Consider the following 57671-nt stretch of genomic DNA (forward strand, 5'->3'; position numbering starts at 1 on the left):
CGCGAGGAATTCAACAAATTTCAGGAAGGCTGCGTCGAAGAGAACACCCATACCGGCGCCCTGGTGCGCCGCCTGCTCTCGGAGGACTACGCCGACAAGGTCATCGTCACCACCATCCAGAAGCTCGGCCTGGCGCTGGATGAAAGCAGTACGCGCAACAAGCTGCGCAGCAAAGCCGGGCAGGCCACCTACAAAGAGCAGCTCGAAGCCCTGCAAGACCAGCGCATCGTCTTCATCTTCGACGAATGCCACCGCTCGCAGTTTGGCGAGAACCACAAGGCCATCAAAGCCTTCTTTCCCCGCGCCCAGCTTTTCGGCTTCACCGGCACGCCCATTTTCGAAGCCAATGCCGCGCAGCAGAAAATCGAAGACAACACCGCGTCAATGCGCACCACGGCAGACCTGTTCCAGAAGCAGCTCCACGCCTACACCATCACCCACGCCATCGAAGACGGCAATGTGCTGCGCTTCCACGTCGATTACTTCAAGCCGGAAGGAAAGAACCCACCGAAGCCCGGCGAGCCCATCGCCAAGCGGGCCGTCATCGAGGCCATCCTCGCCAAGCACGACACCGCCACCAGCGGCCGCCGCTTCAACGCCCTGCTCGCCACCGCGTCCATCAATGACGCCATCGAATACCACGCGCTGTTCAAAACCGTGCAGGCCGAGAAACTGGCCGCCGACCCCGACTTCAAGCCGCTGAACATCGCCTGCGTGTTTTCGCCGCCCGCCGAGGGCGATGCCGATGTGAAGCAACTGCAGCAGGACCTGCCGCAAGAGCAAGCCGACAACCAGGAAGACCCCGAAGGCAAGAAAGCCGCGCTCAAAAGCATCCTCGCCGACTACAACGCCCGCTACGGCAGCAATCACCGCATCGGCGAATTCGACCTCTACTACCAGGACGTGCAAAAGCGCATCAAGGACCAGCAGTGGCCCAATGCCGACCTGCCCCAGGCGCAGAAAATCGACATCACCATCGTCGTGGACATGCTGCTCACCGGCTTTGACTCCAAGTTTTTGAACACCCTCTACGTGGACAAGAACCTCAAGCACCACGGCCTGATTCAGGCCTTCTCGCGCACCAACCGCGTGCTCAACGCCAGCAAGCCCTACGGCAATATCCTCGACTTCCGCCAACAACAAGATGCCGTCGATGCCGCCATCGCCCTCTTCTCCGGTGAGCAAAGCGGCGAGCAGGCGCGCAAAATCTGGCTGGTGGACAAAGCCCCGGTGGTCATCGAAAAGCTGCAAACCGCTGTCAAAATGCTCGATGCCTTCATGACCTCGCAGGGGCTGGACTGCACCCCCTCCGCCGTGGCGAATCTCAAGGGCGACGCCGCCAAAACCGTATTCATCGAGCGCTTCAAGGAAGTGCAGCGGCTCAAGACCCAGCTCGACCAATACACCGACCTCAGCGCCGAGAATCAGGCCGCCATCGAAGAGGTGCTGCCCGAAGAAAACCTGCGCGGCTTCAAGGGCCAATATCTCGAAACCGCCCGCCAACTGCGCGAGCCGCGCCAGCCCAACCCCAAAGCCGACGCCGAGAACCCCGCCGAGCAGCTCGACTTTGAGTTCGTGCTCTTCGCCTCCGCCGTCATCGACTACGACTACATCATGAAGCTGATGGCCAGCTTCTCCGCCAAGGAGCCCGGCAAGGCCAGGATGACCCGCGAGCAACTCATCGGCCTCATCAGCAGCGACGCCAAGTTCATGGACGAACGCGACGACATCGCCGAATACATCGGCACCCTCCAGGCCGGCGCCGGGCTTTCCGAGGCCGCCATCCGCGACGGCTACACCCGTTTCAAGGCCGAGAAAAACGCCCAGGAACTCGCCGCCATCGCCCAAATACACGGCCTCAGCGCCACCGCCCTGCAAGCCTTCGTGGACGGCATTCTGGAGCGCATGATCTTCGACGGCGACCAGCTCAGCGACCTCTTCACCCCGCTGGAACTGGGCTGGAAAGCCCGCGCCCAGGCCGAACTCGCCCTGATGGCCGACCTGCACCCGCTGCTGCTCAAACGCGCCGGGGGGCGGGACATCTCGGGACTGTCGGCCTATGAGCAGTAAAAAAACACCCCTGCCAGCGAAGCAGAACCCCACACCGCCCGCCGCGTCTGGAGACTTTGACGCGCTGGTCTCTTCCATTATCCACATTCATCAACAATCGCAAGCCTTCGCCACCAAGGCGGTCAACGCCAGCCTCACCGTGCGCAATTGGCTCATCGGCTATCGCATCGTGGAGTTTGAGCAGTCAGGAAAAAACCGGGCGACCTATGGAGAAAAACTGCTGCCCGAGTTAGCGAAACGCCTGTCCGCTGCCGGACTCAAGCGGGTGGACGCCCGCGAGTTGCGCCGCTTCAGGCGCCTCTATGGCGTTTATCCGCAGATTCGGGAGACAGTGACTCCCGAATTGCTCGCCGGTCTTGAAGCGGGCGCTTTGCAGCCGCTCCTTAACGCGCTGCCCCTGCTAAAACGGGAGACAGCGTCTCCCGAATCGCAAAGAGAGGAGGCAGTGTCCACAGCATTGACCCACCAGCTCTCCTTCTCGCACCTCGCCGAGTTGATAGAGCTTACTGACGACACCCAGCGCCGTTTTTACGAGATCGAGTGCATCCGTGGCAACTGGTCGGTGCGTGAGCTGCGCCGCCAGATTGCCAGCCTCTACTACCAGCGCAGCGGCCTCTCCAAAGACAAGGCCAAGCTCTCCGCCCTGACCCATACGGCGGCGGATACCCTCCAGCCCGCCCACATCATCCGCGATCCCTATGTCTTCGAGTTCCTCGGCCTGCGTTCACGGGATGTCATGGCGGAATCCGACCTGGAAGATGCCTTGCTGGACCGTCTTCAGGATTTCCTCCTTGAACTGGGGCACGGCTTCTGCTTCGAGGCCCGGCAAAAGCGCATTCTCATTGGCGACGAACATTTCTTCATCGACCTCGTCTTCTACCACCGCACCCTCAAATGCCACATTCTGGTGGAGCTCAAGACCGATACTTTCCGCCACGAACACCTTGGCCAACTCAACACCTACGTCGCCTACTACAAAAAGCACCAGATGACCGAAGGCGACCAGCCGCCCATCGGCATCCTCCTCTGCACCGGCAAGAATGACGCCCTCGTCGAGTTCGCCCTCGGCGACTTGAGCAACCAGATATTTGTCTCCCGCTATGCCGTCGAACTGCCCCGGAAAGAGGACATGGAACGCTTCATTACGCAACTTGGCAGGGAGGTGAAGGCATGAGCGATAAGACGAAAACCACCGCCACGAAAGAAGAGGCAACGCCCGCGCTGGTGCCGAAGCTGCGGTTTCCGGAGTTTCGGGGTGCGGAGGGGTGGAAAAGCAAGCAACTCGTCGCTGTTTGCTCAAAAATCACACAAGGAGGAACACCCGATACATCAAATCAAGAATACTGGGGCGGTACAATCAACTGGATGACTCCTGCTGAAATGGGAAAGGCCGACATCCCATTCATTGGTGAGACAAATCGAACAATAACTGAACTCGGCTTAAGTGATTGCGCCTCCGATCTTCTTCCAATTAACTCGGTCATTCTTTCCGTCCGCGCACCGATTGGTCACCTCGCTATCAACATGGCACCAATGGCCATCAACCAAGGTTGCAAGGGCCTGATCCCCGGAAAATCACTCAATCATCACTTCCTTTATTCCTCATTGCTTTGGAGCAAATCGCGTTTAGTCGACTTGGGGGCCGGCAACACTTTCAAGGAACTTAGTAGCTCAGCTTTGAAGAGCTTCGAAATCCCGATTCCATCGCCCACCGAACAACAAAAAATTGCCGAGTGCCTGAGTTCGGCGGACGAGCTGATCGCCGCGCAAGCGCGGAAAGTGGACGCGCTCAAGACCCATAAAAAAGGGCTGATGCAGCAGCTTTTCCCCATTGAGGGCGAAACCCAACCCCGCCTCCGCTTCCCCGAATTCCAAAACGATGGGGAGTGGGAGGTGAAAAGGCTTGATGAACTTTCACGCTACGAAAATGGGAAAGCGCATGAAAATGATATTTCTGAGAACGGACGATACATCGTTGTGAACTCAAAATTCATTTCAACCGAAGGAAAAGTCAGGAAATTTTCAAACGAAGGCTTTTGCGTTGCAGATGAAGGTGACGTCTTAATGGTTCTAAGTGATGTGCCGAACGGAAGAGCTATCGCAAAATGCTATTTTGTAGAGTCGGATGACCTCTACACAGTAAATCAACGCATCTGCCGAATCCAACCGACCAAAGTTAACGGGAGTTTCTTATTTTATGTCCTAGATAAGAACTCATACTTCTTGGGTTTCGACGACGGTGTTAAACAGACGAACCTTCGCAAAGAGGATGTTGTTGGTTTTCCTCTTTGTGCCCCGCGCGAATCCGCCGAACAGCACCGCATCGCCTCATGCCTGAGCAGCCTCGACACCCTCATCACCCTGGAAACCCAAAAACTCGAAGCCCTCAAGACCCACAAGAAAGGGCTGATGCAGCAGCTTTTCCCATCCCCGGCGGAGGTGGAGACATGAGCGGCCTGATTCTCTACACCACCGAAGACGGCCGCAGCCAGATCAAGCTGCGAACCGCAGAAGGCACGGTGTGGCTTTCCCAATTGGAGATGGCCGAGCTGTTCCAGACTTCCAAGCAGAATGTGGCCAAGCATCTGAAGGCTGTTTTTGCCGATCAGGAGTTGAACGAGGAAGCAGTTGTCAACCATTGGTTGACAACTGCCGCTGACGGCAAAAATTACCGGGTGGCGCATTACAACCTTGACGCCATTTTGGCCGTCGGCTACCGGGTGCGCTCGCCGCGCGGGGTGCAGTTCCGCCGCTGGGCTTCCACCATCCTGAAGGAGTACCTGGCCAAGGGCTTCGTGATGGACGACGAGCGGCTGAAGAACCCGGATGGCCGCCCGGATTACTTCGACGAGATGCTGGCGCGCATCCGCGACATTCGCGCCTCCGAGAAGCGCTTCTATCAGAAGGTGCGCGACCTTTTTGCCCTCTCCAGCGACTACGACAAGACGGACCAGGCCACGCAGGTTTTCTTCGCCACCGTGCAGAACCTGCTGATCTTTGCGGTGACGCAAAAGACCGCCGCCGAACTCGTCACCGCGCGGGCGAATCCCGCCGACCCGCATTTCGGCCTGCTCGCCTGGAAGGGCGACAAGGTGCGCAAGGCGGACATCGTGGTGGCCAAGAACTACCTGAGCGAGGACGAGATCGATACCCTGAACCGGCTGGTGGTCATCTTCCTGGAAACCGCCGAACTGCGGGCCAAGAGCAAGCAGGAGACGCGCATGGCCTTCTGGAAGCAGAACGTGGATCAGATCATCACCTCCAACGGTTTCCCGCTGCTGACGCACGCCGGCGCCATCAGCCATGAGCAGATGGAAGCGCGCACGGGCGAGCTTTACCGCCAGTTCGACGCCGACCGCAAAAAACAGGAAGCCCTTCAAGCCGACCAGCAGGACGAGGCCGAGCTGAAAGCGCTGGAAATCAAGCTAAAACGACGCCCGAAGACATGAGCAAGAAAATCATCATCATCGCCGGGCCAAACGGGGCAGGAAAAACGACTTTTGCCCGCTCGTTTCTGCCGCAGGAAGCGCAATGCCCGCGCTTCATCAACGCGGATTTGATTGCGGCAGGGCTCTCGCCCTTTGCACCGGAAGCGGCAGCCCTCAAAGCCGGTCGCCTGATGCTGGCAGAGATGAATGATTGCGTGCGCAAAGGTGAGAGCTTTGCATTTGAGACGACCTTGGCAGGGTTGACCTATGTGCGTCGTATTGATCAATGGCGAGCAATGGGTTATCACGTCAGTCTGTTTTTTCTGCGCCTGCCCAACGCCGAGACCGCCATCGCGCGCGTAGCAGAGCGGGTGCGGCAGGGCGGGCATGATATTCCCGAGGCGGTTATTCGTCGTCGATTCGAGGCTGGCTTGCAAAATTTGGAGCAGCATTACAAAGACGCAGTAGATGCTTGGGCTGTCTATGACAGCATCGGTGACATTCCACTACTTTTGGCATGGGGAGAAAATCAATGACCATGAAAAACATTGACGAGGCCAAAGACCCTGATTTACGCGCATCTGTGGCCGCGATGCAGCGCGCCGCATTGATTGCCCGTCATACGGCCATTCAGACCAATACTGATCTTGTGATTATGAAAAACGGACAATTGCTGCGGATTTCCCCCGAGGAGCTCCGCCGACACATGCAAGAGGATAGTCCCCCACAAAATGACTGAACAAAACCAAAAACAACTGGGCAACACCCTCTGGAGCATCGCCGACCAACTGCGCGGAGCGATGGATGCGGACGACTTCCGCGACTACATGCTGTCCTTCCTCTTTCTGCGCTACCTCTCCGACAACTACGAGACGGCCGCGAGGAAGGAGCTGGGGCGCGATTACCCGGCGACGGGCGGCGATGCCCGTGCCGTGCCGCTGGCGCGCTGGTATGCCGACAACGCCGCCGATATTGCCGAGTTCGAGAAGCAGATGCGGCGCAAGGTGCATTACGTCATCGAGCCCCAGCACCTGTGGAACAGCATCGCCAACCTAGCGCGCACCCAGAATGCGGAGCTGCTGAACACGCTACAGGCGGGCTTCAAATACATCGAGACGGAATCCTTCGAGAGCACCTTTCAGGGGCTGTTTTCGGAGATCGACCTGAGTTCGCCCAAGTTGGGCAAGACTTACAGCGACCGCAACGCCAAGCTCTGCACCATCATCCAGAAAATTGCCGAAGGGCTGGCGGAATTCTCCACCGACATCGACGCGCTGGGCGATGCCTATGAATACCTGATCGGCCAGTTTGCGGCGGGCAGCGGCAAGAAGGCGGGCGAGTTCTACACGCCCCAGCAGATTTCCGACATTCTTTCGGCCATCGTCACGCTGGACAGTCAGGAGCCGAAAACCGGCAGCAAAAAGCGGCTGGACAGCGTGCTGGATTTCGCCTGTGGCTCCGGCTCCCTGCTGCTCAATGTGCGCAAGCGCATGGTCAGGGCGGGTGGCAGCATTGGCAAGATTTACGGGCAGGAAAAGAACATCACCACCTACAACCTGGCGCGCATGAACATGCTGCTGCACGGGGTGAAGGACACCGAGTTCGAGATTTACCACGGCGACACCCTGAGCAACGAGTGGGACCTGCTGCGCGAGCAGAACCCGGCCAGAAAGCCGAGCTTCGACGCCATCGTCGCCAATCCGCCCTTCAGTTATCGCTGGCAGCCCAGCGAGGCGCTGGCCGACGACGTGCGCTTCAAAAGCCACGGCCTCGCGCCCAAATCCGCCGCTGATTTCGCCTTTTTGCTGCACGGCTTTCACTTCCTGAAAGACGAAGGCGTGATGGCGATCATCCTGCCCCACGGCGTGCTGTTCCGGGGCGGGGCGGAGGCGCGCATCCGTACCAAGCTTTTGCGCGACGGCCACATCGACACGGTGATCGGCCTGCCCGCCAACCTGTTTTATTCCACCGGCATCCCGGTGTGCGTGCTGGTGCTGAAGAAGTGCAAGAAACCCGACGACGTGCTGTTCATCAACGCGGCGGAGCATTTCGTGAAGGGCAAGCGGCAAAACCAGCTCGCGCCCGAGCACATCCAGAAAATCATCGACACCTATCAGCAGCGCACGGAAGAACCGCGCTATGCGCGCCGGGTGGAGATGGCGGAAATCGAGAAAAACGATTTCAACCTCAACATCTCGCGCTACATCAGCACGGCGGTGGCCGAAGAAGAGATCGATCTGGCGGCCACCCATGCGAGCCTGGTGGACATCGAGCAGGCCATCCGGACGGCGACGGCAGAGCACAACGCCTTCCTCAAGGAACTCGGCTTGCCACTGTTGCCTTAATGCGGGTAATCTGCGCCATAATGCGTGCCGGTACTTGGCTTTGAGGAGGGCGTAAAGTCTGTGGGAATCAGCGCTCTTTGGCTTGTGGGTGACATCATGCGTAGGCGCAGCCGAGTTCGACGGCCAGAGTCATGAGGCGTTTGTCACGGGACCATAAATTTGCCTGCATGAGTACGGCAGAGGCCAGAATGCTCACGTCCACATAGCCGATGCCGCGTCCCATCAGACCATGGCGCTCAATGAAAAAGAGGGTTTCTTCCGGAGATGTGGACTTGCAGCGGGGCAGGCAGGAGAGCAGATATAAAGTCTGCTGGCGATTCTGGAGATGGCCACAGGCAATTTCGCCGATGATGAAATCGTGAGTGTGTACCCTGCCATGATCAAGCAGTGTAGCCAGTTGGGCATCTCCAGAACGGAAATAATCGATCCACACAGAGGTATCGACCAGAATCAAGCAGTAGGCTCCCGCCTGCGGGAAATATTCTGCAATTGTGGTTCGGTGCCACCCAGGCGCGCCAAGCGTCGAGCACTTTCCCGTTCAATCAAAGCCCGTAGGGCTTCTTTCAATAGAGCGCCCCGGTCTTCCACGCCACAGAGCGTTTTGGCCTGGGCCAGGAGTTCATCATCCAGGTTGAGGGTCGTTCGCATTTAGTAAGGCCTTATCATGGCATCAGGTGATGTCATTTTAGATGCTTGCTACAAGGTTGTCATGTCCGTCCGGGTATATGGTGATCTGGCGGCACGCAGATTAATTCCATCAATCGTCTTCGGGGTTTGCCCCGAGCTGCAGCCTCTGCTAGGCTCAAAACCAACGATTTGCGGGGTATCCAGCGGAGCCTGAGACATGCGTTTTCTCTTTTTGCCCTTTATTTGGTTGGGAAAGCTGTTGCACTGGATTCGCCTGGGCGTCCTCAATCTGCTGACTCTGCTGGTGCTGGCGGCGATCATCATCGGCCTGACCGGCTATTTCAGTAGTCAGAAAGCGATTTCCGTTCCTGATAAAGCAGTGCTCTGGCTGGAACCCCAGGGAAGCCTGGTTTATAGCCGCAGCAATTCCTGGGAAAACCATCTGCTGCAGAAAATTCATCCCCGCCAAAATACCATTCTGCTCCGTCATCTGGTCGAAAGCATCGACCATGCGGCCAAAGACCCACATATTCGCGTCCTCGCCCTGGATCTAAGCAAATTTAACGGCGGTAGCTTGACGCAGTTGCTCAGCGTGGCTCAGGCCCTGCAGCATTTTCGGGCTCAGGGCAAACTCATCTACGCCTATGCGCCCGAGTATTCTAATGGCAACTATGTACTGGCGGCCCAGGCCAATGAGGTCTTTTTGCCACCTCTGGGCATGGCACTGGTCACGCCTTTCTCCGATCATCATTTGTATTTCAAGGGACTACTCGAAAAAATCGGGGTGACGGTATCGGCGTTTCGCCAGGGCAAATACAAGTCTGCCGTCGAACCTCTGACGCGTACAGACATGTCGGTGGCGGCCCAGGAAGAAAACCGGGCCTGGCTGGCTACCTGGTGGCAGTCCTATGGGCAGGCCATCAGCAAGGGGCGTGGCATTTCGACCGCCGATTTGCAGATCTACGCCACGCAGTTGCCGCAACTGTTGCAGCAGTATCAGGGGAATGCCGGGCAATTGGCGGTCAGTCAGAAGTTGGTGACCCAACTGGGTGATGCCGAGGATTTTCGCAATGCCGTGGCCAAGGTCATGGGCGAAAAATCCAAAAAACTGCATACCATCAGTTATCGCCGCTATTACCAGAGTTTCGCCAAACATGAGCACGAACATGGGCCGGAAATTGCGGTAGTCCCCATCGACGGCATGCTGGTCCCCGGCAACAACGAAGAGCAGGGCGTAGTAGCCTCGGGGCCCACCGTTCGCCAACTGGATCGCCTCCGCCATGAGGAGGACGTCAAGGCGGTCATCCTCCAGGTCAATAGTCCTGGCGGCGACGTCAATGCCGCCAATGCCATTCGCCGGGCCGTTGTTCGCCTGCGCGAGGCGGGCAAGCCGGTGGTGGTGAGTATGGGTACCCTGGGTGCTTCGGGCGCTTACTGGCTCTCCACCGGCGCAGACCGGATCTATGCCGAACCCACTACCATCGCCGCCGACATCGGTGTTTTCGTGCTTTTCCCCGATTTCTCCGGCTTGCTGCAGAAACTGGGTATTGGCTATTCCGGTGTCAGCAGTGTACCCGATGCACCATCCATCTCCCCCTATGCCCCGCTGAGCAAATCTGAGCAACAGGCTTTCCAGGCGGTGGTGAACCACATTTATGGGCATTTCGTGGATTTGGTAGCCAAAGCCCGGCACCTGCCCGTGGCCCAGGTGGAGAAAGACTCCCAGGGCCGCGCCTGGAGTGGCGTCGATGCGTATCACCTGGGTCTGGTGGATGGTCTGGGTGGCATGACTGAGGCGGAAAAAGCCGTGGTCCAGCTCGCCCATCTCAAAAATGGTCATTACCATCTGTATTACCTGCCTCGCCCCGAGGGAGAGTCGCCTTTTGCGCAACTCCATTCCTGGGCGCTGGCCAGCCTTGCCCCCTCTTTGCCTCAAGGGAGCGAAACCGCCCTCAGTCAGGCCCGGTTGCTGCTGAATTACTCCCGCCCCTATGGCGTTTTTGCCTATCTGCCCATCGACCCCAAGCTATCCTGACCTGAATGAGCAAAACGGGTCCTTTAATTGGGCGGATCCGATCAGGTTTCATCAAACTGTAATATTCTTTTGATAAAATGCTCCGTAATAACGAATAAATATCTGGCCACATCTACCCCTGCGGAGCCAAATGAACATGATTCTCAAATTTCAGCCCAAGCACCGAAGCAGCGTTTCATCCCTGATCAGTATCATTCTTGCCGGTTTGCCCCTGCTGGCCCATGCCGATACGGTCCGTTCCATCGACCACGCGGTGCAGGTCGATAACAACGATTATGTCCATGCGCTGCCCTCGGGGCGGAAGGTGGGACCAGTCGGCACTATCAATGACACCGCCAATTTCCCGACCATGATTGTGCCTTATTTCGGTGGCGTGGCTGTCCTCGCCAATGGAGCCAGTCCCTCCCAAAGTATTGAGCTCTTTGGTACGCAGCTGCAGCGGCAGGCTCTGCTGGCCATTTACCGGGATGGCACGCCCAAGAAGCCCGTGAGTATTCCCTTACCGAATGGTACTGGTATTGCTGAAGCGCCGAGTGCTCCCCTGGCTGGTGGTGTGGCCTATCGGACCAAGGCCCAGCCGCAGCAACTCGCGGCTGATGCTGCTGCCACCCTGCGTTCCGAGGCCAGTAAAAAAGCGCTGGACGCCACGGTAATTGGCCACGGCGATCTCTTTCAGGGATTGGCTAGTGGCCCGGACGGCACCCTCTATGCAACGGGTGGTGTTTCTGATCAGGTGCTGGCCATGCGGATGGTGGATGGCAAGCTGCAGGTGACGCATCACTACAGTCTGCAATGGCAGAAATTTCCCAAGGATCAGTATCCCTATCAATATCAGGGAGATCAGGATAAGCCCTACCTCTTTTACCCGGATTCTGTAGCTGTTGGGCCAGCGGGGAAGCATCTTTATGTGACCGGTATGCTGTCCAATAGCCTCGCCCGGATCGATATTGCCAGCGGAAAGACCGACTACGTCAATGCCGGAGCCTATCCCTTTGCGGTAACTCTGGCGGATGACGGCAAACGGTTGGTGGTCAGTGACTGGGGCGGCAATGGCGTGACGGTAATCGACCGCGCCACTTTTCAGACCCTCGGACAGGTCGCCACCGGCCCCGAAGAAACGGCCGCAAGCACGGGTGCCGGCGTTCATCCTACGGCTATGACGGCCATCCCGGGAAGCCCTGATGTGCTGGTGGCTGATGCCAACGCCGATCGGGTAGTGGAGGTGAATACCCAAACGCTGAAAATGGTACGGGTACTGGATGACAGTCCTTACCCCGATGCCCTGCCCGGAAGCTATCCCGATGGCCTGGCGGTAGCTGACGGCAAGATTTTCGTCGCCAATGCCGGCAATGATGATGTTGCCGTTTTTGATCAGGCCAGCGGCAAGGCCCTGGGGCTGATTCCCACAGGCTGGTATCCGACCGCCCTGACCGTACATGACGGAAGTCTCTACGTTGTGGCGGGCAAGGGCCTGGGTAGTGGACCCAACATTCATTTTCAGTGGGTCGGTGACATGATGAATGGTCTGGTCCAGAAGATTTCGCTGTCAGAGTTGGACAGCAAGCTCCCGGAATGGACACAACAAGTGCTGGAAAATGATGGATTCAGCCCGGCTCAGCGCGCTGCCCGCCATGCGGCAGATGTCAAAACCACCGACTGGCTCCATCAGCATATTCACTATGTGGTTTTCATTCTGCGCGAAAATAAGACCTTTGATGAAGATCTGGGCAAATATCAGGCAGCAGGACACTGGGCGGATCCCAAACTTGATCTTTACGGTCCCCGCGAGTTGCCCAATCTCTATCATCTGGCTGCCCACAACACCCTTTTCGTCAACTTCATGGCCGACGGTGAAGTAACCGCCCAGGCCCATCAATGGACCACCGGTGCCTCTGACTCGGACTTCGTGCAGCGAACCTGGCCGGAGTACTACTCCCAGCGCGGGCTGGTAGGAAATCCCGGTTGGACCCAATCACTCCAGCCGGGTAAGCCCGGTGCCAACAATCCCTATGCTATTTATCAGGATCTTTCGGTACTGGGGCACTGGTCCAATCCCTGGATCAGTTATCCGGGACGACTCTTCCTCTTCAATGATCTGTTGGAGCATCAGGTTTCTTTTGAGGATTTTGGTGAGTTTGTTTCCCGCTCCAAGGCCGGAGCCATCTCGAAAGCCATGCAAGCCCACTTGGCAACGAACTTCCCGGCCTGGGACCGGATGATTCTCGATACCGACCGGGCCAAGCTGGCCATTCACTGGCTCCAGCAGCATCCCGGGGCCCAGTTCCCGCACTTCATTTATATCTGGTTGCCCGATGACCACACGGCGGGTCGCAAGGCGTGTTACTACTCGCCCGATTACTATGTGGCCAATAACGACCATGCCACGGCGCAATTCTTGCATTATCTTTCTACCACGCCGCAATGGAAACATATGGTGGTCTTCCTCAACGAGGACGATGCCCAGTCGGGTGCCGATCACATCAATGCCCACCGCACTTTTGCGCTGGCCATTGGGCCCTGGGTAAAACAGCACTATCTGGAAACGACTCAGTATTCCCAGGTCAATATCGTCAAGACCATCGAAGCGATTTTGGGGCTCCCGCCCATGTCGCAGTGGGACAGTAACGCCGCTGTATTTTCGGGAATCTGGACGGAACACCCCGATTTTGCCCCCATCCCGTTGCTGCCCATGCAGGTTCCTGTCCGTTTCAATCCGGGTACCTGCAGCAACCACGTGCTGTTACGACGGGAAGCGGGAGCCACAGGCCATGCCCTGACGGCTCAGTGGCTGGAATCCCACACCAGCCCACATGGGGCTAAACAGCCTCTACCCGAGGCCAAGGCCAGTTATACGCCTACCAGCCTGCTCAAGGTTCCTGGCCCCGAGCAGATGCGTCAGGAATGGATTGGCAGCAAAGGCAAGCAGTCCTACGAGCAGGTCATGGCGTATCTGCATGATTATGCTGCCAAGCACCATGCTCCGGTTTCTTACTACGTCGCTAATGACGGGGATTAAGCTCAGATCATAAGGAGAAACACCTTCGACCGAAAAGGTTCGGAGGTGCTTTTCTGCTGATGCACCCTGCTGCAAATACTATACTTGCATCCACTAGGCTAACTATGACACCCTTTATGGCTGGTTGTTCACAAGAGATTTTAGCGCTGAGAAAACACAGCCCATAAAATCCGTAGAAGTTAAAAGGAGGCAGGCACAGGCTGATCATAAACTCGATTACCTGCTGCAAGGAGCCTTATTGGAATGTCTCAAACCCGTTTATATTCAAATTCAGCTTCACCTGATGAAGTTCATCAACCCCCAGAGTCATTGGACGCCGCAGGATTGTTGCCACCTCCCTATCGGGACGAGCAAGAGCAGGTCGATAGTCTTCTCTTAGCCCTGGGCGATAAGCTCAATTGGCTGGAAGTGATTGACCAGGCTCGCCCCTGGGTGGAAGCCGTGCGCAAGCAGCCAGCGCCGTTCTGGGCCCTGGAATCTCTGCTCAAAGAATACCCCATCACCAGTGCGGAGGGCTTGGCTTTGATGCGTCTTGCCGAGGCTTTGCTGCGCGTTCCGGATACCGGTACCGCAGCCCTGCTGGCTGCGGATCAATTGGGGCGGGCGCATTTTGCGGGAGAAGAAAAGCAGTCCTGGATTACCCAGATTTCGGGTCGGGTGCTGATATTGTCGCGTCGCCTGCTGGCCGAAAAGGAAACCCGCAATCTGGTGCAGCGCCTTGGGATGAACACGGTGGTGACCGCTGCCGTGCGCGCCATTGCCCTGCTGGGACGGCAGTTTGTGCTGGGGCAGGATCTGGGCGAGGCGCGGCGTCGGGCCGGAGAGGCCAGAAAAAAGCAGCCTTTATTGTCCTATTCCTATGACATGCTGGGAGAAGGCGCCCGCAACAGTGCCGATGCCGCCCGTTATGCAGCTGCCTATGAATCTGCTTTGCGGGCTCTGGCGACACAACCCGGTAATGGTGGCCCCCGGGAGCGCGATGGTATTTCCATCAAACTCTCGGCGCTGCATCCGCGCTTCGAGGAAGCCCAGCGGGGTCGTTTATGGAAAGAGCTCTTTCCCAAGCTGCAGCAACTGGCGGAACTGGCGGCTCAGGGACGACTGAATCTGACCCTGGACGCGGAGGAAAGTGATCGTCTGGAACTCCAGCTCGATATGCTGGATGCCTTGCAACAGCATCTGGCCCGTCATGCGACTTGCGCCGGGTGGGAGGGGTTGGGTATTGCCGTGCAGGCCTATCAAAGCCGCGCCGATGCGGTCATTGAAGAAGTGTTGTCTCGCACCCGCCGTAATCAGAGCCACTTGATGCTGCGCCTGGTCAAAGGGGCTTACTGGGATATGGAAATCAAAAGAGCCCAGGAAATGGGTCTGGAGGGATATCCGGTTTTTACCCATAAGCATCATTCGGATATCAGCTATCTGGCCTGTGCGGCACGCCTGCTTGAAGCCGCCAATGGTCCCCGGGCCCTGGTTTATCCTCAGTTTGCCACCCATAATGCGGCGACCATTGCCGCCGTGCTGCGGTTGGCAGAGCAACAGCCCGACGCCCGCTTTGAAATGCAGCGCTTGCACGGCATGGGAGAAGGAATTTATCGCGAAGTATTGCGCCATGGTTCTATTCAGCGCCTGCGCATCTATGCACCCGTAGGCCGTCACCGAGATTTACTGGCCTATCTGGTACGGCGTCTGCTCGAAAATGGCGCCAACACTTCATTTATTCATCAGTTGGCCAATCAGCATGTGGCTGCTGAAGATCTCCTGGTGAGTCCTCTCTGGCGTGCTGAAGAAACAGCATTGCCCAGACCCGCAGAGATCTATGGTTACCTTCACGGTGAATGCCGACTGAACAGCCAAGGAATGGATATGACTTATGACACTGAACGTAGTCCGGTACTGGCCGCCGCACGGGCGCTGCGCGTCCAGACGCCTGAAGAAATCACGGCAGAAAATGTCGACCCGCTGATGCATACCCTCCATGCCGGACAAGTCCGCTGGGATGCTCTGCCGGTGGAGCGACGCGCCGAAATTTTGACCCAGGCTGCTGATCTGTTGGAGTCCCGGCGCGAGCCCATGCTCGCCCTGGTGATGCGTGAGGCCCACAAAACCCTGGCAGATGCGGTTGCCGAACTGCGCGAAGCTGTGGATTTTTGCCGCTATTACGCTATTCAGGCCAAGGCCCTGATGCGCAAGGAGGTACTCCCCGGTCCGACGGGCGAGGCAAATTCCCTGAATCTTCGGGGACGGGGCGTGTTTGTTTGTATCAGCCCGTGGAATTTCCCCCTAGCGATTTTTGCAGGGCAGGTGGTTGCGGCGCTGGTGACCGGGAACAGTGTGGCGGCCAAGCCAGCAGAGCAGACCATGGCTATTGCCCAGGCTTTTGTGGAGTTGCTCTGGGAGGCGGGGGTTCCCCGGGATGCCCTGGCGCTGATGCCCGGTGCCGGTGAAACCGTGGGAGCGGCCCTGACAGAACACCCTCTGACCGCCGGAGTGATTTTTACCGGTTCAACCGCTGTCGCCCGCCATATTCATCAGTCACTGGCGGTGAAAGACGGTCCCATCGTTCCTTTGATTGCTGAGACGGGGGGCATCAATGCCATGATTGTGGATTCCACCGCCCTGGCGGAGCAGGTGGTGGATGCCGTTATTGCTTCGGCATTCCGTTCCGCCGGACAACGCTGTTCGGCACTGCGACTGCTCTGTCTGCAGGAAGAATGCGCGGATGAAATTCTCACTATGTTGACCGGCGCCATGCAGGAGCTGGTGATCGGTCCGGCGCTGGATTATGCCACGGATGTGAGCCCAGTGATTGATGCTGAAGCCCAGTCTCATCTTGTGGAACAAATCGGCCGGATAGGTCAGGGCGGCGGTAAATTGCTGGCGCGTACTGCCTGGCCGGCCGCTTTACTGGAGAGTGCCCGGGGCGGGGATACTTCTTTGGCCCTGACCATCGCCGACGATCAACAGCGGGATCTGCATTTTGTGGCTCCCTGTGCGTATGCCATTAACCATGTCAGTCAGGTGCGCGAGGAAATATTTGGGCCGGTGCTGCAGGTAGTCACCTGGAAGGCCGGGCAAATTGATGCCTTGATCGACGCTATCAACGCACTGGGATTCGGACTGACCCTGGGTGTACAGACCCGGATTGATGGTCGGGCAGCACATATCGCGGCGCGCTCCCGCTGCGGTAATGTGTATGTCAATCGTAATATGATTGGTGCCGTGGTGGGTGTTCAGCCTTTTGGTGGGGAAGGATTAAGCGGTACCGGACCCAAAGCCGGTGGCCCCCATTACCTGCTGCGCATGGTGGCGGAACAGGCTGTGAGCATCAATACCACTGCCGCCGGGGGTAATGCGGAACTGCTGGCGCAAGGCCGTTTGTAAGCTTCAGACGAGAGGCTTGAGTACGGGGGTGTCGAAATTCTGCTCCCGTAATTGAATGTTTTTGAGCACGGCTGCCCGCTCAAAATCACGGATAACTTCGAGTACGTCATGATCGATGAACCGTACTTTTTGGCCATCCAGAATCACTTCCGCGCCTCTGGGCAGTTTTTCCAGAATATGGGAGAGACGCGCCTTGTTGACGAAAGTGACCTCCCGGTTCAGGGAGATTTTATAGGCCTCGCCTTCCCGATCAATTTCTATAGCGCTGTGATAGTTGGCCTTGAGGACAAAGAAAATACCGGCAAGCAGACCGATCACTACGCCGGTAATGAGGCTGGTGAAAAGAATGGCGATAATGGTGATGAGAAAGGGCAAATACTGGGATTTATCCAGACGGAACATTTTCCTGAAAATGTGCGGATGGGCCAGTTTGAAACCGACAAAAATCAGGATGGCCGCCAGGGCTGCCAGCGGGATGTGATTCATCAGGCTGGCCAGAAACAGTACCGCCAGGAGCAGGAATATTCCATGCAAAAAGGCGCTGGCTTTAGTACGAGCACCGGCTGCGACGTTGGCCGTGCTGCGGACAATGACCGCAGCAACCGGCAGTCCGCCGATCAATCCGCTGGCCATATTGGCAATGCCCTGTCCGAGAAGTTCACGGTCCAGAGGCGTCCTTCTTTTGAAGGGATCGAGTTTGTCAGACGCTTCAATGGACAGCAGGCTTTCCAGGCTGGCAATAAAGGTGATGGCGATAGCCGTAATCCACACGGTTTTGGAGCCAATCATTCCCCAGTCCGGCATTTGCAGCATGCCCTGCAAATCGGCCAGGGAGCGGATCACCGGCAAATTGACCAGATTGCTTTTGTCGATGGCCAGCCCCGGCAGAAAATGCACAAAGAGCAGGTTGAGCAGCGTTCCCATTACCACCGCCATCAGCGGACCGGAAAGCCAGGTTTGTTTGCGCAGAATCGCCACATTGTCCCAGAGAATCAGAATGGACAAGGCCAGGACACTGACCAGCAGCGCCCCCCATTCAACGTGTGCCAAGGCTGACAGTATGGCGCTGAAGGTGTTTTCCCCGTGGCCGTCCCAAAAATCCTGATTGCCGAATTCGCCAATATCAAAGCCAATAGCGAAAGGAAACTGTTTGAGAATGATGATGATGCCAATGGCCGATAAAATGCCCTGAATGACGGCAGAGGGGAAAAAATAAGCAATGACGCCGGCCCGGAACAGGGCCAGAATAATCTGGATAGCACCGGCGATGACGCCGGCGAGCAGCAATGCCGGAAAGCTGTGCAGGCTTTCCATGGCCACCAGCAGGGTGGCGACAATAGCTGGAGTGGGGCCGCTGACGGCCAGGGCTGAGCGGCTGAACAGGGGTACCAGTACACCGCCCACAATGCCGGCGATCAAACCTGCTACCAGGGGGGTTCCCGAAGCCAGTGCGACGCCGAGGCAAAGAGGCATGGCGACCAGCGCTACAACTACCGCAGCAGGCACATCTGCACGCAGATTATGAAGGGGCGAAAGATTCATGGACTGTCCCTGAAAAAGTGCAAGCAGGCTTGCTTGGATTCTATCTTTCCTGTCTGTGCATCGACAAGCCGTCCTTAGGAGAGGTGGTTACGCCTGGCCGTTCTACTGCCCGTGTTGCTGGAATCGAGTTGAAGCGGTAATCTCGGCAGCGCAAGAGATGTTACTTATGCTGGGAGTGTAGCCGTTGCGACGTGGGTATTTTGTGGCCTGGGCATTGCTGATGCTCACCGGTTGTGCTCCACGGATGCCGCATTTGGCGGCACCCGACAAAATCCAGAACCTGCGGATCAGCCCCACACTGGTGACGGGCAGTTCGACCACCCCGGCACAGCCTGATTGGTGGCGATCCTTGCTGAATCCTGCTGAACAGAAAATTCTCCAACTGGCCTTGTCCAAAAATCCTGATTTGGCTGCTGCCGAAGCGCGCGTGCGTCTGGCGACAGCAGATTTGCGTGAGGCTGGCGCTCAGCTTTTACCCCAAGTCCAGGCCAGTGGTCAGTTGGGTATCAGTCAATGGACGAAAAACCAGTTTTATCTGCCGCCTTACGCGGGGGAGACCTCCTGGAATAACGCCCTGAAGCTGGATTTTTCGTACAACCTGGATATCGGGGGGCAAGAACAGGCTCGTGCAAAAGTCGCTCAATACCGTTTGGGTATCGCCGAGCAACGCCGCCGGGCAGCCGTGTTGCTGGTAGAGAATGCGGTCCTGCAACAAATCCTGGCGGTAAGGGCTGATGATGCCATCCTGGCGCAGTTGCATCAGGAACAGACACTATTGCGGCAGATTCAGGAAATCGAGAAAGCACGGTACCAGCAGGGACTGGCCGACTCTCTGCGTGCCCTGGGCTACGCCCGGCGCATTTCCAGTCTGCAGGAAGACATCGTCATCCAACAGGCCAAAGTCCGCAAAAACCGACAGGCTCTGGCCGTGCTCTGCGGCGTGGGTACCCGGTTGCCCAGAGACCTTTCGGCCACGCCGGTCCGTATCCCCCTGTCCGGCTGGCATATTCCCCGACAGATTCCCGCCGCATGGATTGCGGGGCGTCCCGATGTGCTGGCCCGCCGCAGCGCCATTGAGGCTGCCGCAGAAGCTATCCATGTGGCGCGAGATGCCTATTATCCCAACGTCAATATTGTCGCTTTTGCCGGTGGCCTGGCGGCAGCCGGCAGCTTGTTCACTTTTTTGCACCCCGGTTCCCTGCAGGCTGGAGTGGGGCCGGCCATCAGCTTGCCCCTGTTTACCGGTGGCCGTCTGCGGGGCAAATTTGATGCTGCCCGGGCTGATTATCATCTGGCCTTGGCGCAGTATCAGCAGAGTCTCCTGCAGGCCTTGCAGCAGGTTACAGCGACTTTGACCGATTTACAGGCTGCCGGTCAGGAGCGTACCAGCCTGGACCAGCGCGACCATCTCCTGCAGCTTCAAAAGCGCCTGCAGCAACAGCGTTACAAAGCGGGGCTCAGCAATGCTTTGCCCGAACTGGAGGTCAAGCTCACCCTGATCGACAACCATCTGCAACAAACGCGATTGAACGCCCGTGCCCGGCAATCCTTGATCAATCTGTATGCGGCCCTGGGTGGGCGGGTGATTCCGGATACCTGGTTCCAGCATCGGCAAGCACCATGAATTTGGCCACCATTGCCGGTCGCCAAAGCTGGCAGGCTTTCTGGCAGCATAAGGTGCCAGACTGGCTTTTCTGGGGGAAGACCGCCCTGGCGGCGCTGTTGGGGCTATGGCTGGCCTATCGCTTTCAGCTCGACTCCCCCGGCACTGTGGTCATTACTGTCTTCATTGTCATGCAGTCACGCAATGGTATGGTGCTGGCCAAGAGTTTTTATCGCGCGATTGGCACCATCGTTGGGAGTATCGTGGCCTTGTTACTGGTAGCGGCTTTCCCCGATGCGCGTTTCGGGTTTTTGGCGGGTCTTGCGCTGTGGGTAGGTTTTTGTACGGCGGGCGCCCGGTATTTCCGGAATTTTCAGGCCTATGCTTTTGTGCTGGCGGGCTATACGGCAGCCTTGGTGGGTATCCCTGCCGCCCTCGACCCCAGCCATGCGTTTTTTATCGGGGTGGCGCGTCTCAGTGACGTCATGCTCGGTATTGTGGTGGCCTCGGTGATCAGTGCCCTTGTTTTTCCGCAATCGTTGGAAGAGCTGCTGCGCCAGACTGCCCAGGCCAGACTCCAGCATTTTTTGCGCAACACCCTGCGGGTGCTCGACGGCGGCGTGGTCCGTGCGGACTGGATGGTTTTACATCTGGAAGCGATTCAGGAGACCTTGCAACTGGACAGTTATCGTTCCAGCAGCCTCTTTGAAAGTGCCAGGGGACGACAGCACAATGAACGCACCCAGCAGATGATCGCCGATATGATGATGGCTTCTGGCGCCCTGCATTTATTGAACAGTCATATACGCAGGCTCCGGCGACCGGAATTTGCGCCCCTCAGGGATCCTGTCCAAGCATTGATCACGCCGTTACGACAGGACTTAGAAAAGCTGCAAAAGGACTTGCAACAAAACAGTACGCAGCTGGTGCTGGTACCTATGCAGAAAGTGCTGGAGCGCACGGTCGAGCAGCTGCAGAGCTTGCGTCAGGATTTGCGCGCTTCCCTGAATCCGGCCCAAGCGCTGGGGTTGGATAGTCTGATTCTGTTGCTTACGCGTTTCCTGGCAGAATTGCTGCGGTATCTGGATAGCTACGATCATTTCCAGCATCTGGAGTTACCTCCGGCAACCAGGGATATGCCGCTGGCAAGTTTTGCTCGACCGCCTACGGAAATCGTTCAACCCTTGGGCGCAGCTCTGCGTAGCATCCTGGTTGTAGCTGCTGTGGCATTTTTCTGGCTACAGGCTGCCTGGCCATCGGGACCCGCCGCGCTGATCATCGCCGTAGTGCTCAGCGCCCTTTTTTCGACCTTCCCGAATCCCTTGGCATCGGTTCGCCAAATGGGTTTCGGTATTGTCGGCGCTTTTCTTGCAGCCCTGTTGTTTAGTCTGGAGTTACTGCCGAGAGTGCAGGGTTTTACCCTGCTGGCTCTAGCGCTACTGCCTTTCTTTCTGATATCACCCTGGCTACTGACGCGCACTCGCTGGTCCGGTACGGCGGCCGGATTTGGAATATTTTTCCCACAACTGGCCATTCCCGCCAATGATCAGGCTTTTTCCTACGTGGAAATGCTGAATATGGGCGTCGCAGAGCTCCTTTCAGTATTTCTGGTGGGAATCGCCTTTTTTCTGATTTTTCCGGCTGGAAATAGTTGGGAGCGCCGCCGACTGTTGATGCATTTACGCCAATGGGTTCGCAGGGTGGCCAGCGACGAGGCCTCATTGCGTCTGCGCGGTCGGTTTGAGTTCGAAAGCCGCGAATATTTGCGCTTACTGGCTGCAGACCTGGCACCCCAGCAAACCCGGGATGTGGAAGTGCTGCGCGAGGCGATGCGTTTGAACGAGTTGGGGGAAGCCATCCTGCAGTTACGCACGTTGCTCAATAGACAAACAGAGGGCGGCGATCCTTTGCAGCGCTATCAGGAACAGTATGTGGCGCCCTTGCTGCGCATCATTCAACAAAGTCGTGAGGTCCCTGCAACCCCGGAATATCGGGCGCGGGTCCGGGCCATTCTGGATGCTGTGGCCGAGTTACCTGAGGAGAAAGTGGACCCGGCCCTGCATCCGATTTTGCCTCCCGACGCTTTGTTTCAGGTGTACGTACATGTGATTGCCAGCGTGTCCCGGCGATTGTCTGTGGCGACAGAGGAACAAGTCCATGCCCGTTGAAATGGTCTTTTTTGGCGCTTTGGTGCCAACTCTCCTGCCGGTGTTGGCATTCAGTATTCTGCTTTTTCTGCTGCTCGATAAATGGAGCAGTCGCTGGAATCTGGAGCGTTGGATATGGCATCCAGCGCTGTTTCGACTCTCTTTTTTTGTCATTGTTTTTACGGCCCTGGCCCTGGGAGTCTATGGATGATTCGTCGCTTTGTTCGCGTCCTTGTGACCCTTCTGGTACTGGCTCTTGCCGTCTATCTGGGCTGGCGTTTATGGCATGCCTATATGGACCTTCCGTGGACGCGGGACGCCGTGGTTCAGGCGCAAATTGTCGAGATCAATGGCGATGTGAGTGGCCGGGTCACGCAGGTTTTGGTCAAGGATAACCAGTCTGTCGCAGCGGGGGCTTTGCTGTTTCGTATTGATCCGCAGCGCTATCAGTTAGCCCTGGATAAAGCCCAAGCGACCCTCGCCGAAGCCAGTACCCGGCTGGCCCTGCGTCGTGAGCAGGCAGCGCGGCGTGCCGGTTTGCCTGCGGCTGCAGTTTCTGCCGAGGCCCGTTCCGATGCCGAGCTGGCAGTCCGCGTCGCAGCAGAACAACTGCGCGCCGCTCAGGCGGCTGTGCGTTTGGCGGCTTATGACTTGTCGCGAACAGCGGTCCGGGCACCGGTTGCCGGCACCATTACGCATCTGCGGCTGCGTGCCGGAGATTATGCACAGCAGGGTCAAGCCCTGTTGGCTCTGGTGGAAGCCAAGTCCTACTGGATTGATGCTTATTTTGAGCAGACCCGCCTTCGGGGTGTGCATATTGGCGAGCATGCCCGGATTACCCTGTTGGGGGCGCATGAGAGCCTGCCCGGAATCGTGGAGAGCATCGCTCCAGCCATTGCTGACCGCGAAAGTCAGACCGGCGAGAGGTTACAGGCCAGAGTGCGGGCAAGCTTCAACTGGGTGCGGTTACCTTCAAGAATCCCGGTGCGCATTCGCTTGCTCAAAAACCCCAACAATTTTCCTCTGGTGGCCGGCATGATCTGCTCCGTGCGGATCGAAAAAAAGTCGCAGCATCAATAAATGAAAAGGCCCCAATAAAGGGGCCTTGGTGATGCAACAATCCCGGAGGAATCAGACGTGTTTGGCACGTACCTGCTTGGCGGCTTCCACCATGTTTTCCAGCGCCGGAGTGACTTCTGCCCACTTGCGGGTCTTGAGTCCGCAGTCTGGGTTGATCCACAAGCGCTCGGCCGGGACCACCTTGACGGCTTTTTCCATCAGCCCCACCATTTCTTCAACACTGGGAACGCGGGGGGAATGGATATCATACACACCGGGTCCAATTTCGTTGGGGTAGTTGAAGGTAGCAAAAGCATCCAGCAATTCCATTTGCGAACGGGAAGTCTCGATGGTAATGACATCTGCATCCATGGCCGCAATGGCAGGTAGAATGTCATTGAACTCCGAGTAGCACATATGGGTATGAATTTGCACATCATCGGGGGCAATTTGCGCAGAAATACGGAATGCGCGCGATGCCCAGTTCAGATAGTGATCCCAGTCCTTGCGCTTGAGGGGCAGTCCTTCGCGGTAGGCGGGTTCGTCAATCTGAATGATGCCGATACCGGCGTCGATCAGATCCTTGACCTCATCACGGATGGCCAGGGCAATTTGCAGGGCGGTTCTTTCTCGGGGTTGGTCATCGCGGACAAAAGACCACTGCAGGATGGTTACGGGTCCGGTGAGCATGCCTTTCATGGGACGTTGGGTTAGAGACTGGGCATATTGGCTCCAGGCCACGGTCATGGGGGTGGGGCGGGACACGTCGCCAAAAATCAACGGCGGTTTTACATAGCGTGAGCCGTAGCTCTGTACCCAGCCATGGCGGGTAAAGGCAAATCCGGCCAGCTGCTCACCAAAATATTCCACCATGTCATTCCGTTCAGGTTCACCATGCACCGGTACATCAATACCCAGGCGTTCCTGTTCTTTCACCACCAGGGCAATTTCCGCTTCCATCGCCTTCTGATAGTCAGTGTCGCTCAGTTCGCCCTTGCGGTTCTGCAGGCGGGCCTTACGAATTTCAGGGGTCTGAGGGAAACTGCCGATGCTGGTGGTGGGGAATGCGGGCAGCTTGAAACGCGCCCGTTGTGCGGCTTCGCGCGCCGGGAAAGGACTTTTGCGCTGTCCGTCATCCTGACCCAGACCCTCAAGGCGCTGGGCCACAGCCGGGTTGTGAATGCGCGGGGAGGTTTTGCGGGAATGCACGGCAGCGCGGGCAGTAGCCAGCTCCTGAGCGACGCCATCCACGCCGGCGTTGAGGGCACGGCCGAGAATGGCGACCTCATCCAGTTTCTGCACCGAGAAAGCCAGCCAGGATTTCAGCTCGGCATCCAGTTCGTTTTCCTGATCCAGATCCACGGGGGTGTGCAGGAGGCTGCAGGAAGGAGCCACCCAGAGGCGCTCGCCCAACTGTTGATGGGCGGGTTCCAGCAGTTTCAGACCGGCATCCAGGTCAGCACGCCAGACATTGCGACCATCTACTACGCCCAGGGAAAGCACTTTTTCGGCGGGATAATTTTTCAGGAAAGTATCCAGTTGCTGGGGAGCGCGGCGCAGGTCCAGATGCAGACCGGCCACCGGTAGGGCCTTGAGGATTTCGGCGTGGTCGGCTACTGAATCAAAATAGGTAGCCAGCAAAATTTTGGGGCTTTTGCCCTTGCTGAGGGTCTGATAAGCCGACTCCAGGGCTTTGCGCCATTCGGCGGGGAGGTCCAGGGCCAGAGCGGGTTCGTCCATCTGTACCCAGTCCACACCCATGGCGGCGAGACGCTCGAGAATTTCGGCATATACCGGCAGCACCTTGGGCAGCAGGGTCAGGCGATCAAAGCAGGCATTGCCCACCGGGGCGCCGTGACCATGACAGGCGCTGTCATCATGATGATGCTGAGCTTCATGATGGGCTTCGGCATTCAGGTCCTTTTCCTTGCCCAGCCACAAATAGGTGATGGGACCGACGAGCACGGGCTTGGCCTTGATACCCAGGGCCTGGGCTTCCTTGACCTGATCAAACAGGCGCTCGCTGCTCAGGCTGAAGGTCATGTTTTCGTGGAATTCTGGGACGATGAAATGGTAGTTGGTATCAAACCATTTGGTCATTTCCATGGCAGGCTGAGTGCTGGAGCCACGGGCCATGGCAAAAAAGGTATCCAGGCCGACCTGGCTACCGGAAAAACCATAACGCGGGGGAATGGCGCCGAGGGTGCAGCTCATGTCCAGCATATGGTCATAAAGGCTGAAATCACCGACCGGAATCAGATCCATCCCACAGGTCTGCTGGATTTTCCAGTGGCGGTCACGTAACTGGGCAGCGCGGGATTGCAGTTCCTTTTCGTCAATTTCCTTGGACCAAAAGCTTTCCAGTGCTTTTTTGAGTTCGCGTTTATGACCGATACGCGGAAAACCGAGACTGTGAACGGACGTCATGGGCATTACTCCTCTGCGAAAATTGAGGTCATCATGCCCTGCCCGGAGTCTCGGCTCAAGAGGGAATTTTTAGGTGTTCAGATGAAAAGCATTCATCAGTCCATATGAAAGCCGCGATGCAGTGCGACAATGCCCCCCGATAAATTGAACACTTCCACTCGCTCCAGTCCGGCATCTTCCATCATCATCTTGAAAGTATCCTGGTCGGGGAAACGACGGATGGATTCCACCAGATATTGATAACTTTCCCGATCCTTGGCCACGAGTTCGCCAATGCGCGGGAGCAGCTGAAAGGAGTAGAGATCGTAGATGGACTGTAAACCCGGCCAGCGCGGGTGGGAAAATTCCAGAATCAAGGCGCGGCCACCGGTCTTGAGGACGCGATGAATTTCCTTCAGGGCGCGCTCGGGGTGGGTCATGTTGCGGATTCCGAAGGCGAGGGTCACCAGATCAAATTCGCGATCAGGGAAGGGGAGTTCTTCGGCATTGGCTTCGACGAATTCGACCCCGGCGACAATCCCCTTGTCGGCCAGGCGCGTTTCGCCAACGGCGAGCATTTCCGGATTGATGTCCGATACGACGATGGATCCCCGGGGTTGGATGCGCGGATAAATGGCGGCGGCCAGATCTCCGGTTCCTCCAGCCAGGTCCAGCACCCGCTGGCCGGGGCGGGGGCGGGCCAGATCGACCGTGAAGCGTTTCCACAGACGATGGACACCGAGTGACATCAGGTCATTCATCAGGTCGTATTTGCCCGCAACACTGCTGAATACTCCTTTGACCAGATGCTCCTTTTCAGTTTCCGGAACTTCCTGGTAGCCAAAGTGGGTGGTGGGCACAAGCGCCTGATCCTGCATGTCCTCTCCCTGTTGATCACTCATATTGCACGACTCCTGTTATCGTAAATGCGGCTTCCAGCCATTCAGACCCGACCTGTCAGACTGAGCGTAGCAGAAGACTGCCTTTTTCGCTGATATAATTGCGCAGTCGTTCCGGAAAGTCAGCCGTGACGGAACCGGCTACTTCCGGTAATTCCATGAGCAAGGCCGTCCAGCGCCGCAGTTTGCCCAAGGCTTCCCAGCGCGGTAATGGTCTTAAGGCATGGAGGATTTCCATGCGCATGAATAAGGGCGCATAAGCCGCATCTACCAGGCTGAAGTTTTGGCCGGCAAAAAAATGGTTTCCGGTCATGTTTTTTTCGAGCCGCTCCAGTTTGTCGAAGAGTTGGCGACTGGCAGCGGTAAAGCGCTCTTCTCCCTGGGCGATCATCATCTGGAACTGGTCACCGATCATTTCGCTACCAAAGGCAATCCAGGCGCGATGCTGGGCGCGCTCCAGCGGGTCGGCAGGATGTAATGCCGGCGCAATGGTTTCATCCAGGTATTCATTGATGACCTGGGACTCAAAAAGCACCGTATCCGTACCGATTTTCAGGCAGGGCACTTTACCCATGGGGGATAAAGCCAGAAACCATTCGGGTTTGTGGGCAAGATCAATGTGGGTGAGTTTGAAGCCTACCTGCTTGTGCAGTAGAGTGATCACGGAGCGCTGCACATAAGGGCAGAGGGGGAAGCTGATCAGTTCCAGAGTCATGGCATGCTCCTCGCGTAGGCCTTAGCGTGCGCCCAGCGCACAGCGATACAAGGCGACTTCTCCAAATAAATTAGGTAAGAGACGATTGCGCCAGGTGCTATGGCGCCGGTCATTCAGCACCACCCGCTGATGGATGACAATACCGTTATCAGCGCAGAGCTGCTCGAAATCCCGAATCGTACACAGGTGAATGTTGGGAGTATCATACCACGTATGCGGCAAGGCGTCTGTGGTCGGCATTTTTCCGAGAACACCCAGTTGCCAGCGCGCATGCCAGTGGCCCATGTTGGGAAAAGTGACAATCACTTCGCGGCCCACTCGTAACATTTCCTGTAATAATTGCAGTGGAAAGTTTGTCGCCTGGAGTGTCAGGGAGAGTACGACAGTATCCACGCTGAGATCGGCAAAATTTTTGAGCCCCTGATCGAGATCCTGCTGAATAACCGGAATCCCACGGCGAATGGCCGCAACCACACGGTCTTCTTCAATTTCCACCCCATAACCCTGGACCTCTTTTTCGGCACGCAGGTAGGCCAGAAGTTCTCCCTCCCCGCAACCCAGATCGAGAATGCGGCTCTGGGGAGCAATCCAGTCGGCAATGATGGCCAGGTCACGGCGCAGCTTCATAGGCCAATTTCCTCGGCAACGCGCTGCAGATAAGTGCGCAGGACGGCCACGTATTGGGGGATGGGCATTAAAAACGAATCATGGCCGTGGGTGGATTCGATTTCGGCATAGCTGACATCACGATTGCAGGTATAAAGCGCTTGGACGATTTCCCGGGACCGCTCCGGGGAAAAGCGCCAGTCGGAGCTGAAAGAAATGACCAGATAAGCGGCTTGAATCGGCGTAAAGGCTTCTGCCAGATTGCCTCCGTAGGCACTAGCCGGATCAAAGTAATCCAGGGCTTTGGTAATGTAGAGATAGCTGTTGGCATCAAAGCGTTCGACAAAGCTGGAGCCCTGATAGCGCAAATAGCTTTCCACTTCAAAATCCACATCAAAACCAAAAGAGAAAGCCTTGCCGCCCCGGGTTTCGCGGCCAAACTTGCTGCGCATGGCATCATCGGAAAGGTAGGTGATGTGGCCGATCATGCGCGCCAGGGAGAGGCCCCGACGAGGTTTGGTGTCGTGGGCATAATAGCGGCCATTATGAAAATCGGGGTCGGTCATGATGGCCTGTCGGCAGACTTCGTTGAAAGCGATATTCTGCGCGGTCAATTTGGGAGCGGCAGCAATGACGACGGCATTACGCAGGCGTTCCGGATAATCCATGCTCCACTGCATGACCTGCATACCGCCCAGGCTGCCACCAATGACGGCAGCCCATTGCGCAATATCCAGATAGTCCGCCAGATCGGCCTGGGTTTTTACCCAGTCCCTCACCGTCACCATAGGAAAATCCAGCCCCCAGGGGCTGCCAGTTTCTGGATTGATGCTGGCGGGGCCGGTTGAACCTTTGCACGATCCGATGAAATTGGCGCAGACGAAAAAGAATTGCTTCGTATCCATGGCCTTGCCGGGACCGAGCAGATGTTCCCACCAGCCCGGTTTGCGGTCTTCCAGCTGATGATAACCGGCGGCATGATGGTCACCGGAGAGGGCGTGACAGAGCAGGATGGCGTTACTGCGATCCTTATTCAATACGCCATAAGTTTCATAAACCAAGGTGTAGCCAGGTAAGCTTCGCCCGCACTCCAGTTGCAGGTCGCCCGGAAAGGCGGCTGTCTGCGGTATGACCAATCCAACGGAATCAGCAGGTATCTGAGCAGGCATGGTATGCTTTTCTAATCATCATAACAGAGCCGGGTGAGTCTAAACTTCAAGAGCGGCGGCGACAAGCGGCATGCAGGCAAACATCGCGTGCGGCCAACTCGGAGTAAAATTCTGTGTAGGAATTTTGTATTCATCCATCTGGATGGTTTAGAATATTTAATGGATATATTCTGCATCAAGTTGTGTTTGGCCATGTGCCAAAGTGCCGGGGGATGATTTTGGCTTGGAAGTGGGTAAGTCGCGTAGTCAGCTGGGTCGAAGGGGGTGCTGAGTTAGTCATGGCCCGGCCCCGCCCTTGGCTGTGGCTCACTGGGGGTGCTTTGGTGCTGACCGCTATCCCTTTCCCGGAATGGCTGATGTATGCCCTGGCTCCTTTTGGTTTGCTTTTTGGCCTGGAAATTGCCGCCAACACTGACGCAGAAGTGGAATCCTACAGTCCTCGGCAAACGCGTCATGCCCTGCATGTGGCCGTCGTCTGGGGAATGCTTTTTGCTGTTTTTGGCATGATTTTCGAGTTTGGTCAGGATATGGTCGTCATGGGCAGCCTGCTCGCTGGCATCCACATCCCTTGGCATGACAATAGTGGTTTGGGTCAGGGGTTCTGGGGTTGGTGGTTTGCCTTCGGGCAACGTTTCTCGGATTTGTCACTGATGCCCTATTTCTGGTTTTCTCCGGCTTTTTTCGGCATTGCACTGGCCTTGCATAAAGGTCATGGCTGGCTCGAATCCGAGGTGGAAACCACTTTGACCCTGTTGTTCCGACCGGAATTGCGGGATCCCCTGATTGGCCTCTGGGCCATTATTCTGCTCGCCAATCTGTTCATGCCGGCTTTTTCCCAATTGTGGCTGGGCTTGATTGTCTGGGTGCTGGGGCCGCCGGTCATTCATGTCGCCTATCAGGACATATTTGCCGACAAACGTCGTCCTCCCCGGAAAAAGAAAGAAACTTCCCGCTTCGTGCTGGCGCAGCATCCCCAGCCGGTGCGCGTCAAGCTCTGATGAGTTTCATTCATGGTTTGCACGCATTTTTTACCCTTGCCGTGAGTGCTTGTATCCATTAGTGTCTAGCCACAAATTTCCCGGAAGTTTTTGAAGGAGTGCAGCATGTTTTCCAAAACCCTCAGTATTGCTGATTTTGACCCCACCTTGTGGGATGCCATGCGCAAGGAAACCCAACGTCAGGAAGACCATGTGGAACTCATTGCTTCCGAAAACTATACCAGTCCCATGGTCATGGCGGCCCAGGGTTCGGTGTTGACCAACAAGTACGCCGAGGGCTATCCGGGAAAACGCTATTATGGTGGCTGCGAATATGTGGACATTGCCGAACAGCTTGCCATGGATCGTGCCCTGGAGCTCTTCGGTGCCGAACATGCCAATGTGCAGCCCCATTCCGGTTCTCAGGCCAATCAGGCTGTGTATCTTTCGGTTTTGCAGCCGGGCGATAAAATCATGGGCATGAGTCTGGCCCATGGTGGACATCTGACCCACGGTGCCAAGGTCAATGTATCGGGTAAGCTCTTTCAGGTGGCTGCCTATGGGGTGCGGGCTGAAGATGGGCGCATTGATTATGATGCCCTGGCGGCCCAAGCCGAACAGGAACGCCCCAAAATGATCGTCGCCGGGGCCAGCGCCTATTCCCGCATCATTGATTTTGAAAAAATCGGTGAGATTGCCCGGAGTATCGGTGCGTATCTGCTGGTGGATATGGCGCACATTGCCGGCCTGGTCGCCGCCGGTTTGCATCCCAGCCCGGTGCCCCATGCTGATTTTGTCACCACCACCACCCACAAAACGCTGCGTGGTCCCCGTGGCGGCCTGATTCTTTGCCGTGGAGAGTACGCCAAGAAGGTGAACTCGCTGATTTTCCCGGGATTACAGGGCGGTCCTCTGATGCATGTCATTGCCGGCAAGGCGATAGCCTTCCGGGAAGCCCTGCAGCCCGAATTCAAAACCTATCAGCAGCAGGTCATTCGTAATGCCCAGACCCTGAGCGGAGTCCTGGCTGAGCGCGGTTATACCGCTGTTTCCGGCGGCACCGACAATCACCTCTTCCTCCTCAATCTCGGTGAAAAGGTAACGGGCAAGGAAGCTGAAGAAGCCCTCGGGCGTGCCAATATTACCGTCAACAAAAATGCGGTGCCCTTTGATACCCGTCCGCCGGCCGTCACCAGTGGTATTCGCATCGGTACTCCGGCAGCCACTACCCGTGGCTTTGGCGACGCCGAAATGCAGCGCTTGGGCAAGGGTATTGCCGATGTGCTGGATGCTCCCGGTGATGAGTCGGTCATTACCCGGGTCCAGGCAGATATGATTGCGCTGTGCAAACAGTTTCCGGTTTACGGCTAGGGTTCGGTGTATTGCCCGTTTTGCGCCTTCGCTGATACCCGGGTGGTGGACTCCCGCCTTGCCGATGAGGGCGGGACCGTGCGGCGCCGTCGGGAATGTCCGCAATGTGGGCAACGCTTCACGACTTTTGAGCGGGCTGAGCTGTCCCTGCCGATGGTGGTGAAAACCGATGGTCGTCGCGAGGCTTTCAATGAAGACAAGCTCCAGCGCGGCTTGACCAGGGCGCTCAGTAAAAGGCCCGTGGCCACCGAACAGGTGGATGCGGCCTTGCGGCAGATACAGCGGCGGCTGCGTGAAAAAGGCGATCGGGAAGTACCGGCACGGCTGATCGGAGATCTGGTCATGGAAGCTTTGCGTGGTCTTGATCCCGTTGCTTATGTGCGTTTTGCCTCGGTCTATCGGCGCTTTGAGGATGTGGAAGCCTTCAGCGCCGAAATTGCCCGTTTGAAAGAGGTGCAGTCAACCGATACGGAAGAAGGTGCGGGTGCTGACTGAGGGCGATGCGGCCTTCATGTCGCTGGCGCTGGATTTGGCGCGGCAGGGCTTGTACTCCACTCATCCCAATCCTCGGGTGGGTGCCCTGGTAGTCCAGGGTGAAAACATTGTTGGCCGGGGCGCTCATCTTTTTGCCGGAGAGGCTCATGCCGAGGTCATTGCCCTGGCCGAAGCCGGAGCGGCTGCCCGGGGCGCAACCGTATATGTGACCCTGGAACCCTGTTCCCATCGGGGGCGGACCGGTCCCTGTGCGGATGCCTTGATGGCTGCCGGGGTGGGACGCGTGGTTGTGGCCATGCAGGATCCTAATCCGTTGGTGGCCGGACAGGGTATCGCCCGCCTTCGTGCTGCCGGTATTCCGGTGGATCTGGGCTGCGGCGAAGCGGAAAGCCGGGCGCTGAACCCCGGTTATTTGCAGCGCATGGAAAAGGGGCGTCCCTGGGTTCGTCTGAAGCAGGCTATCAGCCTCGATGGGGCCGTGGCGCTGGCCAATGGCCAGAGTCAGTGGCTGACCGGCACGCTGGCCCGCAGCGATGTGCAAAAAGAGCGGGCACGAGTGAGTGCCATCATGGTAGGAGTAGGTACGGTCCTGGCCGATAATCCGCGTCTGGCCCCGCGCCTGGAAACGCCTTTGCGACGCTATCCAGTCAAGGTGATTCTCGATACGCATTTGCAAACTCCCACTGATGCCGCGCTGTTTTCCTCACCGGGGGCGGTCTGGATTGGCCATGGGCCGGAAGTATCGACTGCAAAGCGCAGTCAGCTGCAAAAGGCGGGGGCGGAGTTGCTGGCGGTTCCCCTGGACGGGACGCGGCTGGATATATTGGAGCTGCTGCGCCTGCTGGCTGGGAAACAGATCAACGAAGTGCTGGTGGAGGCCGGGCCGACCTTGGCGAGTGCCCTGTTTGCTGCAAAATGGGTGGATGAATGGCTGGTATATATGGCGCCTCTGCTGTTGGGTCAGGGGGCGCAGGCGGCGGTGCAGGCGGGACCTTTTGCCCGGCTTGCCGAAGCTCCACGCTGGCAAAGTCGCAGCTTCGAGTTGCTGGACAACGATCTGAAGTGGACCTTGCGTCCGCAGGAGAACTGATAGATGTTCACAGGGATTATTGAGGCACTGGGCCAGGTGCGCCAATTACAGCCCCAGGTTGGTGATTACCGGATGACCCTGGCTTCCGGCGGACTTGATCTGGGAGACGTCAAACTGGGAGACAGTATTGCTGTATCGGGCGTGTGTCTGACGGTAGTGGAACTTCATAAAGACGGTTTTGCGGTGGATGTTTCCCGGGAAACCCTGGACAAGACCCTGCTCGGTAGCCTGAAAACCGGGAGTGCTGTCAATCTTGAAAAAGCCCTGCGCCTGGCTGATCGTCTGGGTGGACATCTGGTAGCCGGTCATGTGGATGGGGTCGGGCAGATTCACAGCGTCCAGGATTCGGGGCGCTCCCAGGTGTTTGCGGTAGCTGCGCCCCGGGAGTTGCTGCGATATATTGCTGCCAAAGGGAGTATCTGTGTGGACGGGATCAGTCTGACCGTCAATGCCCTGGATGGAGAGCGTTTCCTGCTCAACCTGATTCCCCATACCCTGAGCCAGACGACGGCAGCGGCCTGGCGGGTGGGGCAGCGGGTGAATCTTGAGGTAGACTTGATCGCCCGCTATCTGGAACGCTGGGTGGCGACCGAGCCAGATTCGGCGCTAAAATCACCCATCTCTCGCGAATCATTGGCCGCCAAAGGATATCCGGTATGAGTGTAGGTAAAATCAGCCCCGCCGAAGAAATCATTGCCGATATTGCGGCGGGACGTATGGTGATCCTCATGGACGATGAGGGCCGGGAGAATGAGGGCGACCTCATCATGGCGGCAGAGTTTGTGACGCCCGCCGCCATTAATTTCATGGTGACCCAGGCGCGTGGTCTGGTCTGTCTGCCCTTGACCCGGGAGCGCTGCCAACAACTGCGCTTGCCGCAAATGGTCGGGCACAATACCGCCAGCCTCGGTACCGCTTTTACGGTTTCCATTGAGGCGGCCCGGGGCGTGACGACCGGCATTTCAGCAGCAGATCGGGCCGCCACCGTTCAGGCGGCCATTGCGGCCAGCGCTGTACCTGAAGATCTGGTGATGCCCGGGCATATTTTCCCGCTGGCTGCCGAACCAGGTGGCGTGTTGGTACGCGCTGGTCACACCGAGGCAGCAGTCGATCTGGCGCGTCTGGCCGGCTGCCAGCCTGCCGGGGTGATTTGCGAGATCCTCAATGCGGACGGTGAAATGGCACGGTTGCCGGATTTGCTGCCCTATGCGGAGGAACATGGACTCAAAATTGGCACCATTGCCGATTTGATCCGATACCGCCTCGAAAGGGAAAGAATCGTCGAGCGCGAGGCCCAGGGCCCCTGGCATACGCCTTATGGCGATTTCCAATTGCATGTCTATCGTGACTGGGTGGCCCGGGAAACCCATTTTGCCCTGGTCATGGGCGATGTGACAGCTACAGATAGTCCGGTGCTGGTCCGGGTGCAGGTTGGTAAAATTCTCAATGATCTGTTTGCCGGAGCCGCCAGTCCTAATACGCGTGCCTTACAGCACATTGCTGCAGAGGGGCGTGGGGTGTTGGTGTATTTGCACCACGAAGAAACAGTGGAAGAGCTTTTGCAGGAAGTGGCCGCCTTGCCGGAACCTCCTCAAGGACCGGGGCAGTCTGGCGACGCTGGCCGGGTATTACGGACTTTTGGTATCGGGGCCCAGATTTTGACGGATCTGGGTGTGCATCGTGCCGAGGTGTTGAGTGACAGTCAGTTCCAGTATCGGGGAATCGGTGGATTTGGTCTGGAAATTGTTGGGCAACGCCCATTTCAGGAAAACAACTAAGGAAAAATCATGATTCAGCAAATTGAGGGCAGTCTCCAGGCCGGCAAGTATCGTTTTGTGTTGTTGGTTAGTCGTTTCAACAGTTTTATCACCCAGCAACTGGAACAGGGCGCCATTGATGGCCTGCGCCGCCATGGTGCCAGTGACGCGCAAATACATGTGGTCTATGTGCCGGGTGCCTATGAAATTCCGCTGGTGGCCCAAAAATTGGCGCGCAGTGGCAATTATGATGCAGTGCTCTGTCTGGGAGCGGTGATTCGTGGGGGGACCCCGCATTTTGATTATGTGGCGGGAGAAGTTTCCAAAGGCGTCGCACAAGTGGCCATGGACACCGGAGTTCCGGTCATTTTTGGTATATTGACCACGGACAGCATCGAGCAGGCCATTGAGCGGGCTGGCACAAAGGCCGGAAACAAGGGTTTTGATGCGGCCATGACCGCCCTCGAGATGGTGCAATTGCTGGGTAAAATCTGAGCTTCCATGAAAAACAGTCGCCGCCGCCTGGCGCGCCAGGCCATCATCCAGGCTTTATACCAATGGCAGTTAAATCCGGGGCATTGTGCCGATATTGCTCTGCAATTCACGGCCGACCCGGAACGTTTGCAGGGAGCCGATCGGGAATTTTTTAGCAGTGTCTGGGAAGGCGTTTGCCATGCCATCCCGCAACTAGACCCCGCCATAGCTGAGGAAATCCCAGACCGTCGTTGGGAAGATGAAATCAGCGAAGTGGAACGCGCCATTTTGCGTCTGGCAGCTTACGAGCTACGGGATTTGCCGCAAACACCCTACCGGGTAGTGATCAATGAAGCCATTGAACTGGGCAAGGATTTTGGAGCGGAACAGGGACATCGTTTTGTCAATGCCGTACTTGACAAGCTGGCCCAGCGCTGGCGACAGACAGAAACTACCCGGAGCGAATCGTGAAACGCATGGCTTACCTGTTGGAAAAGGTTTTGCTGACCAGTGAGCTGGGCTTGGAAGCACAGGAAAAAAATATATCGCCAGATAAATACTGAGATGCAAGACGAGAAGTACTGAATCCGGTTCTTTTCATGAGGTCTGATCGCTGAAAAAAGTTCTGGCAGTGCCTTAGCTTTATGGTGTAACCTTCACATCTGAAAGCCATTACCTTGTATTCATGGAGTGAATCATGCCTGCTCATCGTTTTTTGCGTATTCCGGTGTTGGCCGCCTGCTCGACGGCCGCCTTGTTACTGCTCGCCGCGCCTTTGGTTGATGCCCAGACCATGGCCGGAAAAGCGGAAATGGAAGATTCTGCCAGTACCCAGCCAGCCGACTTGACCACCGCTAAATTGGAAAACAGTATTGGTACCCGCTGTGCTCTTGGCGAGGGTGTGCCGCAGAACTACACGCTGGCAGCGCAGTGGTTTGAAAAATCTGCTCTGCATGGCTATGGAAAGGCCGAGTACAATCTCGGTATGCAATATTACTTTGGTCAGGGTGTTCCCAAGAATCTGAGCAAGGCGGCGTACTGGTGGAACAAAGCGGCAGAATTAGGGGTTTCCGCCGCGCAATACAACCTGGGTAATCTTTACTTCATGGGCCAGGGCGTGCCGCAGGACTATGCCAAGGCCGCCTTGTGGTGGCATAAGGCGGCAGCTGTGGGCAATGTGCAGGCGAATAAAAACCTGCAGGTACTGGCCCGCACTGTGCCGGCATTCAAGAATGCCACAGTAATTCCGGTCGTGGAGAAAAAAGTCGACTAAACCCGATAATGTCGGATCTCAGTTTTCGATCTTGCTTCCGCTCATGCCGTTGCTTTTTTGAACTCTTAAAGCAGCGGCATGTTCTTTTTCGATGTATTCCCGCTTGCCTCTTTCCTCATTGAGTTGTCCTTCCAGTTCCCCCAGACGCCGTTCGTGACGGCGTATTTTTAACTTGTTACGAATATGGGTCGGCAAGTAAATCAACATGCTGGCAATGAAACCCGCCACAAATCCGCAAAGCAATATCACGCCCTGCGACTGGGCAAAGGTCCAGGAGAAAAAATGTACGGACGTCATGACGTTGTTCTGCACAGCAAATATGACAGCCAATGCAGCGATGATCAGAGAAATAACAACCCACATGATGGTACCCCCCTTTTATGGAATTTATCTTGAAACTAGTCGCGCACTTTGAAAAAACTGGACACCCAACGGAAGCCGATCCAGGTAAGCCCTGGAACCAAAATTAACCAAGCCCATAGTGGCAGGTCGAGAATGGCAAAGTCCAGTTTATGGGCGAGGGCAGCCATGATGCCGATACCGATGACGATAAATGTTCCACTAACCCCAAAGGAAAGGCGTAACATGCCACGGCGAAGCTCTTGCCGGATACCCTCAAGATCCTGATTACGTATGACCAGAGGCAATTCTCCCTGCTGGGTCTGGCGGAGAATATTGTGTAAAAGAATAGGTATTTCTGGCACGACCAGACCCCACTCCGGAAAGTGGCGCTTCATTTCTGTCCACCAGCCACGCGGACCACGTTGTCTGCTGAGCCAGTCAGTGAGTAGCGGGGTGGCTACTTCCCACATATTGAGCGCGGGGTTGAAATCCCTGGCAATTCCTTCGACGTTGACCAGTGTTTTCTGGAGTAAGAGGAGCTGTGGCTGGGTTTGCATATGAAATGCGCGAGTTGTCTGGAAGAGGCGCAACAAAAGGTTGGCCACAGAGATTTCATTTAATGGCTTTTCAAAGACTGGTTCGGCAATGGCGCGGATGGCTGCCTCAAAATCCTGGACATTGGTATCAGGCGGCACCCAACCAGCCTCTACATGCGCTTCGGCGACCCTGCGATAGTCACGTTGAAAAAAAGCGATCATATTTTCGGCCAGATAGTGTTGGCTGGCGTCGTCCAGGCTACCCATGATACCAAAGTCAACAGCAATGAAGCGACCATTTTGCGGATCGATGAAAATATTGCCCGGGTGCATGTCGGCATGAAAATAGGCGTCGCGAAAAACCTGACGGAAAAAAATATCTGCCGCTCGTCGGGAAAGCTGGTCGAAATTGATACCGGCTTTGCGCAAGGCATCCAGTTGACCGATGGGGATGCCATAAATGCGTTCCATCACCAGGACAGAAGAGCTGCAGAAATCCCAGTAAATCTCAGGTATATAAAGTAAGTCCGGATCAGCAGCAAAATTGCGTCGCAATTGACTGGCATTAGCTGCTTCGCGCAATAAATCCAGTTCGCCACGCAAAGTCTTGGCATACTCAGCCACCACCGCACGCACACGCAGGCGTCTGCCTTCCTGGGAATAACGTTCTGCCAGATCGGCCAGCAGCCCTAAAATGGCGAGATCCTGATCGATGATCCGGCGTAGTCCCGGGCGACGGACCTTAATGGCGACTTTACGCCCATCCTGGAGAACGCCAAAATGTACCTGGGCGATTGAAGCGGCTGCAGCGGGCTGAGAGTCGAACTCTGTAAATATGGACGAGACCGGTTTACCTAGTGCTTTTTCAATAATTTCGCGAGCTTGATCGGAGGGGAATGGGGGCACGGCATCCTGGAGCTTGGCTAGTTCCTGAGTAATATAATCAGGCAGCAAGTCGCGCCGGGTGGACAGCATCTGCCCCAGTTTGATGAAGGTGGGGCCTAGTGTTTCAAGGGCTTGACGCAATCGCTCAGCAAAATCACCCTGAGGTTTAGAGCCCAGCCAGGACATGGGACTGAGACGCAGTATGGCCTGATAAGGCTTCAGGATGGGCAGAAAATATAAGACTTCATCCAGGCGGTAGCGCACCAGGACGCGGGTGATGTGCAAGATGCGCACGAAACGAAGCAGGGATTGTCGCATGGCCGCTAGTCTAGCATGGATTCAGGATGCTGCATGATGGAAAAACACATAAAAAAAGCGGATCAAACGAGATCCGCTTGGTATGGCTATTAAGCGCTTATCACTGAACAGTTTTTTGTACTTTGATGCTGGAGTTGATCTCTACACGCTGGTTCATGAAACGACCTTGCGAAGTGGCGTTGCTGGCGACGGGATCATTATAGGAATGACCTGTGAGAACCATGCGATCGCTGGAGACGCCGTGTCTGTTCAGATATTGTGCCACACTCTGGGCGCGCAACTTGGACAGCTTGAGGTTGTAGGCATAGCTGCCAACCTTGCTGCAATAACCATTGACGTCCAGCACTGCAGCGGGATGATTTTTGGCAAAATCAGCGACCTCGTCCAGAACCTTGATGTCATGATCGAGCAGCTTGTAGGAATCAAATTTGAAGTTGATGCCGGTAATGGTGATGGGCTTGCTGACCAGCACGGTGCGCTCTACGGGAGCAATGGGGGCAGGTGCAGGCGCAGGTGCAACAGCCACCGGTGCTGGCTTGGCCGGAGCGCAGTACTCAGGAACAGCACCATCGGTAACCGGGCGACCACCGCGAACGCAGGCACCGTTGGAAGTGACTACGGGTTTGCCCCCTGCTTGAATGGCATAACCCATGTAACCATTGTCGGCATAGGCTGTGCCGGCAAAAAGACCGCCGCTGATGGCAAGCATCAGGGTAATACGTTTAATATGTTGCATTTATAAACCCTCCTCTCAAGCCCGGGCAGAAATCTGCCTGGCAAAATCTAGAACTGCCACGCAAAGGATGTTGTAATTCGGCAACGATGTCAAGAAATAGGCACAAGTTAAGCTTTGCGAGGAAAGCTTTCACTGAATAAAAGCACGTTAAAGCGGGTAGCGCAGAGGCGCAAATATTTTTAAAGGAATTGTAGATGCCTTGCTTGCCTGAAATCTGTTGACAGACCCCTGCACTAAGCGGCACAATGCGCCGCTAATCGTGGAGGGGTTCCCGAGCGGTCAAAGGGATCAGACTGTAAATCTGACGGCTCTGCCTTCGGAGGTTCGAATCCTCCTCCCTCCACCATATTATAGATGTAAGTGTGTTAATTGGCGCGGGCCACAGTTTATGCGGGTGTAGTTCAATGGTAGAACCTCAGCCTTCCAAGCTGATGGTGTGGGTTCGATTCCCATCACCCGCTCCAGAAGTAGGCCCACATAGCTCAGGCGGTAGAGCACTTCCTTGGTAAGGAAGAGGTCACCGGTTCGAATCCGGTTGTGGGCTCCATATTGTTAATTTTCTTGGGTCTGTTTTCTTGGGGAGTTTCTGATGTCCAAAGGGAAATTTGAGCGGACGAAGCCGCATGTAAACGTGGGAACGATTGGTCACGTGGACCATGGGAAGACCACATTGACGGCGGCGCTGACGAAGGTGCTGTCGACGAAGTTTGGAGGCGAAGTAAGGGCCTATGATCAGATTGACAACGCCCCGGAAGAGCGGGCGCGTGGTATCACGATCGCGACCTCACACGTAGAGTACGAGACAGACACTCGTCACTACGCCCATGTGGACTGCCCGGGACACGCTGACTACGTCAAGAACATGATCACCGGAGCCGCACAGATGGACGGCGCGATTCTGGTGTGCTCAGCGGCTGACGGCCCCATGCCCCAGACTCGCGAACACATCCTGCTGGCGCGTCAGGTAGGCGTACCCTACATTGTTGTCTTCCTGAACAAGGCTGACATGGTAGATGACGCCGAGCTGCTGGAACTGGTGGAAATGGAAGTGCGCGAGCTCCTGTCCAAGTACGACTTCCCGGGTGACGACATCCCGGTCGTGATTGGCTCCGCCCTCAAGGCCCTGGAAGGGGATCAGAGCGACATCGGTGAGCCGGCCATCTTCAAGCTGGCGGACGCCCTGGACAGCTACATCCCGTTGCCGGAACGTCCGGTGGACAAGCCCTTCCTGATGCCCATTGAAGACGTATTCTCCATCTCCGGGCGCGGCACTGTGGTGACAGGGCGTATTGAGCGCGGCATTGTCAAGGTGGGCGATGAAATTGAAATCATCGGCATCCGCGACACCGCCAAGAGCATTGTGACCGGTGTAGAAATGTTCCGGAAGATTCTCGACCAGGGTCAGGCGGGCGACAACGTCGGTGTGCTGCTGCGCGGCACCAAGAAAGACGACGTCGAACGTGGACAGGTGTTGGCCAAGCCCGGCAGCATCAAGCCGCACACCCGTTTTGAAGCGGAAGTGTACGTATTGTCCAAGGAAGAAGGCGGCCGTCATACCCCGTTCTTCAATGGCTACCGTCCGCAGTTCTACTTCCGCACGACGGACGTGACGGGCGCGGTGGAGTTGCCGGAAGGCGTGGAGATGGTCATGCCGGGCGACAACATTCTGTTCAAGGTGGCCCTGATTGCCCCCATCGCGATGGAAGAAGGCTTGCGCTTTGCGGTGCGTGAAGGTGGCCGTACGGTGGGCGCCGGCGTGGTTTCCAAGGTGGTTGAGTAAGTTAGTAGCGTTGTAAAGTTGAACGGCGGCTTGTCCGCCGTTTGCCGTCTGCAGGGCAGTAGCTCAATTGGTAGAGCAGCGGTCTCCAAAACCGCAGGTTGGGGGTTCGATCCCCTCCTGCCCTGCCATTATTAAAGGTGCGGTGGTCATGTCGGAAAAAGTGAAGCTCTATTTTGCGGCAGGTTTCGCTGCCCTAGGGGTGTTCGCCTATTTTCTGATCCCCGCGCGTATCGGGACGTATTACCCGAGTGTTGGCCTTGCCGTCGGATTGCTGATTGCCGTCGGCTTGTTTGCCTATAGTGAAAGCGGAAAGAAGCTTTTAGTGTTTTTTCGAGAATCCTATCTTGAATTGCTGAAAGTCGTCTGGCCAACCCGCCCTGAAGTGCTGCGGAGTACTGCCATTATCATAGGGTTGATTGCCGTCATTGCGGCTTTTCTGTGGTTGGTCGATCTGGCACTCCTTGGTGTGGTACGGCTACTACTCGGAGGAGTTGGCTAAATGGCAATGCGTTGGTATGTAGTGCATGCATTCTCGGGTTTTGAGAAAAAGGTTCAGGCAGAAATACGCGAACGGGCACAGCGTGAAGGATTGGCCGATAGCTTTGGCGAAATCCTCGTACCCGTAGAAGAAGTCGTGGAAATGCGCAATGGCCAGAAGACTAATTCGCAGCGCATGTTTTATCCAGGCTACGTCCTGGTGCAAATGGAAATGGATGATACTACGTGGCACCTGGTCAAAAGTACCCCCAGGGTGACGGGTTTCGTCGGTGGCTCTGTGGGACGGCCCCACCCCCTCAGCGATGCTGAAACAGACGCTATTATGGATCGTATCAAGGAAGGTGTTGAAAAGCCGCGTCCCAAGTTCAGCTTCGATGCAGGTGAACAGGTGCGCGTCATTGACGGACCCTTCAAGGACTTCAATGGTGTGGTGGAAGAAGTCAATTTTGAAAAAAGCAAACTGCGGGTGTCGGTCACCATTTTTGGTCGGTCAACGCCGGTGGAGCTGGATTTTGGTCAGGTAGAAAAAGTCTGACGGTAACGTGACGAGGGAGCCTCGCGGCGCTTGCACCTCACAGGAGCTTAGTAATGGCAAAGAAAATAACGGGTTATATCAAGTTGCAGGTCAAGGCTACGCAAGCCAATCCGAGTCCGCCCATTGGTCCTGCACTGGGTCAGCGCGGTCTCAACATCATGGAGTTCTGTAAGGCCTTCAATGCCCAGACCCAGGGTGTGGAACCGGGTTTACCACTGCCGGTAGTGATCACGGTTTACGCTGATAAAAGTTTCACTTTTGAGGTCAAAACACCTCCGGCTGCAGTGCTGTTGATGAAAGCCGCTGGGTTGCCAAAGGGCAGTGGACGTCCCAATACGGTCAAGGTCGGCAAGGTGACGGAAGCGCAGATCGAAGAAATAGCCAAAACCAAAATGCCCGATCTGAACACCGAAAATCTGGAATCCGCCATGCGGAGTGTGCGCGGCACTGCCCGGAGTATGGGCCTGACGGTGGAGGGTTAAGACATGGGAAATAAATCCAAACGGACGCAGGCAGTTCGCGATATGGTAGATCGCAACCAGCGCTACAGTATTGAAGAAGCCCTGGAATTGGTCAAAAAAATGGCGACTGCCAAATTTGACGAGTCAGTGGATGTGGCAGTAGGTCTGGGTATTGATCCCCGTAAGTCGGATCAGGTAGTGCGCGGTGCGGTGGTGTTGCCCAACGGTACGGGTAAGCAGATGCGCGTCGCCGTTTTCGCTACGGCGGACAAGGCCAATGAAGCACGCGAAGCCGGTGCCGATATTGTCGGTATGGAAGATTTGGCGGAGCAGGTAAAAGCCGGTCAGATGGACTTTGATGTGGTCATTGCTACGCCCGATGCCATGCGCATTGTCGGTACCCTGGGTCCGGTACTCGGTCCCCGTGGTTTGATGCCAAACCCCAAGGTGGGCACGGTTACTGCGGATGTACGCACGGCGGTGACCAATGCCAAAGGTGGTCAGGTTCGCTATCGTGCGGATAAAGGGGGTATTGTCCATAGCAGCATTGGCAAATCCTCATTTGAAGCGAAAGCCCTGCACGAAAATTTGCTGGCACTGATCGATAGTTTGCGTAAAGCCAAGCCGGCCACCAGTAAGGGTATTTATATTCGCAAGGTCAGTTTGTCCCCGACCATGGGTCCGGGGGTCACGGTAGATCTTTCTGGTCTGGCGTAACAGTTTTCTGTCTTCGGACGGGAAAGTCGGCGTGAGCCGGCGTACAAAGACCGCAGGGGGCGCGAGCCTTAATGTTTTTCCCTGCGTAGGCGACGGCGCGCCAGCTTTCTGGCCGCCTCGGTAAGATAGGAGGTGACATTCACGTGAGCCTTAAACTCGCAGAAAAAGAACAGGTTGTCATCACCCTTCAGGCCAAAATCGCAGAGGCGCAAGCCACTGTGGTAGCAGAATATCGTGGTTTGACGGTGGCACAGATGACAGCATTTCGGGCTGAAGCAATGAAGCAGTCCGTACACGTTCAGGTGGTAAAAAATACGTTGTTGAAGCGGGCATTGGTGGGTACGCAGTTTGCAGTCATGGAACCTTTATTGAAAGGGCCTTTGGTGTTTGCAGCGGCAGAAGATCCAGTCGCGTTGGCGAAAATCTTTACGGATTTCTCCAAGCGTTTTGACAAGCTGGTGGTTACCGGTGGGGTACTGAGCGGCAAGCAGATTGATGCTGCGGCAATTGTGCAGTTGAGCAAAATGCCGTCTCGCGAGGAATTGCTGGCTAAATTGCTTGGCACCATGCAGGCACCTGTATCTGGTTTTGTACGTACTCTCAACGAGGTTCCGAGCCGATTTGTTCGGGTCCTTGCCGCAGTTCGCGATCAACGCGCTGCCTAACTCAAATTGATGATGAAGGAGTTGTAAAATGGCATTATCCAAAGAAGAAATTTTAGACGCTATTGCAGGCATGACAGTTCTGGAGCTTTCCGAACTGATCAAGGAAATGGAAGAAAAATTTGGTGTATCCGCAGCTGCAGTGGCAGTTGCTGCTCCTGCCGGCGGTGCTGCAGGTGGTGAAGGTGCTGCAGCTGGCGCAGAACAGACGGAGTTTGATGTCATTCTGACCGGTGCAGGTGCCAATAAGGTCAACACCATCAAGGTGGTGCGTGCCATTACCGGTCTGGGCCTGAAAGAAGCCAAGGATCTGGTGGACGGCGCTCCCAAAGCGGTCAAGGAAGGTGTTGCCAAGGCCGAGGCGGAAAGCGTCAAGGCGCAACTCGTCGAGGCGGGTGCCGAGGCGGAGATCAAGTAATCTGTTGTACCTGTACTGAGCAGTTTATCTGGCTGGCAACCGTAAAAGTTGCCAGCCCCTCATCGTTTGTGGAAAGCAGCTTTAAGCCTTGTCCCTAAACCTTGCAGTCGTTGCGCGGAGCATCCATGGCCTACTCTTTTACTGAAAAGAAACGGATTCGTAAAGACTTTGGCAAAAGCCAGAGCATTCTCGCAGTGCCATATCTGCTGGCTACGCAGATGGATTCTTACCGAGAGTTCCTCCAGGAGTCGGTGACTCCGGCGGCGCGCAAGGAGACGGGGTTAGAGGCGGTTTTCCGCTCGATTTTTCCCATGGAAAGTTATTCTGGCAATGCCATGCTGGATTATGTGTCCTATCGTTTGGAAAAACCGGCTTTTGATGTGGTGGAATGTCGTCAGCGAGGTCTGACCTATAATGCCGGATTGCGGGTGCGTTTGCGGCTGGCAATCATGGAAAAGGACGACAGCACCGGCGCCAAGCGTGTCAAAGATGTCAAGGAACAGGACGTGTACATGGGCGAAATCCCGCTCATGACCGAACATGGTTCTTTTGTCATCAATGGCACTGAGCGTATTATTGTGTCCCAGTTGCATCGTTCACCGGGTGTGTTTTTCGATCATGACCGGGGCAAGACCCATTCATCCGGCAAGTTGCTGTTCAATGCCCGGATTATTCCCTATCGCGGTTCCTGGCTGGATTTTGAGTTTGATCCCAAGGATCATGTCTACGCACGTATTGACCGGCGCCGTAAATTGCCAGCCACCACCCTCTTGCGTGCGCTCGGTTACAGTACCGAAGATATTCTCGAAATGTTTTTCGAAACAGATACCTTTCATATTCTCGATGGCGAGCTACATTATGATTTCATCCCGCAGCGTTTGCAGGGTGAAATTGCCAGTTTTGATATTGTCAATCCGGTAACAGGCGAGTTGTTGGTGGCTACGGGCAAGCGCATCACTGCCCGGCATATCAAGGCGATGGCCGAGGTTTCTGGTTTGCAGCAGCTGCCTGTACCCGATGTATTTGTGTTGGGCAAAGTTGTCGCAAAGGATGTGGTTCATCCAGAAACCGGCGAAGTATTGCTGGCTGTCAATGAACCCATTACCGGCGATGTGTTGGATGTGTTGCGCAAAGGACCATCTTTGTCCCTGCACACCCTGTATATCAACGAACTTGATCGCGGTCCCTATATCTCCGAGACCTTGCGCATTGATACTTCCCGTGATGCGCATGAAGCGCAGATGGAAATCTATCGGCTGATGCGCCCGGGTGAACCGCCCACCAAGGATGCTGCGCAGAATTTGTTCCAGGGTTTGTTCTTCAGTCCGGATCGCTACGATTTATCGACAGTGGGAAGGATGAAATTCAATCGCCGTGTGGGTCGTGAAGAAATAACCGGTCCTGGCGTGTTGAGCAGTGAAGACATTCTGGCTGTGCTTAAAGTGCTGGTGTCCCTGCGCAATGGTATCGGGGAGATTGATGACATCGATCATCTCGGCAATCGTCGGGTACGTTCGGTCGGTGAGTTGATGGAGAATCAGTTCCGGCTGGGATTGGTGCGCGTGGAAAGAGCCGTCAAAGATCGTCTGGCTCTGGCTGAAAGCGAAGGCTTGACGCCCCAGGACCTGATCAATGCCAAACCGATTGCAGCAGTCGTCAATGAGTTTTTTGGTTCCAGCCAGCTCTCCCAGTTCATGGACCAGACCAATCCCCTGTCGGAAGTCACCCACAAGCGCCGGGTTTCCGCCTTGGGGCCTGGTGGCTTGACCCGTGAACGGGCTGGTTTTGAAGTCCGTGACGTGCATCCCACCCATTATGGTCGCATCTGCCCGATTGAAACGCCGGAAGGCCCCAATATCGGTTTGATCAACAGCTTGTCCTGCTATGCCCGGACCAATGAGTACGGCTTTCTGGAAACTCCCTATCGGCGCGTTGTCGATCGTCGGGCGACGGACGAAATCGAGTATCTCTCCGCCATTGAAGAAGGGAACTACATGATTGCCCAGGCTAACTCGGCCTTGGACGAAAATGGTATTTTGGTCGATGAGCTGATCTCCTGCCGTTACAAGAACGAGACGACACTGGCGGGTTGCGATCAGGTGCAATTCATGGATATTTCACCGCGCCAGATTGTTTCGGTGGCGGCGAGTATGATTCCCTTCCTGGAGCATGACGATGCCAACCGCGCTCTGATGGGTTCGAACATGCAACGCCAGGCCGTACCTACCATCCGTTCCGACGCGCCCATGGTGGGCACGGGTATGGAGCGGGTGGTGGCCATCGATTCCGGTGCTGCTGTCGTTGCTCGCCGTGGTGGTGTAGTGGATATCGTCGACGGCGCGCGTATAGTTATTCGCGTCAACGATGAAGAGACCCTGGCGGAAGAGCCCGGCGTCGATATCTACAACCTGGTGAAGTATGCCCGCTCCAACCAGAACACTACATTGAATCAGCGACCGGTGGTGCAGGTCGGAGATGTGGTCAGTCGTGGTGACGTGCTGGCCGACGGTCCCAGTACCGAAATGGGTGAATTGGCACTCGGTCAGAACATGCTGGTGGCCTTTATGCCCTGGAATGGCTACAACTTTGAGGATTCCATTCTTATTTCGGAACGGGTAGTGGCGGAAGATCGCTACACCACCATCCATATTGAAGAGTTTCCAGTTTTTGCCCGGGACACCAAGTTGGGGCCGGAAGAAATCACCCGGGATATTCCCAACGTCGCCGAAGGTGCGCTCCGGCATTTGGATGAATCGGGTATTGTCATCATTGGCGCCGAACTGTCTCCGGGCGATATTTTGGTGGGCAAGGTTACGCCCAAGGGTGAAACCCAGCTAACCCCCGAAGAGAAACTGTTGCGGGCCATCTTCGGTGAGAAGGCTTCGGATGTGAAAGACAATTCCTTGCGCATGCCTGCGGGCATGTATGGAACGGTCATTGACGTTCAGGTGTTCACCCGGGATGGTATCGAGAAGGATGCGCGCGCCAAGTCCATCGAAGAACAGGAGTTGACGCGCATCCGTAAAGATCTGAACGATCAGTACCGGATTGTCGAAGAAGACAGCTATCAGCGTATTGAAAGGCAGTTGATCGGCAAGGTGGCTGAGGGCGGTCCCAAGGGACTGGCTGCTGGTAACAAGGTCACCAAGGCTTACCTGAAAGAACTGCCCCGGGCGCAATGGTTCGAAATTCGCCTGCGTTCTGATGAAGGGAATGATGCCCTGGAACAGATTCGTGCCCAGCTGGAAGAACAGCGGCAACGTCTGGATGCGGTGCTCGAAGAAAAGCGTCGCAAGCTGACCCAGGGAGATGATCTCAGCCCCGGCGTCCTGAAAATGGTCAAGGTGCATGTCGCCATCAAGCGGCAGCTGCAACCTGGCGATAAGATGGCTGGTCGCCACGGTAACAAGGGCGTGGTCTCCAAGATCGTACCGGTTGAGGATATGCCCCATCTGGCTGATGGGACCTCGGTCGATATCGTGCTCAATCCGCTGGGCGTGCCTTCGCGTATGAACGTAGGACAGATTCTGGAAACCCATCTGGGCTGGGCTGCCAAAGGGCTGGGTAAAAAAATTGCGGCCATGCTGGAAAGCGATCTGGCGATGCAGGAAATGCGCGCCTTCCTTGCTGAAATCTACAATCGGGCTGGCAAAAAAGAAGACCTCGACAGTCTCAGCGATGAGGAAATCAGGGTCCTGGCGCAAAATCTGCGCGGCGGTGTGCCCATGGCTACCCCCGTATTTGATGGCGCTGCCGAAGAAGAAATCCGTGACATGCTGGAGTTGGCGGGATTGCCACGCAGTGGTCAGGTGACTCTTTATGATGGCCGTACGGGAGATGCTTTTGATCGCCCGGTGACCGTGGGTTATCTCTACATGCTCAAGTTGCACCACTTGGTCGATGACAAGATGCACGCCCGCTCCACCGGACCCTACAGTCTGGTGACCCAGCAGCCTTTGGGTGGTAAGGCGCAATTCGGTGGTCAGCGCTTCGGTGAAATGGAGGTCTGGGCATTGGAAGCCTATGGTGCCGCCTATACCCTGCAGGAAATGCTGACCGTGAAATCCGATGACGTCAGTGGACGCAGTAAAATGTATGAGTCCATCGTCAAGGGAGATTTCCGCATGGATGCCGGAATGCCGGAGTCTTTCAACGTATTGTTGAAAGAGCTGCGTTCTCTGGGTATTGACATTGAATTGGAACAGTCCAAGTAATATTTCCGCCCCGGGCGGGCAAGGATGGATGCGTTGAAAGACTTACTGAAGCTCTTCAAACAAAACGATCAGCAGGAAGAATTTGATGCCATACGGATTGGCATAGCCTCTCCGGACAAGGTGCGTTCCTGGTCATTTGGGGAAGTAAAAAAGCCCGAAACCATTAATTACCGCACCTTCAAACCTGAGCGGGAAGGCTTGTTCTGCGCCAAGATATTCGGACCGATCAAGGACTACGAATGTTTGTGTGGCAAGTACAAGCGTCTCAAACACCGGGGTGTGGTCTGCGAAAAATGCGGCGTCGAAGTCACCCAGGCGCGGGTGCGCCGCGAGCGTATGGGCCATATTGAATTGGCCAGTCCGGTCGCGCATATCTGGTTCCTCAAGTCCCTGCCCAGCCGGATGGGCATGATTCTCGATATGCCGTTGCGGGATATTGAACGAGTCCTGTACTTTGAAGCCTATGTGGTGGTGGATCCCGGTGTGACGGCCCTCGAACGCGGCCTGATCATGAGTGAGGACCAGTACCTCGATGCCCTGGAAGAACATGGGGATGAGTTCGTGGCCAAGATGGGTGCGGAAGGCATTCGTGATCTGCTCCGGGGCATTCCTCTGGTGCAGGAAATCGAGCGGATTCGTAATGAACTGCGCGAGAGCAACTCCGACACCAAGACCAAAAAGCTGAGCAAGCGCCTGAAAATTCTGGAAGGCTTTGAGTCTTCCGGTAATCGTCCGGAATGGATGATCATGGAAGTGCTGCCGGTGCTACCGCCGGATTTGCGGCCGCTGGTACCCTTAGACGGCGGACGTTTTGCGACTTCTGACCTGAACGATCTATATCGTCGGGTGATTAACCGTAACAATCGACTCAAGCGCCTGCTCGAACTGAAGGCACCGGACATCATCGTCCGCAATGAAAAGCGCATGCTTCAGGAAGCAGTAGATGCCCTGCTGGATAATGGCCGGCGTGGTCGGGCCATTTCTGGTCCCAACAAGCGGCCCCTCAAGTCTCTGGCTGATATGATCAAAGGCAAGCAGGGCCGATTCCGTCAGAATTTGCTGGGCAAGCGGGTGGATTATTCCGGTCGTTCGGTGATTGTGGTGGGACCGGAATTGCGCCTGCACCAGTGCGGTCTGCCCAAGAAAATGGCACTCGAACTGTTCAAGCCATTCATTTTCAATAAGCTCGAAGAGCGCGGACTGGCGACGACCATCAAGGCAGCCAAACGTCTGGTCGAACAGGAAAAACCCGAAGTTTGGGATATTCTTGAAGAAGTCATTCGTGAGCATCCGGTCATGCTCAACCGTGCGCCGACCCTCCACCGTTTGGGTATCCAGGCTTTCGAGCCCGTATTGATCGAAGGCAAGGCCATTCAGCTGCATCCCTTGGTGTGTGCGGCCTATAACGCCGACTTTGATGGTGACCAGATGGCGGTACACGTACCGCTTTCACTAGAAGCCCAGCTCGAAGCCCGTACCTTGATGATGTCCACCAACAATATTCTCAGCCCGGCCAATGGTGATCCGGTCATCGTGCCGTCACAGGATATTGTGTTGGGCCTGTATTATGTCAGCCAGGAACGCGCCGATGCCAAAGGCACCGGCAGCATGTTCGCCGATATTCGCGAAGTGCGCCGGGCATATGATGCAGGGGAAGTCGGCCTGCACGCCCGCATCACTGTTCGTTTCCGGGGAGAACGCATCGAAACCACCGCTGGCCGCGCCCTGCTGGGGGATATTCTTCCCGAAGGCCTGCCTTTCACTGTCATTAACCGGGTGCTCAAGAAGAAAGTGATCGGCGAACTGATCAATACCTGTTATCGCCGTTTGGGTATTAAAGATACCGTCATTTTTGCGGATCAGCTCATGTACACCGGATTCCGCATGGCTACTCGGGCGGGCATTTCCTTTGGTGCCGGAGATATGGTCACTCCGCAGGAGAAAGAAGGCATTCTGAGCCGCTCCGAAGAGGAGGTAAAAGCCATACAGGCCCAATACACTTCGGGTCTGGTTACCGAGGGTGAACGCTATAACAAGGTGGTGGATATCTGGTCCAGAGCGACCGATGAGGTGGCGAAAGCCATGATGGATCGGGTCAGCAAGGAAACTGTCACTTTGCCGGACGGAAACAGCGTACAGCAGGATTCATTCAACTCCATCTTCATGATGGCCGACTCCGGCGCACGTGGTTCTGCTGCACAGATTCGCCAGTTGGCGGGTATGCGCGGGCTGATGGCCAAACCAGATGGTTCGATTATCGAGACACCCATTACGGCGAATTTCCGTGAAGGTCTCAACGTGCTGCAGTACTTCATATCCACCCACGGCGCACGGAAAGGCTTGGCGGATACCGCGCTGAAAACCGCTAATTCGGGTTATCTGACCCGTCGGTTAGTGGATGTGACCCAGGATCTGGTGGTAGTCGAGCACGATTGTGGCTCGGAAGATGGTCTGCCCATGACTTCGCTGGTGGAAGGGGGTGAAGTCATTGAACCCTTGCGTGATCGGGTACTTGGTCGGGTTATAGCCGAAGATCTGGTGCATCCCAATACCGGAGAGATTGTCATCGCCCGTAACACCCTGTTGACCGAACAGCATCTGGGTCAGCTGGATGAATTAGGTGTAGATGGCCTGAAAGTGCGCTCGCCGTTGACCTGCCATTCCCGGCATGGAGTTTGCGCTCTCTGCTATGGCCGCGATCTGGCCCGGGGGCATCTGGTCAACGCCGGTGAGGCGGTTGGGGTGATAGCCGCACAGTCCATTGGTGAGCCGGGCACCCAGCTGACCATGCGAACCTTCCACATCGGTGGTGCAGCCAGTCGTTCTGCCGCCCAGAGCAGTCTGGATGTGAAGCAGGGCGGAGTATTCCACTATCAGGCCAATCTGCGCGTGGTGACGCATGCGAGTGGACGTCATGTGGTAGTTGGCCGCAATGGTGAAGTCACGGTGACTGACGAGCAGGGCCGTGAAAAAGAACGCTACAAGATGCCCTATGGCGCCACTCTATTGGTGAGTGATAATGCCCCGGTGACTGCTGGCATGCGGGTAGCGGAATGGGATCCCCACACCCGTCCGATTGTCAGTGAAGTGGGCGGTAGGATCTCCCTCAAGGATGCGGTGGAAGGGGCCAGTGTCGCCATTCAGACCGATGAAATCACCGGGTTGTCGACCTTGATGGTGATTGACACCAAGCAGCGCCCCGCTCATGGTCGGGACTTGCGCCCGGTCATTAGTATCCTCGACGAAAAAGGCCAGGACCTGAAGCTTCCTGGTACCGATCTGCCGGCCCGTTATTTCCTGCCCGCCAGAGCCATTATCGCTGTTCAGGAAGGTATGGAAATTTTCCCGGGAGACATTCTTGCCAGGCTTCCTGCTGGTACCACAAAAACCCGTGATATTACGGGTGGTTTGCCACGTGTGGCCGAATTGTTCGAAGCCCGGCGTCCCAAGGATTTCGCGATTATTGCAGAACACGAAGGCATTATCGGATTTGGCAAGGATACCAAGGGCAAACAGCGTCTCATTATTACGGATGAAAATGGCGACCAGCACGAGTATCTGATTCCCAAGGGACGTCACGTTACCGTGTACGAGGGTGAGCGTGTGGTTCCCGGTGAGCAGCTGGTAGAAGGGCAACCGGTGCCCCACGACATCTTGCGGGTACTGGGTGTCCAGGCCCTCGCCAATTACATCGTCGACGAAGTCCAGGACGTGTATCGTCTGCAGGGCGTGCGGATTAATGACAAGCACATCGAAGTGATTCTCCGACAGATGCTGCGTCGGGTGGAAGTAACGTCCAGTGGGGATGGCACCTTTATCCCCGGAGATCAGGTCGATCGGGCACGGGTGGAAGACGAAAATTTCCAGCTGGAACGGGAAGGTAAGGAAGTCGCTCGCTTTAACCCCATGTTGCTGGGTATTACCAAAGCCAGCTTGTCTACCGAGTCCTTCATATCGGCGGCAAGCTTCCAGGAAACCACCCGCGTTCTGACCGAAGCGGCGGTTTCCGGAAAACTGGATGACCTGCGAGGCCTCAAGGAAAATGTCATTGTGGGGCGTCTGGTTCCTGCAGGTACCGGTCTGGCTTATCACGAACACCGGCGGCGCTTGAATCGCGGCGAAAGCCTCAGCACCGTGACAGAATCAGCTGCAGTGCTGACAGAAACACTGCTGGATAGCGAAAGCTCGTAATTTTGTAAGGTATGTCCGAGGCTTGCCTTGACAGTCAGGGCAAGCCTCACTAGAATGCGCCCTCTCATCGGTGAGGCTGGGTGCCATCATCGTACTCTGGAGATTGTAAATGCCCACATTAAATCAACTCGTGCGCAAGCCACGCAAGCGGCCTGTCGCCAAAAGTAAGGTGCCAGCCCTGGATGCGAATCCACAAAAGCGTGGAGTGTGCACCCGTGTGTACACCACAACACCAAAAAAGCCGAACTCGGCTTTGCGTAAGGTCGCCCGTGTGCGTCTGACGAATGGTTTTGAGGTCAGTAGCTACATTCCTGGTGAAGGCCATAACCTGCAGGAACACTCGGTGGTATTGATCCGTGGTGGTCGTGTCAAGGATTTGCCCGGCGTTCGTTATCATATTGTGCGTGGTACCCTGGATACTGCTGGCGTGAAAAACCGCAAACAGTCCCGCTCCAAGTACGGCGCCAAGCGTCCCAAATAAGCAAAATTGAAGGAGTTGTTGCGCCATGCCCAGACGTCGTGAAGTCCCCAAGCGGATTGTTCTACCGGATCCTAAATATAAAGAAGAAATCATCGCCAAATTTGCCAATGTCATGATGCGTGACGGTAAAAAAAGTACGGCGGAAAAAATCGTTTATGGTGCCCTCGATATGGTGGCGGAGCGCAGCAAGAATGATGCGCTCGAAGTATTCCGCAAGGCCATCGACAACGTTCGTCCGGTGGTAGAAGTGAAGAGCCGCCGCGTAGGTGGTGCCACCTATCAGGTCCCGGTAGAAATACGCTCAGACCGCAGAATGGCATTGGCCATGCGCTGGTTACGTGACTCGGCGCGCAAGCGTAACGAAAAATCCATGGGCAACCGACTGGCTGCCGAAATTCTGGAAGCCGCAGAAAATCGTGGTAACGCCGTGCGCAAGCGGGAAGAAACCCATCGCATGGCCGAAGCCAACAAGGCTTTTGCCCATTTCCGCTGGTAATTGACCGGACTCTGAACCAAAAGGACTAAACTGTGGCTCGCACGACCCCCATTGAACGTTATCGCAATATCGGCATTATGGCGCACATTGATGCCGGCAAAACGACTACCACTGAGCGTATCTTGTTTTACACAGGTGTGTCCCACAAGATAGGCGAAGTGCATGAGGGTACCGCCGTCATGGACTGGATGGCCCAGGAGCAGGAGCGCGGGATCACCATCACCTCGGCAGCCACCACCTGTTTCTGGAAAGGCATGGATGGGCAACGTGCGGAACACCGCATCAACATCATTGATACCCCCGGACACGTGGACTTTACCATCGAGGTGGAGCGCTCCTTGCGGGTCCTGGACGGTGCCATGGCGGTTTTCTGTGCGGTAGGCGGGGTGCAGCCCCAGTCTGAAACCGTATGGCGTCAGGCCAACAAATACAAGGTTCCCCGTATTGCTTTTGTGAACAAGATGGATCGTCAGGGGGCGAACTTCAAACGGGTCGTGGAACAGATTGAGGCTCGGCTGAAGGGTAATCCGGTCCCGATTCAGTTGCCCATTGGTGAAGAAGATCGCTTCAAAGGCGTTATTGACCTGATGAAAATGAAGTCCATCAATTGGGATGATGCGCTTCAGGGAACGCGGTTTACCGAAGAGGAAATACCTGCCGATATGCGCGAGGAAGCGGAAGCTGCCCGGCATTTCATGGTCGAAGCCATTGCCGATGCCGACGAAGACATCATGATGAAATATCTGGAAGGTGAAGAAATCACCATTCCCGAGTTGCAGGCGGCCCTGCGCAAGGCAACCATCTCTGGCAACGTGGTGCCGGTACTTTGTGGTAGTGCTTTTAAAAATAAGGGCGTTCAAGCCGCGCTGGACGCCGTTCTTGATTATCTTCCGTCACCGATTGATATTGAGGCGGTGGTCGGCGTTGATCCGGATTCTGGCGTGGAGGTTCTGCGCTCAGCAGATGATGAAGAACCTTTTTCGGCTTTGGCATTTAAAATCGCCACCGACCCCTTTGTTGGTCAGTTGACTTTTTTCCGGGTGTATTCTGGGGTATTGGCCGCAGGTTCAACCGTGTTGAATCCTGGTCGCAATCAGAAAGAACGTATTGGTCGCGTATTGCAGATGCATGCCAATGAACGTCATGAAATCAAAGAGGTTCTGGCCGGCGATATCGCTGCAGCAGTAGGATTGAAAACCGCTTACACCGGTGACACCCTCTGCGATCTCAATAAACCGATTTCCTTGGAGCAGATGGAATTTCCGGAGCCGGTGATTCATGTTGCCGTGGAGCCAAAAACCAAGGCCGACCAGGAAAAAATGGGAATTGCTCTGGGTAAGTTAGCCCAGGAAGATCCTTCGTTCCGGGTGCGCACCGACCAGGAGTCAGGCCAGACCATCATTTCCGGTATGGGTGAGTTGCATCTGGAGATTATTGTCGACCGCATGAAGCGGGAATTCAACGTCGAAGCCACTGTCGGTGCACCCCAAGTTGCTTATCGTGAAACGATCCGTAGGTCGGTTGAGTCTGAAGGAAAATTTGTTCGGCAGTCTGGAGGTCGTGGACAATACGGTCACGTCTGGCTGCGTCTGGAACCCCTGGAGCCAGGCAGCGGCTTTATTTTCGAAAATGCTGTAGTGGGCGGCACGGTTCCTAAAGAATTTATCGGTCCGACCGAAAAAGGTGTTGAAGAAGCCCTCGAAAATGGTATCATCGCCGGCTTCCCTGTGGTGGACGTCAAGGTCACTATATTTGATGGTTCGTACCATGATGTCGACTCATCGGAAGCGGCCTTCAAGATAGCGGGTTCCATGGGTTTCAAGGCGGGTGCCGCAAAAGCCAATCCCGTCCTGCTTGAACCGATATTTGCTGTTGAAGTGGTGACACCAGAAGAATACATGGGTGACATCATCGGCGACATCAATAGTCGGCGCGGCATGATGCAGGGCATGGAAGATGAAGCGGGCGCTAAGGTGATTCGCTGTGAAGTGCCGTTGTCGGAAATGTTTGGTTATGCCACCACCGTGCGTTCGCTTTCGCAGGGTCGCGCCACCTACACCATGCAGTTTGAGAAGTATATGGAAGTCCCCGGCCATGTGGCCGAGGCTATTGTCAAGAAAAGTCAGCGCTAGTCGTAACGGGAGAGTTCAAGATGTCCAAAGGGAAATTTGAGCGGACGAAGCCGCATGTAAACGTGGGAACGATTGGTCACGTGGACCATGGGAAGACCACATTGACGGCGGCGCTGACGAAGGTGCTGTCGACGAAGTTTGGAGGCGAAGTAAGGGCCTATGATCAGATTGACAACGCCCCGGAAGAGCGGGCGCGTGGTATCACGATCGCGACCTCACACGTAGAGTACGAGACAGACACTCGTCACTACGCCCATGTGGACTGCCCGGGACACGCTGACTACGTCAAGAACATGATCACCGGAGCCGCACAGATGGACGGCGCGATTCTGGTGTGCTCAGCGGCTGACGGCCCCATGCCCCAGACTCGCGAACACATCCTGCTGGCGCGTCAGGTAGGCGTACCCTACATTGTTGTCTTCCTGAACAAGGCTGACATGGTAGATGACGCCGAGCTGCTGGAACTGGTGGAAATGGAAGTGCGCGAGCTCCTGTCCAAGTACGACTTCCCGGGTGACGACATCCCGGTCGTGATTGGCTCCGCCCTCAAGGCCCTGGAAGGGGATCAGAGCGACATCGGTGAGCCGGCCATCTTCAAGCTGGCGGACGCCCTGGACAGCTACATCCCGTTGCCGGAACGTCCGGTGGACAAGCCCTTCCTGATGCCCATTGAAGACGTATTCTCCATCTCCGGGCGCGGCACTGTGGTGACAGGGCGTATTGAGCGCGGCATTGTCAAGGTGGGCGATGAAATTGAAATCATCGGCATCCGCGACACCGCCAAGAGCATTGTGACCGGTGTAGAAATGTTCCGGAAGATTCTGGATCAGGGTCAGGCGGGCGACAACGTCGGCGTGCTACTGCGCGGCACCAAGAAAGACGACGTCGAACGTGGGCAGGTGTTGGCCAAGCCCGGCAGCATCAAGCCGCACACCCGTTTTGAAGCAGAAGTGTACGTATTGTCCAAGGAAGAAGGCGGCCGTCATACCCCGTTCTTCAATGGCTACCGTCCGCAGTTCTACTTCCGCACGACGGACGTGACGGGCGCGGTGGAATTGCCGGAAGGTGTAGAGATGGTCATGCCGGGCGACAATATTTTGTTCAAGGTGGCCCTGATTGCCCCCATCGCGATGGAAGAAGGCTTGCGCTTTGCGGTGCGTGAAGGTGGCCGTACGGTGGGCGCCGGCGTGGTTTCCAAGGTGGTCGAATAATGGATAGCTCAAAAATTCGTATTCGTCTGAAATCCTTTGATTACCGCATGTTGGATATTTCTGCTGCGGAAATCGTCGAAACTGCGCGACGGACTGGTGCGCGGGTCTGTGGCCCAATACCGTTGCCTACCAAAATTGAACGGTTTACTGTGCTGCGTTCACCCCATGTGGACAAAAATGCACGCGATCAGTTTGAACAGCGGACGCATAAGCGTTTGCTCGACATCCTTGATCCCAATGATAAAACCGTGGATGCGCTGATCAAGTTGGATCTTGCAGCGGGTGTCGATGTCGAGATCAAGCTGTAATTGTTAGAAAGGACAAGAAAATGGTAATGGGTCTGATCGGACGGAAAGTGGGCATGACACGCATCCTCTCGGATGACGGTCGGGTGTTGCCGGTAACCGTCATTCATGTGGCACCTAACCGGGTGACACAGATTAAAGATATCGCCACGGATGGTTACTGTGCAGTGCAGGTAGCTTGTGGTGAGCGTCGTCCACAACGGGTCACCTCTGCCTTGGCAGGTCATTTCCGTAAAAGTGGCGTTGTTCCCGGTCGTCTGCTCAGGGA

At 56.0% G+C, this 57671-nt stretch carries 49 protein-coding genes and 4 tRNA genes (2 of these 53 cut by a window edge); 42 read left to right on the forward strand and 11 right to left on the reverse strand.

Annotation, left to right across the window (positions count from 1 at the left end; genetic code table 11):
• The 7 genes in view from B1757_RS01175 to B1757_RS01205 are tightly spaced (each overlapping or abutting the next) and all read left to right on the forward strand, a layout consistent with a single transcriptional unit that may run on beyond the window.
• On the forward strand, positions 1–2070 hold the 3' portion of the coding sequence (locus B1757_RS01175) for a type I restriction endonuclease subunit R (protein WP_101536582.1). Its footprint begins 1014 nt before the window's first position; 2070 of the gene's 3084 nt are visible here — the last part of the coding sequence; its start codon lies beyond the left edge, outside the window; its stop codon occupies positions 2068–2070.
• Complete coding sequence (locus tag B1757_RS01180) at positions 2060–3244, forward strand: PDDEXK nuclease domain-containing protein (RefSeq protein WP_101536583.1); 1185 nt, start codon at positions 2060–2062, stop codon at positions 3242–3244. Before B1757_RS01175 ends, B1757_RS01180 begins: the two co-directional genes overlap by 11 nt.
• Positions 3241–4521: a restriction endonuclease subunit S gene (locus B1757_RS01185; RefSeq protein ID WP_101536584.1), complete on the forward strand. Its 1281-nt coding sequence runs from the start codon at positions 3241–3243 to the stop codon at positions 4519–4521. Before B1757_RS01180 ends, B1757_RS01185 begins: the two co-directional genes overlap by 4 nt.
• The gene (locus B1757_RS01190) at positions 4518–5519 is read left to right on the forward strand and encodes a virulence RhuM family protein (protein ID WP_101536585.1); all 1002 of its coding nucleotides are present in this window, start codon (positions 4518–4520) and stop codon (positions 5517–5519) included. The genes B1757_RS01185 and B1757_RS01190 overlap by 4 nt, the downstream gene beginning before the upstream one ends.
• Complete coding sequence (locus B1757_RS01195; protein ID WP_101536586.1) at positions 5516–6034, forward strand: ATPase; 519 nt, start codon at positions 5516–5518, stop codon at positions 6032–6034. The genes B1757_RS01190 and B1757_RS01195 overlap by 4 nt, the downstream gene beginning before the upstream one ends.
• Positions 6031–6237 (forward strand): hypothetical protein, encoded by a 207-nt coding sequence (locus B1757_RS01200; protein ID WP_101536587.1) that lies wholly within the window; start codon positions 6031–6033, stop codon positions 6235–6237. Before B1757_RS01195 ends, B1757_RS01200 begins: the two co-directional genes overlap by 4 nt.
• A complete protein-coding gene (locus B1757_RS01205; protein ID WP_101536588.1) occupies positions 6230–7843 on the forward strand; it encodes a type I restriction-modification system subunit M in 1614 nt (537 codons plus the stop codon). Before B1757_RS01200 ends, B1757_RS01205 begins: the two co-directional genes overlap by 8 nt.
• Positions 7844–7937: 94 nt before the next feature.
• Here the strand turns inward: B1757_RS01205 and B1757_RS01210 are convergent, their stop codons facing one another.
• Together B1757_RS01210 and B1757_RS01215 are read right to left on the reverse strand one after the other, a co-directional pair.
• The gene (locus B1757_RS01210; protein WP_101536589.1) at positions 7938–8297 is read right to left on the reverse strand and encodes a type II toxin-antitoxin system VapC family toxin; all 360 of its coding nucleotides are present in this window, start codon (positions 8295–8297) and stop codon (positions 7938–7940) included.
• Positions 8294–8491, reverse strand: a complete 198-nt coding sequence (locus B1757_RS01215; RefSeq protein WP_101536590.1) for a type II toxin-antitoxin system VapB family antitoxin — start codon at positions 8489–8491, stop codon at positions 8294–8296. Before B1757_RS01215 ends, B1757_RS01210 begins: the two co-directional genes overlap by 4 nt.
• 196 nt (positions 8492–8687) lie before the next feature.
• Here B1757_RS01215 and sppA point away from each other — a divergent pair, with 196 nt between their 5' ends.
• From sppA to B1757_RS01230, 3 genes are all read left to right on the forward strand, one after another.
• Complete coding sequence (gene sppA, locus B1757_RS01220) at positions 8688–10505, forward strand: signal peptide peptidase SppA (RefSeq protein ID WP_101536591.1); 1818 nt, start codon at positions 8688–8690, stop codon at positions 10503–10505.
• 136 nt (positions 10506–10641) lie between these two features.
• Entirely contained in the window at positions 10642–13521 is a 2880-nt protein-coding gene (locus tag B1757_RS01225; RefSeq protein ID WP_143484187.1) for a bifunctional YncE family protein/alkaline phosphatase family protein, read from the forward strand.
• A 243-nt stretch (positions 13522–13764) separates the two neighbouring features.
• Complete coding sequence (locus tag B1757_RS01230; protein ID WP_101536592.1) at positions 13765–16902, forward strand: L-glutamate gamma-semialdehyde dehydrogenase; 3138 nt, start codon at positions 13765–13767, stop codon at positions 16900–16902.
• A gap of 3 nt (positions 16903–16905) precedes the next feature.
• Here the strand turns inward: B1757_RS01230 and B1757_RS01235 are convergent, their stop codons facing one another.
• Positions 16906–18444 carry a SulP family inorganic anion transporter gene (locus B1757_RS01235; protein ID WP_101536593.1) on the reverse strand — a complete coding sequence of 513 codons (1539 nt, stop codon included), beginning with the start codon at positions 18442–18444 and terminating at the stop codon, positions 16906–16908.
• 184 nt (positions 18445–18628) lie between these two features.
• Between B1757_RS01235 and B1757_RS01240 the strand changes: the two genes are divergently transcribed.
• The 4 genes from B1757_RS01240 to B1757_RS01255 are packed head-to-tail and all read left to right on the forward strand — an operon-like array spanning position 18629 to position 23274.
• Positions 18629–20068, forward strand: coding sequence for an efflux transporter outer membrane subunit (locus B1757_RS01240; RefSeq protein WP_101536594.1), 1440 nt, complete (start codon positions 18629–18631; stop codon positions 20066–20068).
• Complete coding sequence (locus B1757_RS01245) at positions 20065–22215, forward strand: FUSC family protein (RefSeq protein WP_101536595.1); 2151 nt, start codon at positions 20065–20067, stop codon at positions 22213–22215. Before B1757_RS01240 ends, B1757_RS01245 begins: the two co-directional genes overlap by 4 nt.
• The gene (locus tag B1757_RS01250; RefSeq protein WP_101536596.1) at positions 22205–22405 is read left to right on the forward strand and encodes a DUF1656 domain-containing protein; all 201 of its coding nucleotides are present in this window, start codon (positions 22205–22207) and stop codon (positions 22403–22405) included. The genes B1757_RS01245 and B1757_RS01250 overlap by 11 nt, the downstream gene beginning before the upstream one ends.
• Positions 22402–23274: an efflux RND transporter periplasmic adaptor subunit gene (locus B1757_RS01255; RefSeq protein WP_216360805.1), complete on the forward strand. Its 873-nt coding sequence runs from the start codon at positions 22402–22404 to the stop codon at positions 23272–23274. The genes B1757_RS01250 and B1757_RS01255 overlap by 4 nt, the downstream gene beginning before the upstream one ends.
• Positions 23275–23325: 51 nt before the next feature.
• On the opposite strand, the gene metE is transcribed toward B1757_RS01255, so the two are convergent.
• From metE to metX, 5 genes are all read right to left on the reverse strand, one after another.
• A complete protein-coding gene (gene metE, locus B1757_RS01260; protein WP_101536597.1) occupies positions 23326–25680 on the reverse strand; it encodes a 5-methyltetrahydropteroyltriglutamate--homocysteine S-methyltransferase in 2355 nt (784 codons plus the stop codon).
• A gap of 95 nt (positions 25681–25775) precedes the next feature.
• Positions 25776–26561 carry a bifunctional demethylmenaquinone methyltransferase/2-methoxy-6-polyprenyl-1,4-benzoquinol methylase UbiE gene (gene ubiE, locus B1757_RS01265; protein ID WP_101536598.1) on the reverse strand — a complete coding sequence of 262 codons (786 nt, stop codon included), beginning with the start codon at positions 26559–26561 and terminating at the stop codon, positions 25776–25778.
• A gap of 55 nt (positions 26562–26616) precedes the next feature.
• Positions 26617–27273 carry a glutathione S-transferase family protein gene (locus B1757_RS01270; RefSeq protein WP_101536599.1) on the reverse strand — a complete coding sequence of 219 codons (657 nt, stop codon included), beginning with the start codon at positions 27271–27273 and terminating at the stop codon, positions 26617–26619.
• 21 nt (positions 27274–27294) lie between these two features.
• Positions 27295–27900, reverse strand: coding sequence for a methionine biosynthesis protein MetW (metW, locus tag B1757_RS01275; protein ID WP_101536600.1), 606 nt, complete (start codon positions 27898–27900; stop codon positions 27295–27297).
• Complete coding sequence (gene metX / locus B1757_RS01280) at positions 27897–29048, reverse strand: homoserine O-succinyltransferase MetX (RefSeq protein WP_101536601.1); 1152 nt, start codon at positions 29046–29048, stop codon at positions 27897–27899. Before metX ends, metW begins: the two co-directional genes overlap by 4 nt.
• A gap of 212 nt (positions 29049–29260) precedes the next feature.
• On the opposite strand from metX, the gene B1757_RS01285 reads away from it, so the two are divergent.
• The 9 genes from B1757_RS01285 (at position 29261) to B1757_RS01325 (ending at position 36485) form a co-directional block, all read left to right on the forward strand.
• Positions 29261–30046, forward strand: coding sequence for a hypothetical protein (locus B1757_RS01285; protein ID WP_438263614.1), 786 nt, complete (start codon positions 29261–29263; stop codon positions 30044–30046).
• Positions 30047–30151: 105 nt separating this feature from the next.
• Positions 30152–31396 (forward strand): serine hydroxymethyltransferase, encoded by a 1245-nt coding sequence (glyA, locus tag B1757_RS01290; protein WP_101536602.1) that lies wholly within the window; start codon positions 30152–30154, stop codon positions 31394–31396.
• A gap of 6 nt (positions 31397–31402) precedes the next feature.
• On the forward strand, positions 31403–31891 hold the full coding sequence (gene nrdR / locus B1757_RS01295; RefSeq protein WP_101536603.1) for a transcriptional regulator NrdR: 489 nt from the start codon (positions 31403–31405) through the stop codon (positions 31889–31891).
• Positions 31881–32981, forward strand: coding sequence for a bifunctional diaminohydroxyphosphoribosylaminopyrimidine deaminase/5-amino-6-(5-phosphoribosylamino)uracil reductase RibD (ribD, locus tag B1757_RS01300; RefSeq protein WP_253253649.1), 1101 nt, complete (start codon positions 31881–31883; stop codon positions 32979–32981). The genes nrdR and ribD overlap by 11 nt, the downstream gene beginning before the upstream one ends.
• A gap of 3 nt (positions 32982–32984) precedes the next feature.
• Positions 32985–33641, forward strand: coding sequence for a riboflavin synthase (locus B1757_RS01305; protein WP_101536604.1), 657 nt, complete (start codon positions 32985–32987; stop codon positions 33639–33641).
• On the forward strand, positions 33638–34759 hold the full coding sequence (gene ribB / locus B1757_RS01310; RefSeq protein ID WP_101536605.1) for a 3,4-dihydroxy-2-butanone-4-phosphate synthase: 1122 nt from the start codon (positions 33638–33640) through the stop codon (positions 34757–34759). Before B1757_RS01305 ends, ribB begins: the two co-directional genes overlap by 4 nt.
• A gap of 9 nt (positions 34760–34768) precedes the next feature.
• On the forward strand, positions 34769–35233 hold the full coding sequence (gene ribH / locus B1757_RS01315; RefSeq protein ID WP_101536606.1) for a 6,7-dimethyl-8-ribityllumazine synthase: 465 nt from the start codon (positions 34769–34771) through the stop codon (positions 35231–35233).
• A 6-nt stretch (positions 35234–35239) separates the two neighbouring features.
• Entirely contained in the window at positions 35240–35683 is a 444-nt protein-coding gene (gene nusB / locus B1757_RS01320) for a transcription antitermination factor NusB (RefSeq protein WP_101536607.1), read from the forward strand.
• 226 nt (positions 35684–35909) lie between these two features.
• Entirely contained in the window at positions 35910–36485 is a 576-nt protein-coding gene (locus B1757_RS01325; RefSeq protein ID WP_101536608.1) for a tetratricopeptide repeat protein, read from the forward strand.
• 18 nt (positions 36486–36503) lie between these two features.
• On the opposite strand, the gene B1757_RS01330 is transcribed toward B1757_RS01325, so the two are convergent.
• The 3 genes from B1757_RS01330 to B1757_RS01340 all read right to left on the reverse strand — a co-directional run bounded on the left by B1757_RS01330 (position 36504) and on the right by B1757_RS01340 (position 39302).
• Positions 36504–36848 (reverse strand): LapA family protein, encoded by a 345-nt coding sequence (locus B1757_RS01330; protein ID WP_101536609.1) that lies wholly within the window; start codon positions 36846–36848, stop codon positions 36504–36506.
• Between the two features lie 35 nt (positions 36849–36883).
• Complete coding sequence (gene ubiB, locus B1757_RS01335; RefSeq protein ID WP_101536610.1) at positions 36884–38566, reverse strand: ubiquinone biosynthesis regulatory protein kinase UbiB; 1683 nt, start codon at positions 38564–38566, stop codon at positions 36884–36886.
• 100 nt (positions 38567–38666) lie between these two features.
• Positions 38667–39302 (reverse strand): OmpA family protein, encoded by a 636-nt coding sequence (locus B1757_RS01340; RefSeq protein WP_101536611.1) that lies wholly within the window; start codon positions 39300–39302, stop codon positions 38667–38669.
• A gap of 261 nt (positions 39303–39563) precedes the next feature.
• Between B1757_RS01340 and B1757_RS01345 the strand changes: the two genes are divergently transcribed.
• The 19 genes from B1757_RS01345 to rplC all read left to right on the forward strand — a co-directional run.
• Positions 39564–39648, forward strand: a tRNA-Tyr gene (locus tag B1757_RS01345).
• Positions 39649–39692: 44 nt separating this feature from the next.
• A tRNA-Gly gene (locus B1757_RS01350) sits at positions 39693–39766 on the forward strand.
• A 7-nt stretch (positions 39767–39773) separates the two neighbouring features.
• Positions 39774–39849, forward strand: a tRNA-Thr gene (locus tag B1757_RS01355).
• Positions 39850–39891: 42 nt separating this feature from the next.
• Positions 39892–41082, forward strand: a complete 1191-nt coding sequence (tuf, locus tag B1757_RS01360) for an elongation factor Tu (protein WP_101536612.1) — start codon at positions 39892–39894, stop codon at positions 41080–41082.
• Between the two features lie 52 nt (positions 41083–41134).
• Positions 41135–41210 (forward strand) — tRNA-Trp (locus B1757_RS01365).
• A 20-nt stretch (positions 41211–41230) separates the two neighbouring features.
• On the forward strand, positions 41231–41581 hold the full coding sequence (gene secE / locus B1757_RS01370; protein WP_101536613.1) for a preprotein translocase subunit SecE: 351 nt from the start codon (positions 41231–41233) through the stop codon (positions 41579–41581).
• Complete coding sequence (gene nusG, locus B1757_RS01375; RefSeq protein WP_101536614.1) at positions 41582–42115, forward strand: transcription termination/antitermination protein NusG; 534 nt, start codon at positions 41582–41584, stop codon at positions 42113–42115.
• Between the two features lie 53 nt (positions 42116–42168).
• Positions 42169–42597: a 50S ribosomal protein L11 gene (rplK, locus tag B1757_RS01380; protein WP_101536615.1), complete on the forward strand. Its 429-nt coding sequence runs from the start codon at positions 42169–42171 to the stop codon at positions 42595–42597.
• Between the two features lie 3 nt (positions 42598–42600).
• A complete protein-coding gene (rplA, locus tag B1757_RS01385) occupies positions 42601–43293 on the forward strand; it encodes a 50S ribosomal protein L1 (RefSeq protein WP_101536616.1) in 693 nt (230 codons plus the stop codon).
• Between the two features lie 143 nt (positions 43294–43436).
• On the forward strand, positions 43437–43958 hold the full coding sequence (gene rplJ / locus B1757_RS01390) for a 50S ribosomal protein L10 (protein WP_101536617.1): 522 nt from the start codon (positions 43437–43439) through the stop codon (positions 43956–43958).
• Between the two features lie 28 nt (positions 43959–43986).
• A complete protein-coding gene (gene rplL, locus B1757_RS01395; protein WP_101536618.1) occupies positions 43987–44373 on the forward strand; it encodes a 50S ribosomal protein L7/L12 in 387 nt (128 codons plus the stop codon).
• 125 nt (positions 44374–44498) lie between these two features.
• Positions 44499–48587 (forward strand): DNA-directed RNA polymerase subunit beta, encoded by a 4089-nt coding sequence (rpoB, locus tag B1757_RS01400; protein WP_101536619.1) that lies wholly within the window; start codon positions 44499–44501, stop codon positions 48585–48587.
• A gap of 33 nt (positions 48588–48620) precedes the next feature.
• Positions 48621–52778 (forward strand): DNA-directed RNA polymerase subunit beta', encoded by a 4158-nt coding sequence (rpoC, locus tag B1757_RS01405; RefSeq protein WP_101536620.1) that lies wholly within the window; start codon positions 48621–48623, stop codon positions 52776–52778.
• 109 nt (positions 52779–52887) lie between these two features.
• A complete protein-coding gene (gene rpsL / locus B1757_RS01410; protein ID WP_010641426.1) occupies positions 52888–53259 on the forward strand; it encodes a 30S ribosomal protein S12 in 372 nt (123 codons plus the stop codon).
• Between the two features lie 25 nt (positions 53260–53284).
• Positions 53285–53755 (forward strand): 30S ribosomal protein S7, encoded by a 471-nt coding sequence (rpsG, locus tag B1757_RS01415; RefSeq protein WP_101536621.1) that lies wholly within the window; start codon positions 53285–53287, stop codon positions 53753–53755.
• 32 nt (positions 53756–53787) lie between these two features.
• On the forward strand, positions 53788–55887 hold the full coding sequence (gene fusA / locus B1757_RS01420) for an elongation factor G (RefSeq protein ID WP_101536622.1): 2100 nt from the start codon (positions 53788–53790) through the stop codon (positions 55885–55887).
• A 20-nt stretch (positions 55888–55907) separates the two neighbouring features.
• Positions 55908–57098 carry an elongation factor Tu gene (gene tuf / locus B1757_RS01425; protein WP_101536612.1) on the forward strand — a complete coding sequence of 397 codons (1191 nt, stop codon included), beginning with the start codon at positions 55908–55910 and terminating at the stop codon, positions 57096–57098.
• Positions 57098–57406: a 30S ribosomal protein S10 gene (gene rpsJ / locus B1757_RS01430; RefSeq protein ID WP_101536623.1), complete on the forward strand. Its 309-nt coding sequence runs from the start codon at positions 57098–57100 to the stop codon at positions 57404–57406. Before tuf (B1757_RS01425) ends, rpsJ begins: the two co-directional genes overlap by 1 nt.
• 20 nt (positions 57407–57426) lie before the next feature.
• Positions 57427–57671, forward strand: partial view of a 50S ribosomal protein L3 gene (rplC, locus tag B1757_RS01435; protein WP_101536624.1) — the 5' portion only. The gene runs 388 nt beyond the window's last position; the window shows 245 of its 633 coding nt (coding positions 1–245); its start codon is at positions 57427–57429; the stop codon falls past the right edge of the window.

This window comes from Acidithiobacillus marinus (assembly GCF_002847505.1).
In the GTDB taxonomy this organism is placed as follows: Bacteria; Pseudomonadota; Gammaproteobacteria; order Acidithiobacillales; family Acidithiobacillaceae; genus Acidithiobacillus; species Acidithiobacillus marinus.

Coding starts and splice junctions, on each gene's coding strand:
- B1757_RS01180 (WP_101536583.1), top strand. CDS start 2,060: ATGAGCAGTAAAAAAACACCCCTGCCAGCGAAGCAGAACCCCACACCG.
- B1757_RS01185 (WP_101536584.1), top strand. CDS start 3,241: ATGAGCGATAAGACGAAAACCACCGCCACGAAAGAAGAGGCAACGCCC.
- B1757_RS01190 (WP_101536585.1), top strand. CDS start 4,518: ATGAGCGGCCTGATTCTCTACACCACCGAAGACGGCCGCAGCCAGATC.
- B1757_RS01195 (WP_101536586.1), top strand. CDS start 5,516: ATGAGCAAGAAAATCATCATCATCGCCGGGCCAAACGGGGCAGGAAAA.
- B1757_RS01200 (WP_101536587.1), top strand. CDS start 6,031: ATGACCATGAAAAACATTGACGAGGCCAAAGACCCTGATTTACGCGCA.
- B1757_RS01205 (WP_101536588.1), top strand. CDS start 6,230: ATGACTGAACAAAACCAAAAACAACTGGGCAACACCCTCTGGAGCATC.
- B1757_RS01215 (WP_101536590.1), bottom strand. CDS start 8,491: ATGCGAACGACCCTCAACCTGGATGATGAACTCCTGGCCCAGGCCAAA.
- sppA (WP_101536591.1), top strand. CDS start 8,688: ATGCGTTTTCTCTTTTTGCCCTTTATTTGGTTGGGAAAGCTGTTGCAC.
- B1757_RS01225 (WP_143484187.1), top strand. CDS start 10,642: ATGATTCTCAAATTTCAGCCCAAGCACCGAAGCAGCGTTTCATCCCTG.
- B1757_RS01230 (WP_101536592.1), top strand. CDS start 13,765: ATGTCTCAAACCCGTTTATATTCAAATTCAGCTTCACCTGATGAAGTT.
- B1757_RS01235 (WP_101536593.1), bottom strand. CDS start 18,444: ATGAATCTTTCGCCCCTTCATAATCTGCGTGCAGATGTGCCTGCTGCG.
- B1757_RS01245 (WP_101536595.1), top strand. CDS start 20,065: ATGAATTTGGCCACCATTGCCGGTCGCCAAAGCTGGCAGGCTTTCTGG.
- B1757_RS01250 (WP_101536596.1), top strand. CDS start 22,205: ATGCCCGTTGAAATGGTCTTTTTTGGCGCTTTGGTGCCAACTCTCCTG.
- B1757_RS01255 (WP_216360805.1), top strand. CDS start 22,402: ATGATTCGTCGCTTTGTTCGCGTCCTTGTGACCCTTCTGGTACTGGCT.
- metE (WP_101536597.1), bottom strand. CDS start 25,680: ATGACGTCCGTTCACAGTCTCGGTTTTCCGCGTATCGGTCATAAACGC.
- ubiE (WP_101536598.1), bottom strand. CDS start 26,561: ATGAGTGATCAACAGGGAGAGGACATGCAGGATCAGGCGCTTGTGCCC.
- B1757_RS01270 (WP_101536599.1), bottom strand. CDS start 27,273: ATGACTCTGGAACTGATCAGCTTCCCCCTCTGCCCTTATGTGCAGCGC.
- metW (WP_101536600.1), bottom strand. CDS start 27,900: ATGAAGCTGCGCCGTGACCTGGCCATCATTGCCGACTGGATTGCTCCC.
- metX (WP_101536601.1), bottom strand. CDS start 29,048: ATGCCTGCTCAGATACCTGCTGATTCCGTTGGATTGGTCATACCGCAG.
- B1757_RS01285 (WP_438263614.1), top strand. CDS start 29,261: ATGATTTTGGCTTGGAAGTGGGTAAGTCGCGTAGTCAGCTGGGTCGAA.
- glyA (WP_101536602.1), top strand. CDS start 30,152: ATGTTTTCCAAAACCCTCAGTATTGCTGATTTTGACCCCACCTTGTGG.
- B1757_RS01305 (WP_101536604.1), top strand. CDS start 32,985: ATGTTCACAGGGATTATTGAGGCACTGGGCCAGGTGCGCCAATTACAG.
- ribB (WP_101536605.1), top strand. CDS start 33,638: ATGAGTGTAGGTAAAATCAGCCCCGCCGAAGAAATCATTGCCGATATT.
- ribH (WP_101536606.1), top strand. CDS start 34,769: ATGATTCAGCAAATTGAGGGCAGTCTCCAGGCCGGCAAGTATCGTTTT.
- nusB (WP_101536607.1), top strand. CDS start 35,240: ATGAAAAACAGTCGCCGCCGCCTGGCGCGCCAGGCCATCATCCAGGCT.
- B1757_RS01325 (WP_101536608.1), top strand. CDS start 35,910: ATGCCTGCTCATCGTTTTTTGCGTATTCCGGTGTTGGCCGCCTGCTCG.
- B1757_RS01330 (WP_101536609.1), bottom strand. CDS start 36,848: ATGTGGGTTGTTATTTCTCTGATCATCGCTGCATTGGCTGTCATATTT.
- ubiB (WP_101536610.1), bottom strand. CDS start 38,566: ATGCGACAATCCCTGCTTCGTTTCGTGCGCATCTTGCACATCACCCGC.
- B1757_RS01340 (WP_101536611.1), bottom strand. CDS start 39,302: ATGCAACATATTAAACGTATTACCCTGATGCTTGCCATCAGCGGCGGT.
- tuf (WP_101536612.1), top strand. CDS start 39,892: ATGTCCAAAGGGAAATTTGAGCGGACGAAGCCGCATGTAAACGTGGGA.
- secE (WP_101536613.1), top strand. CDS start 41,231: ATGTCGGAAAAAGTGAAGCTCTATTTTGCGGCAGGTTTCGCTGCCCTA.
- nusG (WP_101536614.1), top strand. CDS start 41,582: ATGGCAATGCGTTGGTATGTAGTGCATGCATTCTCGGGTTTTGAGAAA.
- rplK (WP_101536615.1), top strand. CDS start 42,169: ATGGCAAAGAAAATAACGGGTTATATCAAGTTGCAGGTCAAGGCTACG.
- rplA (WP_101536616.1), top strand. CDS start 42,601: ATGGGAAATAAATCCAAACGGACGCAGGCAGTTCGCGATATGGTAGAT.
- rplL (WP_101536618.1), top strand. CDS start 43,987: ATGGCATTATCCAAAGAAGAAATTTTAGACGCTATTGCAGGCATGACA.
- rpoB (WP_101536619.1), top strand. CDS start 44,499: ATGGCCTACTCTTTTACTGAAAAGAAACGGATTCGTAAAGACTTTGGC.
- rpsL (WP_010641426.1), top strand. CDS start 52,888: ATGCCCACATTAAATCAACTCGTGCGCAAGCCACGCAAGCGGCCTGTC.
- rpsG (WP_101536621.1), top strand. CDS start 53,285: ATGCCCAGACGTCGTGAAGTCCCCAAGCGGATTGTTCTACCGGATCCT.
- tuf (WP_101536612.1), top strand. CDS start 55,908: ATGTCCAAAGGGAAATTTGAGCGGACGAAGCCGCATGTAAACGTGGGA.
- rpsJ (WP_101536623.1), top strand. CDS start 57,098: ATGGATAGCTCAAAAATTCGTATTCGTCTGAAATCCTTTGATTACCGC.